Annotated in this window: 27 protein-coding genes and 3 pseudogenes; 21 read left to right on the top strand and 9 right to left on the bottom strand. The window is 42.8% G+C overall.

Annotated features, from left to right (window positions below; translation table 11 throughout):
• On the top strand, positions 1 to 1,269 hold a 1,269-nt coding region (locus FTU16_RS14115), incomplete at its 5' end, for an IS91-like element ISVsa3 family transposase (protein ID WP_179989166.1).
• 673 nt (positions 1,270 to 1,942) lie between these two features.
• A complete protein-coding gene (gene mph, locus FTU16_RS14105; RefSeq protein ID WP_071830579.1) occupies positions 1,943 to 2,830 on the top strand; it encodes an Mph(E)/Mph(G) family macrolide 2'-phosphotransferase in 888 nt (295 codons plus the stop codon).
• A 73-nt stretch (positions 2,831 to 2,903) separates the two neighbouring features.
• Here the strand turns inward: mph and FTU16_RS14100 are convergent, their stop codons facing one another.
• From FTU16_RS14100 to sul2, 3 genes are all read right to left on the bottom strand, one after another.
• Positions 2,904 to 3,368, bottom strand: coding sequence for an ATP-binding protein (locus FTU16_RS14100; protein ID WP_071830580.1), 465 nt, complete (start codon positions 3,366 to 3,368; stop codon positions 2,904 to 2,906).
• 61 nt (positions 3,369 to 3,429) lie between these two features.
• On the bottom strand, positions 3,430 to 3,678 hold the full coding sequence (locus tag FTU16_RS14095; protein WP_071830581.1) for a phosphoglucosamine mutase: 249 nt from the start codon (positions 3,676 to 3,678) through the stop codon (positions 3,430 to 3,432).
• 86 nt (positions 3,679 to 3,764) lie between these two features.
• On the bottom strand, positions 3,765 to 4,580 hold the full coding sequence (sul2, locus tag FTU16_RS14090) for a sulfonamide-resistant dihydropteroate synthase Sul2 (protein WP_001043260.1): 816 nt from the start codon (positions 4,578 to 4,580) through the stop codon (positions 3,765 to 3,767).
• Between the two features lie 282 nt (positions 4,581 to 4,862).
• On the opposite strand from sul2, the pseudogene FTU16_RS14085 reads away from it, so the two are divergent.
• Positions 4,863 to 5,174, top strand: a pseudogene (locus FTU16_RS14085) (HNH endonuclease signature motif containing protein); the annotation flags it as partial.
• A 550-nt stretch (positions 5,175 to 5,724) separates the two neighbouring features.
• Complete coding sequence (locus FTU16_RS14080; protein ID WP_160255372.1) at positions 5,725 to 6,957, top strand: ATP-binding protein; 1,233 nt, start codon at positions 5,725 to 5,727, stop codon at positions 6,955 to 6,957.
• Between the two features lie 273 nt (positions 6,958 to 7,230).
• On the opposite strand, the gene FTU16_RS14075 is transcribed toward FTU16_RS14080, so the two are convergent.
• The gene (locus FTU16_RS14075) at positions 7,231 to 7,560 is read right to left on the bottom strand and encodes a DUF4236 domain-containing protein (protein WP_005403805.1); all 330 of its coding nucleotides are present in this window, start codon (positions 7,558 to 7,560) and stop codon (positions 7,231 to 7,233) included.
• 208 nt (positions 7,561 to 7,768) lie between these two features.
• On the opposite strand from FTU16_RS14075, the gene FTU16_RS14070 reads away from it, so the two are divergent.
• The 7 genes from FTU16_RS14070 to brxL are packed head-to-tail and all read left to right on the top strand — an operon-like array spanning position 7,769 to position 21,902.
• Positions 7,769 to 8,635 carry a WYL domain-containing protein gene (locus FTU16_RS14070; RefSeq protein ID WP_180004198.1) on the top strand — a complete coding sequence of 289 codons (867 nt, stop codon included), beginning with the start codon at positions 7,769 to 7,771 and terminating at the stop codon, positions 8,633 to 8,635.
• A 10-nt stretch (positions 8,636 to 8,645) separates the two neighbouring features.
• Positions 8,646 to 9,257, top strand: a complete 612-nt coding sequence (locus FTU16_RS14065; RefSeq protein ID WP_121523422.1) for a DUF1819 family protein — start codon at positions 8,646 to 8,648, stop codon at positions 9,255 to 9,257.
• A 16-nt stretch (positions 9,258 to 9,273) separates the two neighbouring features.
• Entirely contained in the window at positions 9,274 to 9,849 is a 576-nt protein-coding gene (locus tag FTU16_RS14060) for a DUF1788 domain-containing protein (protein ID WP_086355031.1), read from the top strand.
• A gap of 40 nt (positions 9,850 to 9,889) precedes the next feature.
• A complete protein-coding gene (brxC, locus tag FTU16_RS14055) occupies positions 9,890 to 13,570 on the top strand; it encodes a BREX system P-loop protein BrxC (protein WP_180004195.1) in 3,681 nt (1,226 codons plus the stop codon).
• Between the two features lie 46 nt (positions 13,571 to 13,616).
• Positions 13,617 to 17,165 carry a BREX-1 system adenine-specific DNA-methyltransferase PglX gene (pglX, locus tag FTU16_RS14050; protein ID WP_180004193.1) on the top strand — a complete coding sequence of 1,183 codons (3,549 nt, stop codon included), beginning with the start codon at positions 13,617 to 13,619 and terminating at the stop codon, positions 17,163 to 17,165.
• A gap of 43 nt (positions 17,166 to 17,208) precedes the next feature.
• Positions 17,209 to 19,833 carry a BREX-1 system phosphatase PglZ type A gene (gene pglZ / locus FTU16_RS14045; RefSeq protein WP_180004191.1) on the top strand — a complete coding sequence of 875 codons (2,625 nt, stop codon included), beginning with the start codon at positions 17,209 to 17,211 and terminating at the stop codon, positions 19,831 to 19,833.
• Between the two features lie 29 nt (positions 19,834 to 19,862).
• Positions 19,863 to 21,902, top strand: a complete 2,040-nt coding sequence (gene brxL, locus FTU16_RS14040; RefSeq protein WP_005021615.1) for a protease Lon-related BREX system protein BrxL — start codon at positions 19,863 to 19,865, stop codon at positions 21,900 to 21,902.
• A gap of 123 nt (positions 21,903 to 22,025) precedes the next feature.
• Here brxL and FTU16_RS14035 read toward each other — a convergent pair.
• Positions 22,026 to 22,262: pseudogene (locus tag FTU16_RS14035) on the bottom strand (hypothetical protein); the annotation flags it as partial.
• A gap of 289 nt (positions 22,263 to 22,551) precedes the next feature.
• Between FTU16_RS14035 and FTU16_RS14030 the strand changes: the two are divergent.
• From FTU16_RS14030 to FTU16_RS14000, 7 genes are all read left to right on the top strand, one after another.
• Positions 22,552 to 22,968, top strand: coding sequence for a cation efflux protein, CzcI-like (locus FTU16_RS14030; protein ID WP_227591103.1), 417 nt, complete (start codon positions 22,552 to 22,554; stop codon positions 22,966 to 22,968).
• Positions 22,969 to 23,016: 48 nt separating this feature from the next.
• On the top strand, positions 23,017 to 24,342 hold the full coding sequence (locus tag FTU16_RS14025) for a TolC family protein (RefSeq protein WP_035269736.1): 1,326 nt from the start codon (positions 23,017 to 23,019) through the stop codon (positions 24,340 to 24,342).
• Between the two features lies 1 nt (position 24,343).
• A complete protein-coding gene (locus FTU16_RS14020; RefSeq protein ID WP_016658777.1) occupies positions 24,344 to 25,573 on the top strand; it encodes an efflux RND transporter periplasmic adaptor subunit in 1,230 nt (409 codons plus the stop codon).
• Positions 25,563 to 28,703, top strand: coding sequence for an efflux RND transporter permease subunit (locus FTU16_RS14015; RefSeq protein WP_179994455.1), 3,141 nt, complete (start codon positions 25,563 to 25,565; stop codon positions 28,701 to 28,703). Before FTU16_RS14020 ends, FTU16_RS14015 begins: the two co-directional genes overlap by 11 nt.
• A gap of 86 nt (positions 28,704 to 28,789) precedes the next feature.
• Positions 28,790 to 29,689, top strand: coding sequence for a cation diffusion facilitator family transporter (locus FTU16_RS14010; RefSeq protein WP_005028603.1), 900 nt, complete (start codon positions 28,790 to 28,792; stop codon positions 29,687 to 29,689).
• A 186-nt stretch (positions 29,690 to 29,875) separates the two neighbouring features.
• Positions 29,876 to 30,442, top strand: a complete 567-nt coding sequence (locus tag FTU16_RS14005) for a recombinase family protein (protein ID WP_000678311.1) — start codon at positions 29,876 to 29,878, stop codon at positions 30,440 to 30,442.
• Between the two features lie 251 nt (positions 30,443 to 30,693).
• The gene (locus FTU16_RS14000; protein ID WP_032073151.1) at positions 30,694 to 31,512 is read left to right on the top strand and encodes an AraC family transcriptional regulator; all 819 of its coding nucleotides are present in this window, start codon (positions 30,694 to 30,696) and stop codon (positions 31,510 to 31,512) included.
• Positions 31,513 to 31,539: 27 nt separating this feature from the next.
• Here the strand turns inward: FTU16_RS14000 and FTU16_RS13995 are convergent, their stop codons facing one another.
• Positions 31,540 to 32,136, bottom strand: coding sequence for a LysE family translocator (locus FTU16_RS13995; protein ID WP_074163998.1), 597 nt, complete (start codon positions 32,134 to 32,136; stop codon positions 31,540 to 31,542).
• A gap of 426 nt (positions 32,137 to 32,562) precedes the next feature.
• Here FTU16_RS13995 and FTU16_RS13990 point away from each other — a divergent pair, with 426 nt between their 5' ends.
• The 3 genes from FTU16_RS13990 to FTU16_RS13980 all read left to right on the top strand — a co-directional run bounded on the left by FTU16_RS13990 (position 32,563) and on the right by FTU16_RS13980 (position 38,455).
• Complete coding sequence (locus FTU16_RS13990; protein WP_032073150.1) at positions 32,563 to 33,726, top strand: efflux RND transporter periplasmic adaptor subunit; 1,164 nt, start codon at positions 32,563 to 32,565, stop codon at positions 33,724 to 33,726.
• A complete protein-coding gene (locus tag FTU16_RS13985) occupies positions 33,723 to 36,827 on the top strand; it encodes a multidrug efflux RND transporter permease subunit (RefSeq protein WP_270915313.1) in 3,105 nt (1,034 codons plus the stop codon). Before FTU16_RS13990 ends, FTU16_RS13985 begins: the two co-directional genes overlap by 4 nt.
• Before the next feature lie 113 nt (positions 36,828 to 36,940).
• The gene (locus FTU16_RS13980; RefSeq protein ID WP_032073148.1) at positions 36,941 to 38,455 is read left to right on the top strand and encodes an MFS transporter; all 1,515 of its coding nucleotides are present in this window, start codon (positions 36,941 to 36,943) and stop codon (positions 38,453 to 38,455) included.
• Positions 38,456 to 38,558: 103 nt separating this feature from the next.
• On the opposite strand, the gene adeS is transcribed toward FTU16_RS13980, so the two are convergent.
• The 3 genes and pseudogenes from adeS to FTU16_RS13965 all read right to left on the bottom strand — a co-directional run.
• Positions 38,559 to 39,665 carry a two-component sensor histidine kinase AdeS gene (gene adeS, locus FTU16_RS13975; protein ID WP_032073131.1) on the bottom strand — a complete coding sequence of 369 codons (1,107 nt, stop codon included), beginning with the start codon at positions 39,663 to 39,665 and terminating at the stop codon, positions 38,559 to 38,561.
• Complete coding sequence (gene adeR / locus FTU16_RS13970) at positions 39,655 to 40,383, bottom strand: efflux system response regulator transcription factor AdeR (protein WP_032073130.1); 729 nt, start codon at positions 40,381 to 40,383, stop codon at positions 39,655 to 39,657. The genes adeS and adeR overlap by 11 nt, the downstream gene beginning before the upstream one ends.
• Before the next feature lie 269 nt (positions 40,384 to 40,652).
• Positions 40,653 to 40,781, bottom strand: a pseudogene (locus FTU16_RS13965) (IS1 family transposase); the annotation flags it as partial.

The following is a 40,781-nucleotide window of genomic DNA, read 5'->3' as shown; positions in this document are numbered from 1 at the left end:
TGCGAGTCTTGCCACGCCGAGCACCTGGTCGCTTTCAGCTGTAAGCGTCGCGGTTTCTGCCCGAGCTGTGGGGCGCGGCGGATGGCCGAAAGTGCCGCCTTGCTGGTTGATGAAGTACTGCCTGAACAACCCATGCGTCAGTGGGTGTTGAGCTTCCCGTTTCAGCTGCGTTTCCTGTTTGCCAGCCGGCCCGAGATCATGGGGTGGGTGCTGGGCATCGTTTACCGCGTCATTGCCACGCACCTGGTCAAGAAAGCGGGCCATACCCACCAAGTGGCCAAGACGGGCGCGGTCACCCTGATCCAGCGTTTTGGATCGGCGCTCAATCTGAATGTTCACTTCCACATGCTGTTTCTCGACGGTGTGTATGTCGAGCAATCCCACGGCTCAGCGCGTTTCCGCTGGGTCAAGGCGCCGACCAGCCCAGAGCTCACCCAGCTGACGCACACCATCGCCCACCGGGTGGGTCGCTATCTGGAACGGCAAGGCCTGCTGGAACGGGATGTCGAAAACAGCTATCTGGCCTCGGATGCGGTGGATGACGACCCGATGACACCCCTGCTGGGGCACTCGATCACTTACCGTATCGCTGTCGGTTCACAGGCGGGGCGAAAGGTGTTCACTTTGCAAACTCTGCCGACCAGTGGTGATCCGTTCGGTGACGGGATTGGCAAGGTAGCCGGGTCCAGCCTGCACGCCGGCGTGGCGGCCAGGGCCGATGAACGCAAGAAGCTCGAACGGCTGTGCCGGTACATCAGCCGCCCGGCGGTATCCGAGAAGCGGCTGTCGTTAACACGAGGCGGCAACGTGCGCTACCAGCTCAAGACGCCGTACCGGGACGGCACCACGCACGTCATTTTCGAACCATTGGATTTCATTGCAAGGCTGGCCGCCCTGGTACCGAAGCCCAGAGTCAACCTAACCCGCTTCCACGGGGTGTTCGCACCCAACAGTCGGCACCGGGCGTTGGTCACGCCGGCAAAACGGGGCAGGGGCAACAAGGTCAGGGTGGCTGATGAACCGGCAACACCAGCACAACGGCGAGCGTCGATGACATGGGCGCAACGGCTCAAGCGTGTTTTCAATATCGACATCGAGACCTGCAGCGGCTGCGGCGGCGCCATGAAAGTCATCGCCTGCATTGAAGACCCTATAGTGATCAAGCAGATCCTTGATCACCTGAAGCACAAAGCCGAAACCAGCGGGACCAGGGCGTTACCCGAAAGCCGGGCGCCACCGGCTGAGCTGCTCCTGGGTCTGTTTGACTGACGAGCCTGAAGGCCAACGATACCAATCAAAATGCTGCGTTCACAGCGCCGCGGCAGGGATCCGCCGTGCTGGTTGTCGGAAAAGGAGCCGCTAGTGGGAAAGAGGAGGGTAAATTTTCAGCGTTGCTGGCTCCCCGTCAGCCGGATTGGGTTGCATCGCAGGGGTGTCGAAAGAGTCAACTGCGGTCCAAAGCTGTTGGACTTGGGTGAAAAGGGCGTTTATTCTTCCTATACGTGAACCGCATCCTACGGAATGAGTAACCCTTGCCCTATTGTGAGTAGAACGTCGTATAATTCAAACGAAAGCAGTTAATAGGTATGAAATATCACAGCACAAAAGAGCGACAGGACATGTTTAGATGATGTTATTATAAAATAATAACATCATGGATGAATAAAAAATAATTTTCTATCTTTACAACTATGTTATACTTCTATGATAAGGCTATGATGGCAAAGCCTTGGTTTTCCTAATCAAATAGTCGCCGAGATGGCTTCAATGCGACAGTAGGTCTACTGTCTCACAATTAATTCATGTATCAGATTTTTGTTCCCTGATGGGAAGTGTTATCCATACGAAAAGAATATGGGTAAAGTGTTACACCTGTATATGACATTCAGAATGTCCTGTCGGGGGAACTGGTACCAATTTAATAAAAGAAAACAGTATAGAAATGACAATCGAAGATATGCAAACATTAGCCCTAGAGCATGGGCTGAGAATTTCGGAAGAGATGAGCGTCAATGAGATGGGCATCGACTTTAGAGTTGCCTTTGTAAAGGAAGTAAACGGTGAGAACTGGGTACTCCGTATACCTCGAAGAAGCGATATGCTTGAACAAATCGAAAATGAAAGTAGAATATTGGATTTAGCCAAAAGAAACCTGTCGATCAATGTCCCTGATTGGAAAATTGTATCGGAGCGCCTAATAGCCTACCCTTTACTGGAGGATGCGCCTGCTCTGACATTCGATGCGATAACACATGAGGTTTCTTGGAACATAGATCGCGATAGCATAGCTTATGTGGAGTCTCTGGCAAAATCATTGGCCGAATTACATCGTATTACAGCTGACGATGTGAGAAAGAGCAACTTGAAAATAATGACTCCAAGTGAATTGAGGACCGAAATAGCTGACCGTATCCACTTGGTGAAATCTGAGATAGGTATCAGCGAGCCGTTGGAAAACAGATACCGTAGATGGTTGGACAATGACCCTTTGTGGCCTGAATTCACTTGTTTCATCCATGGCGATCTCTATGCAGGGCATGTCTTAACCTCGAAGGAAGGTAAGACCTCTGGTATCATAGATTGGTCTACTGCGCATATGGGTGATCCTGCACTGGACTTTTCTGGTCACGTATCGGTTTTTGGAGAGGATAGCCTGAAGAGTTTGATAACGGAGTATGCTAAACAAGGCGGAACGATATGGGATAGGCTCTACGAACAATCTATAGAGAGGGCTGCTGCAGCTCCATTAGCATATGGCGCTTTTGCGGTAGAGTGCAACGACGATAATCATATCAATGCCGCCAGAGCAGCCTTAGGTATTGTTCAATAAAATGATGTGAGGATACTTTTTTAAATGCTAAAATAGGAGTTCGATTGGTGCCACTTAAGAGTATCATTGATTTCTATTTTAGCCAGTATCCTCCACTTTTAGGAGCTCCTCGAAACTCGATTTTATGATCATCTCTTAAGATTTTGAGCCACCGCTCTACTATCTTGACAGGAACTAATAGCTCGTTTACTAAAAATGGTGCACGCTTTCCTGGATTAGTTCTTATCTGATTAAATAGTAGATTTACTCCCTCACTTACTCCCTCATTAGATTCGAAAAGTAGCTTTGATGAGACAATAACTCGAAAACCGTGCTGGAAATTTTCAAAGACAGGGGGACGCAGACCATAGGATGCGAAGCCTTCTTGGATTCGTTTGATGCCTGACCCATATTTTTCAATAAAATGCGCTTCTTTGAACGTGGCAGATATCCTTTTATTGCGCGCCCATGGCGAGTAATCTTCACGAAGAAGCTGATCAATCGTTAAGTTATCAGCTAAACCACCTGGATTGAAAAACTCTATGGAATTGTAATACACCCTGATTATGGAATCGGCAAATTAATTTGGACTTGGGTGAAAAGGGCGTTTATTCTTCCTATTACGTTGTCGGCAGCGGGCCAAAAAGGAATACGTCCATGCCCATCGAGGTGAAACCGGCTGTGAGCGCGGGTTCAAGCATATAGCCCGACAGGCGCGTATCCTTGCCGATCACGACACGATGGCGGTGGTCACCGCGACGAAAGACACGGCCAGCCGCCATGCCGACGCGCAAGGCGGTTTCCGCCGTCATCGCGCCTTCGTTGGCTTTGCCACGAATACCGTCTGTGCCGAAATATTTGCGCACCATAAGGTCGATTATCCTGTCGTCGGGTCGCCCTCAAAGGGGACATGCCTGCTGAACCGCGAATATAGAGAAATATCCCGAATGTGCAGTTAACGAATTCTTGCGGTTTCTTTCAGCGCCGCCAATACCGCCAGCCCGTCGCGCAAGGGGCGCGGCTCGTGTGTGCGGATGAAGTCAGCTCCACCTGCGGCGGCGGCAAGCTCTGCAGCGAGTGTCGCGGCCCCGACATCCCCCGGACCACGGCCTGTGAGCGCGCGCAGAAAGGATTTGCGCGAAACAGACAGAAGCACCGGCAAATCGAAGCGCAGCCGCAATTCATCGAACCGCGCCAGCACCGAGAGCGAGGTTTCGGGAGCAGCCCCCAGAAAAAACCCCATGCCGGGATCAAGGACAAGGCGGTTGCGTTTGATACCGGCACCCGTCAGCGCCGCGATGCGCGCGTCAAAGAACGCCGCAATGTGATCCATGATGTCGCCAGCGGGTGCCTCGCGCCGATCTGCCTGCCCGTCTTGCACCGAATGCATAACGACGAGTTTGGCAGATGATTTCGCCAATTGCGGATAGAACGCAGCGTCTGGAAAACCGCGAATATCATTGAGATAGGCCACACCACGCGACAAGGCATAGGCTTGCGTCGCGGGTTGATAACTGTCGAGCGAGACGGGAATGCCATCTGCCTTGAGCGCGTCCAGCACCGGCGCGATACGCGCGATTTCTGTGTCGGACGAAACAGGCGCGGCGTCGGGATTGCTGGATGCCGGACCGAGGTCGATCACATCTGCCCCCTCGGCCATCAGCTTACGCGCCTGCGCAATGGCTGCGTCTGGCGCCAGATACCGGCCTCCATCGGAGAAACTGTCCGAGGTTATGTTGACGATGCCGAAAATGATGAGCGATTTATTCATGGGGGCTTCTATAATAATAATAATCGAGCATGAGTCTCATACGGATGCTCGGGTCGAAAGGGAATCCCCAGGCGAGTAACCTGTTTGCGGTGATCCATTAGCTGCAGGAGCAGAATAGCATACATCTGGAAGCAAAGCCAGGAAAGCGGCCTATGGAGCTGTGCGGCAGCGCTCAGTAGGCAATTTTTCAAAATATTGTTAAGCCTTTTCTGAGCATGGTATTTTTCATGGTATTACCAATTAGCAGGAAAATAAGCCATTGAATATAAAAGATAAAAATGTCTTGTTTACAATAGAGTGGGATATGTGGAGTCGATTAGTCCAATTTCTCGGTCAAAGCCCAAGGCCTTTTCGGCATTAACCAAGAGTCTGCTTAAGCACAATTTTCTGGTGGGTAATCATAACTTTTGCCTCATTTGTGATGGATTGATCTATCTTGATTCTACTGAATCGGATCATCGGATTGCCAAAGCCGTAGGTGGGCAAGGTGTTCTAGAGAATGGTCTGCTGGTTCATCCCATCTGTAATAGGATGAAATCAGATCTGAGCCTGGAAGAGATTAGAGCGGATTTGTTTGGTGAATTACTGTATTAATCAACAGAGCGATGAGCTCATTTTTGCAGAAGTATCAATGATTAATCACATGATTTAACTTTTGATACATTCAGCCAATATGGTTATTTTTAATTCAGTCCAGAATCACAACCAGAAACTAGCTGTAGTTTCTGAATGACCGTCAAGGTCCTTAGTTTCGCCCATAGATTCCCTCTGTGGGCTTTTTTTGATCAAAAATTGTATAGATGCTCTAAAATAAACCTTTTAGCATTTCATAAGCAATTAGGATTAAGGCTGAGACCATCAGCACAACAAAAATGAGTTCCACTCTAGTTAACAACTTAGTTCCATTTACTTTTCACTTAATTTATATAGCAGTTAACTCGTAGCATAAATGACATAACATGACATGGAAAATAATCAAAAAGACAGAATTTGGATTTTGATCAGATCTGCATGTTTACATGCTTCTACAGCAGCTTTGAATGTTTCACTTAACCTTTAAACTTTTCTTAAAACTAAATATATTTACATATACATTCTAAAATTTGATAGAATTTATTAAAACTTTAGATTCTAAGTGTAAATAATGAGAAGCGCTAATATTCGACGTGATGGCTACTTAAAATTTCTGAATACATGGCAAGACCGTGATGTCATTAAAGTGCTTTCGGGTGTACGTCGCTCTGGAAAATCCACCTTATTGGCGATGTTTCAACAAGACCTAAAAGCACAGGGCGTACAAGCCGAAAACATCATTGCCATCAACTTCGAATTTATGGAATTTGAAGAACTCACCGATTACCGTAAACTACATGATTATGTATTATCCAAAGTTGATAAAAGTAAAAAAAACTATGTTTTTTTAGATGAAATTCAACATGTTACAAATTTTGAGAAAGTAGTCGACTCTTTATATGTTCGGGATTATATCGATTTATATATTACAGGCTCAAATGCATTCTTTCTAAGTGGAGAACTTGCGACTTTACTTACAGGACGCTATATAGAGCAACATGTTTTACCCCTTTCATTCCAAGAATTTAAACAGTGGCATATTGAAAATAATCCGATCATCCAACAATTATCAAATCGTGATTTGTATGCCATGTATACGCGCAGTAGTTTCCCTTATACGCTTGCCATGACTAGCCAGCAGGAAACTTATGATTACTTGCAAGCGGTCTATGCCAGTGTAATGTTTAAAGATGTTATTCCACGTTTGAATACTGCCGATATTAACTCTCTCGAGCGTGTCACAAGATATTTGGCAAGCGTGACAGGCTCAGCTATTTCCATCAATAAAATTAAAAATACCTTTGTTTCAAGTGGGGTTAAAATTTCATTTGAAACAGTAAAACGCTATATTCAGGGCTTACAGGACAGTTTGTTATTTTATAGTGCCGCACAATTTAAAGTACGCGGGCGTGAGTTATTACAATCCTCTGAAAAATACTATTTAGTTGATGTCGGATTGCGCCGGATTATGTTGCCTGATGCTAATGCTGATCAAGGTCATATCTTAGAAAATGTGATTTATCTTGAGCTTGTCAGACGAGGTTATACGGTCTATGTAGGGCGGGTTGATGAATATGAAATTGATTTTGTTGCTGTCGATACTTTACAGAATTTAACTTATTATCAGGTGGCATTAGAAACGCTCAATGAGGAGACACTCAGCCGAGAGTTACGTCCATTACAGAAAATTTCTGATTCGTATCCCAAGTATTTGCTTACATTAGACACGATAGGGACTGAAGCGAATTATAATGGTATTGTAAAAATGAGTGCTCTCGATTGGTTGCTATCTGAAAATAAGTAAAGTTGAGGGTAGACATGGATACTATTATTTATTAATTAAAACTCAAAGACTTTTCAGCATTAACCAAGAGTGTGATCAAGCATAATTTCTGCTCCAATTGTGATGGATCGATTTACCTCGACTCGATTGAGTCAGACTATCATGATTGAGCCAGAGTCGCTTACTGAAAGTAGCGAGAATTGCGCTGGAGTTTCTGAAGGATATTAATTCCTTAGTTTGCCCATTCATCCATCTGGGCATTTTTTTTTTGATTAAAATACAATGCGGTTCTTGCTAAAAAATGACGGCACCCACCATAAAACACAATATTCCAAAAATAATCCAAGGCCATATCTTTGCCTTCGGTTGTTCTAAATTCTGAGGATTATATTCCGTGTGTTCTAGCGATGTCGGTTGTGGAACACGGGTCTTTTTAGAGTAAGGTTGGTGTTTAGAGTAAGATAGTCCCGTACCTGGAATGCCGACACTGGTTCGCGTACCTTTTTTCCCAATATTTAGAGAAGCACCAGGTTTGCCAATGCTGGCACTGCTGATGCCTTTATGGGTCAGATTAATTTTAAAACCCGGGAATAATTTAATACTTTTACGAAATCTAAAACCCATATTTCTCTCATTCTAAAACTTAGCTCAATTCACGCGCTATACCAGGATCCATGATCTGCTAGAGATCGTACTTTGACGGCTATCATCAGGATACTAGTATATTTTTTATCTGATGATTGCAATACTACCTTTAAATACCGTCAAAAATATTTACTGTATATTTGCTGTAGGGTAATCTTAAAGCTGCTATTTATTGACTGATTGGTATATGACGACAGATAAGCATGAAGTGCTTCTTCGAATGCGAGCCATCGAGTTGCTTGCTTACTGGGAAGGTCGTTTGGTTACCAATCGTTTGATGAGCTGGTTTGGGCTCAGTCGACAGCAGGCTTCTGCGGATATCAAGCGTTACAATACGCTGTATAACCCCGATGCCTTGATTCATGACCCCTCCGTCAAGGGTTATGTGCCTAAGGCCAGCTTCCAGCCTGTACTGACTACAGCGCATATCAATGAATATCTCAATATGCTCTCGGGCTTGGTCAGTGAATCGCATGCCCTTATTGCGATGCCAGAACCGAATCTTACAGCAGTTCAATTACCTGATCGCAGTGTACGTCCTGAAGTGATTCGGGAAGTTTTGCGTGCCTGCCGCAACCAAAGTACTTTAAAAATGATTTATGCCTCGATGCAGAATCCGCAGTGGCATGAACGCATCATTTCCCCACACACCCTGGTGTATACCGGTTTTCGCTGGCATGTCCGTGCCTATTGCCATCAGAGCAAGCAGTTTAAGGACTTTTTACTCTCCAGAATTGATCGCACACCTGTTGTGATGGCGATTGAGTCAGTAGGCCCTGCTCAGGATCAGCAATGGCATGAAGAAATTGTACTGACGCTGATCCCTAATCCAAAATTGAACTCATCACAACAAGCGCTGGTCGAAAAAGACTTCGGCATGCCTGATGGCAGATTACAGATTCCGGTGAAAAAAGCCCTGGCTCACTATACTTTGCAGCGATATCAGGCCGCGATCACGCTGGCTGAGGCGGATGATGCCTTGAAATATCCCTTGGTACTACAACGCTCAGATATCGAAAAGCTGTCGTCTTACCTGTTTGATCAGGCGTCATAGGAGATTGGCTATGTTAGAACAATTTCATTATGACAGTGACCTGATTGGCGGTTCCCTGATGGTGCGTGAAAGCCGGCTGATCGCGGATCTGTTATTACGAGAAGCGACTCCAGAACAATGGCATCAGGCCATTCAGATTGACAATATTCTGCAAAAAAGAACGCCTGCTTCAGCCCAACGTAACGCCACTGCCATTCGTAAGCGTCTTGAGCGCTTAGAGCCTGATTTCTGGAAAGCTTTGCGGGATGGGGATGATGAGCTGGCGACTCAGGTGGCTTTTTGTGGGGCACTGGAACGCAACCTGTTGCTGCTTGAGTTTATGGAAACGGTGATGAGGGATGCCTATATCTCCCAGGCGCAATACTTGGACAGTTATATCTGGTCAGATTTTTTGGATGAACGCTCACAACGTGATCCGGATATCTGTGATTGGAAAGAGTCCAGCAAGAAAAAAATGGGGCAGGTGGTGTTTCGCATGCTGGCAGAAGCCGGTTATTTAAAAAGTACCCGTAAGCTGGAGTTGCAGCGCGTGATCGTCAGAGCAGAGCTGCGTAGCCTGTTGGAAGAACATTATAAACAACGCATTAAAAGATCTATGGAAGTGTCGGTATGGACGCGTTAGTTGTAGAGGGGCAGCAATGAGTCAAACAATACATGAGCGTCTGAACCAGATTCCAGAGCGAATACTTTCAACCGAGTTTCTCACTGGACAAGGATTGGGCAATGAAATTGGCTTCTGGATTTTTGATTATGCACCTGAAGATGAGTTGAAGGTGCGCGAATATCTGCATTTTCTAGACGGGATGCTGGAGAAAAAACACAGTCAGCTGAAGGTGGTGAATATCAACCTGCTGCAAGCCGTGGTGGATTATCTGTCTGAGCGTAACTTCATCGATAAAGCCATTCAAATGCAAAAAGCCAAAGGCGATGAGGCGCTGCTCAAAGCGCTGAAAGGCCCACTGCATATGGATAAGTTCGCGCCCTATCTGGTGAGTAAATATGCCACCAATGCACAAGATATTGTGTTGATGACTGGGGTAGGGTCGGTTTGGCCACTGTTACGTGCCCATCACTTATTGAACAGTTTGCATTCGTTACTGGGGCATAAGCCAGTGGTGCTGTTTTACCCAGGTTATTACGACGGTCAAGCGATGAGTTTATTTGGAAAAATTCCAAGCAATAATTACTACAGAGCATTCAGATTAGTGCCTTAACACGGCAAATAGAAATAAGAATTCGGGGGAATGGATTGAGATGAACATTAAAGAACTTTTTTATAAGCCATTAGATCGTGCGATTAACGGGGTCGTAAAAGCAGACCAGAATGACAATACTACGGTTTATCAGGAACTCGATGAGTATGTGGTCACCAATGAACTGGAAAAGCATTTTCGGGACTTTTTCCAGTCTTATGGCACAGACCTGAGCGATCCTTCGATTGCCAACCGTGTCGGCGTATGGATTTCAGGCTTCTTTGGTTCAGGTAAATCACATTTCCTGAAAACCTTGTCGTATATTCTGGCCAATAAAGTGGTACGTGATGCGCAAGGTAACGAGCGTAGCGCCGCAGAATTCTTTGATGAAACTAAAATCCGCGATGCATTTATCCGTGCCGATATTGGCAAGGCCGTTAGCCATCATGCCGATGTCATCCTGTTTAACATTGACAGTAAAGCCAGTTCCAATGACGATGGCAATCCGATCCTGAATGTGTTTTTACGTGTGTTTAACGAGTATCAGGGTTTTAGTGCTGACCATCCACATATTGCCCATATGGAACGTCACCTGAGCCAGAAAGGGGTGTATGAACGCTTTAAACAGGCGTTTGAGGAATCCAGCGGCATGTCTTGGCTAGAAGAACGTGACGGATATCAGTTCTATCAGGATGATGTCGAAACTGCGATTTCTCAGGCACTGAATCTATCAGCAGAAGCTGCACACAAGTGGTTTGAGGATTCTGAGCAGACCTTTAGTGTTTCGGTTGAAAACTTCTGTCAGTGGGTGAAAGAATACCTGGACAGCAAAGGACCCCAGCAACGCATGTTGTTCTTGGTCGATGAAGTGGGGCAGTTTATTGGCAGCGATACCCGCTTGATGCTGACATTGCAAACCATTACTGAAAACCTGGGTACGATCTGTAAAGGCCGCGCTTGGATTATCGTCACCTCACAGGCAGACATCGATGCTGTTTTAGGTGAGATGTCTTCTTCCAAAGCCAATGACTTCTCCAAGATTGCTGGTCGTTTTAAAACCCGGTTATCACTGTCCAGTTCCAATACCGATGAAGTCATCCAGAAACGTTTATTACGTAAAACCCCAGAAGCAGAAGCATTGCTCAGATCAGTGTTTGAGCAAAAGGGCGATATCTTAAAAAATCAGATTACCTTTGACCGTTCAGGCCCAACCCTAAAGAACTATGAGGGGCCAGACAGCTTTATCCATAACTATCCTTTTGCGCCGTACCATTTTCAGCTGGTACAAAAAGTATTTGAAGAAATCCGTAAGGTCGGTGCGACCGGTGCACACCTGGCCTATGGTGAACGGTCCATGTTGGATGCGTTCCAGATGGCCGCGAATGCGATTGCTACAGATGAAGTCGGTGCCCTGGTTCCTTTCCACCGCTTCTATACTTCAGTGGAAGGATTTCTGGATACAGCAGTGAAGCGTACCATCGACCAGGCAGGGCAGAATAAGACCCTGGATGGTTTTGATGTGCAGATGCTGCGTACCCTGTTCATGATCCGCTATGTCGATATCATCAAAGGTACGCTGGATAACCTGGTGACTTTGTCGATTGAGAAAATTGATGAAGATAAGCTGGCATTGCGCAAGCGGATTGAAGAGAGCCTGCAGCGTCTGGAAAAAGAGAGCCTGATTACTAGGAATGGTGATGAGTTCCTGTTCCTAACCAATGAAGAGCGGGATATTACCCGAAAAATTAAAGCCACAGACTTAGCGGCTTCAGAAGAAAATAAAGAGTTAGCCAACCTGATCTTTAAAGATTTACTGCGCGATCAGAACAAATACCGCCATCAAGCCAACAAGATGGACTATCAGATTGGTCGTTTTCTGGATGGTCATAGCCTGGATGGCAAGTATGAGAGCGATTTGAAAGTTGAAATCATTTCTCCGCTGGATACGGAATACAACCTCTATACTGAAGCTTACTGTATTGGTAAAAGTACTCAGGCCGAAGGACAAGTCCTGTTTAAACTGGCAGACGATAAACAGTTCTTTAATGAACTGCGCACCTGGCTGAAAACCAATAAATTTATTCGGTTAAATGATGATGGCACTCAGTCCGATATCACCCGTATCCTGGCAGACCGTGGCCGTGAGAACCAGGAGCGTAAAAAACGCCTGCGTGTCCGGGTCGAAGAAATGTTGCTGGACGCGGAAAGTTATGCCTTGGGTCAACATCTACAACTTTCATCTTCAAGTCCAACCACCAAGCTGGATGAGGCTTGTCGTTATTTGCTGGAAAACACTTATACCAAACTGAGCTATCTGCAGGTCTATCAGCAGGATGCCTGGCGTGAACTGAACGCCGTCTTGACTGTGGATGATATGGCGCAGCTCGGATTGTCTCTGGATGGCGGTCAGAGCAATCCCAAAGCCCTACAGGAAGTGGAGCAGTACATTGCACTACGGGCCACCGGTACAGAGCGTATTCTGGTGTCAGATGTGGTGGATCGTTTTGCCAAACGTCCTTATGGCTGGCCAGATGCCGAGATTTTACTGTTGGTGGGTCAGCTGGCTGCGATGGGGCGGATTTCACTACAGTTAAATGGCGGCAGCTTACAGTTAAAAGATGCCTTTGAGCCTTTACAAAACAGCCGCCGTCGCCGTGATGTGTCGATCATTAAAAAACGCCAGACTGATGATCAGGTATTGAAACAGGCACGCCAACTCACCCAAGAACTGTTCTCGGCGATGGGACCAGCGACTGAGAAAGAGCTATTTGAATTCTATTTGCAGCATCTTAAGACTTGGTTAGCCAACTTTAAGTCGTATAAGAGTAAAACTGATGTTGGGCAGTTCCCGGGTAAGAAAGTGATTGAAAAGTCTATTCTGACTTTGGAACGTCTGCTGGCGAATAGCGACAGCTTCGATTTCTTTAAGGCCGTGGTCGAGAACAAGGACGACTATCTGGATCTGGAAGAAGATTATCGTGATATTCATGAATTCTTCAGCAACCAGATGCCAAGCTGGCAACAACTGCAACAGGCCTTACGTCATTTTGAGAAAAACAAACAGGCGCTGGGCAGTGATGAGGTGGCAAAAAAAGCCCTCTCTGAATTACATCGCATTTCCACCCTTGAATCGCCCTATGGTCTGTTAAATAAAGTGGCTGATTTGGTTCGTACAGTGGAAAGCGTCAATGAGCAATTGTTGACTGAGAAGCGCAATCAGGCGATAGAACACATTGATGACAAGATCAAACAGTTAGAAGCCGAGATTAAAAACAGTGGTATTGCCACCGCTGAGCTGAGTAACAAGCTATTACGCCCACTACAACTGCTGAAAACGGATATTGAAGTGGAAACTAGCCTGTCCACCATCTATATGTTGCAAACTCAAACCAGCGTCGAGCGTTTTGATGAAGCCTTGTATGAGTTGGAAAGCGAAGTTCAGGCGGAAATCCAGCGTCAGGCCAAAGCGGCACAACTGGCTCAGAGCAAAGCCGAGAGTGTGGCGAGTTCAGCAACTACAGCCAGCCCAGTTACATCAACACCTGCTGCGAGTCCGGTACAGTCTGTGACAGCCGTAGTGCCACCGAAACCTGTTGTCGAAGTTGATGTCGCCAGCATTTACAGCAAAAGCTCAAGTAGTGTCTATCTGGAAACAGAAGAATCAGTGGATCAGTTTGTAGACGCACTCAAAGCTGAACTGAAAAAAATCGTGAGTGATAAAAAGCGTGTGCGTATCCGCTAACTCGGGTTAGGGATATCGGCATCAGTCATTAATTAAAGGTTTAAAGATGAATACCAGTAATATTAAAAAATACGCACCGCAAGCACGAAATGATTTTATCGCAGCGATGCGCAAGCAAGCCGCTAAATATGGCATCACCGCAGACCGCATTTTACCGGCAGAACAGAAAGGGGACTTGCTGCTGATTGGCGATCAGGTTTTTCCGCTATCAGTCATGAAACCACGTGAGAAGCTGATCAAGCGCATTCAAACCAGCAGTTTTGAGCAGACGATTGATTATATCGCTTATAGCTGGTTTAACCGTCTCTGTGCCATTCGCTACATGGAATGCAAAGGCTTACTGGATCATGGTCGCCGTGTGCTGAGCAGTGCCGATGGTAGTGCAGGCTTGCCGCAGATTCTGGAAGAATGTCTGGACATTGAGCTACCGGGTTTAGATGCCAGCCGTGTGGCTGAACTCAAGCTGGATGGCAATAAAGACGAAGAACTCTATCGTGAATTGTTACTGGCGCAGTGTCATGCGTTGAATCAGGTGATGCCACTCCTGTTCGAACAGGTGTCTGATGAGTCAGAACTGTTATTACCGGATAACCTGACCAAAACCGATTCGTTGATCCGTGATCTGGTCAGCAGTATTCCAGAAGAAGACTGGTCGGATGTGCAGATTATTGGCTGGCTGTATCAGTTCTATATTTCTGAAAAGAAAGACCAGGTGATTGGTAAAGTTGTCAAAAGTGAAGATATCCCTGCCGCGACACAATTATTCACCCCAAACTGGATTGTGAAATACCTGGTACAGAACAGTGTTGGTCGTCTATGGATGATGGCACAGCCAGAAAGTATGCTTGCCAGTGGGTGGGAATACTATATTCAGCCGGCTGAGCAAAGCGATGAAGTCAATGCACAGTTAAAACAGCTGATTGATGTACGGATCAGTGAAGATGGCGATAGCTTAAACCCTGAAAGCATTACGGTACTGGATCCGGCCTGTGGTTCGGGGCATATTCTGGTGGAAGCCTACGATTGCTTAAAAGCGATTTATTTGGAACGTGGTTACCGCAGTCGTGATATTCCACGTTTGATTCTGGAAAACAACCTGTACGGGATTGATATTGATACCCGTGCCGCGCAGTTAGCCAGTTTTGCGCTATTGATGAAAGCGCGTGAGGATGACCGCCGTTTATTTAGCAATCCACCGAAGCTGAATATTATTGCGCTACAAGACAGTCAGGATTTAGATGCAGATCAAATCTGGAAAGATCTCAACTTAAACCAAGCATGGCAAAAAGGCAGTCATGTCGATCTGTTTGGCAATGATCAAAAGGATTTAAGCAGTCCTGAAAATGACGAACGTTTTAAGCTGATTCAGGAAGTTTTAGCTAAGTTTAAAGAAGCCTCAACTTTTGGTTCTTTAATTTGTATGGATAGCCCAGAACAAGATTTTATCGATTTGCAAAATACCTTAGAAGGCTTGGTTATTGAGGGCGATACCTTACAGAAAGCCGCTGCTAAAAAATTATTGCCTTTGGTTATACAAGCAAAACTTTTAGCGAAAAAATATGATGCTGTAATCGCTAACCCGCCGTATATGGGTGCGAATACAATTACAAACTTAAAAGAATTCGCTAAAGATTACTATCCTGATAGTAAATCAGACCTCTTTGCCATGTTTATAGAACGTGGTTTCGATTTTTGTAAAGAATCTGGTGCTAGTAGTATGGTAACAATGCAGGGATGGATGTTTTTAACATCATATCAAAACATGCGGGAAAAATTACTTCTAAATCATTCAATTTGGACTATGGCTCATTTGGGAGCCCGAGCTTTTCCAGAGATATCAGGCGAAGTTGTACAGACTGTAGCATTCGTAGGTCAAAAAAAACATATAGGGGGTGTAAAGCCGGCTTTCTTCAGATTAGTAGATAAAAATCATGAGGAAAAACAATACCTATTAAAAAATAATTTAAATCGCTTTGATACAACCATTCAAGAAGATTTCCAAAAAATACCATGTAGTCCTATAGCATATTGGGTAGGTAATTCTATACGTGATAATTTTGAGAAAATGCCAGCATTAGCGGATATAGCTAATGCTAAAAGTGGACTAACAAGCGGAGATAAACCTAGGTTTGTAAGAGAGTGGTATGAAGTCAATCATACTAAGATCAATTTTGTAGCCAAAAATAATCAAATTAATTTAAATAAATGGTTCCCACATAATGATGGTGGTACTGCAAGAAAATGGTATGGAAACAGAAATCATATTATTAATTGGGAAAAAAATGGATTTGCAATTAAACAGCAGCGTAATTCTACCATTCGAAATCCATCATATTATTTTAAAGCTGGCGTAACCTGGACAGATATTTCGAGTTCTTTTTTTTGTGCAAGATTAGTAGATGAAGGCTTTATATTTGAAAATACAGGTTCTATGGTTTTTTCAAATAATTTAATAACAACATTAGGTTTATTAAATTCAAAAGTTGTTTTCTACTATATGAATCTTATGAATCCTACCTTACATTTTGGAGTTGGCGAAATAAATAAACTTCCATTTGATGTACAAGCAGCTAATGAAGAAAATATTAAGGTTTGTGTTCAATTATCTAAATATGATTGGGACTCCTACGAAACCTCATGGGACTTTACCCAAAACCCCATTATTCGTAGCCAACAGCCAAACTTAGAACTAGCGTTTAACACATGGCAACAGCAAAATACTGACGCCGTGGCTGAAATGAAACGCTTGGAAGAAGAAAACAATAAGCTGTTTATTGATGCTTATGGTTTACAGGATGAACTTACACCAGACGTACCAGATGAACAGATCACTTTAACTCGTGCCGACCGTGAAAAAGACAGCCAGCGTTTAGTCTCTTATGCACTTGGCTGCATGATGGGGCGTTATAGTCTGGATGAACCAGGTCTGATCTATGCCCATGCAGGTAATCAAGACTTTGATGCTAGCCGTTATCAAACATTCCCGGCAGATGCTGACGGTATTATTCCATTGACCGAAATGCACTGGTTTGAAGATGATGCAACGCACCGTATTCGAGAGTTCTTAACTGCCGTTTGGGGGAAAGAGACACTGGATGCCAATATGCAGTGGCTCGCAGAAAGCTTAGATAAAAAAGCCAGTGAAACGGCTGAAGACACCATTCGCCGTTACCTCGCCAGCAAGTTCTATAAAGATCACATGCAGACCTATAAAAAGCGCCCGATCTACTGGCTATTCAGCAGTGGTAAACAGGGGGCTTTCCAGGCGTTGGTGTATTTGCATCGTTATAACGAAAGCACCTTGGCGCGTATGCGTACCGAATATGTTATGCCACTGATTTCCAAAATGTCCGCCTATGCTAATTCTCTGGAAACAGCAAAAGAAAGCAGTGACTCTGCGGCTGAAATCAAACGCATCGAGAAAAAACTGCAAGACTTGCATAAGCAACAGGCTGAACTCAGTACTTTTGAAGAAAAGCTGCGTCATTATGCCGATCAGCGTATTACGTTAGATCTGGATGATGGGGTGAAAGTCAATTATGGCAAGTTTGGGGACTTGTTGGCTGAAGTCAAAGCGATTACGGGGGAGAAATGATGAATGCTTTTTCTCCGGTACTAGACCTTGATGAGGTCGTTGCATGAATTTAAGTCAACTACAACAAGGTCTGGAACAAGCCTTTTATATTGAACAGCACCGGATTGTCTTCTGGTACGATGCGGAACAGTCCTTTAGCGAAGAAGTAAAGGCGTTAAAACTGAATGATGTTCATATTCTGAATATGGCAGAAGAATCCAGCCTTGCGATTAAGCTTAAACTGGAACTTGAGGATCAGCAGGGCAAATACTTGCTGTATTTTCCAAGTCCTGAGCCTGAAACTGAAAAAGACTGGTTACTGGACATCAAGCTCTATTCACGCATCTTCTATGCCGATCGTTTCTCGATTATTTTCAATGAGCTTGGGCTACAGCAACAAAGTTTAAGAGAACATCTGGCCAAACGTGAAGAGTTCCTCAAAGCCAAAGCCCGTCTGAGCGCATTAAAACGTTATACCCAGCCTGATGCAGATGAACAGAATCTGGATATGGCCATGATTGCAGCTGTGGTCAAGGCCGACAGTGCCGAACTCATGCATATCGTTCTGGCACTGGCAGATGAAATGGTACAGCAGAACCTGGCTCTGGAAGTCAATCCAGACTCCTTTGCTGAACTGGAAAAATTCCAACTGGTGCCAGCTTTGGTCACCGCATTACAGGCGGAAATTGGTTATCCAGCATCGGTTGAAGAATTGAATGGGGAAGCACCATTCAAGCTCGGTACGTTCTTTATCCGTTTGATGACTACAGGTTTCTGTGAAAGCCTGGGCGATATACCGCTATGGGCTCAAGAACTGGTGATGTCATCCGTCAGCTCCCGTGCGACGGCTAGAGCCTTTTTGTCGCGCTGGAGAGACAGTTCTAAATACTACCCAACCTTCGATACGCTTTCCCAGACCGTGGCGAATGCACTGCGGATCCAGGAGAGGGTCGGGGCCTTTGATCTGGGGCAGCTGCTGGATGTCATGACCTTTGAAGTGATTGAACAAAAGATCATTGTTGATTTGGCCAGTCATATCCCTGCAGCAACCAAAGCTGAACTGGAACATTTCAGAACGATTATTTCTACCCGTCTGGATGGTTATTGGGCTTCCAAACATAAGGATGATGCAACACGCCGTAAATATCGTACTGTCTATACAGCGTTGCAGGCAGCCATTGAGCTGTTTAGCCTGCGACAGCAGTTTGATGCCGGTTTCTATTTCGACTCCAGTGAAGCTTTGTATAAAGCCTACGAGCAGGAGTTGTATCGCTTTGATATGGCCTATCGCCACTACAGTGCTGCTTCTCAACGCGCTCATGTCGATATCCTGAAAAAACTCGATGAAGAAGTGGAAAATTGCTATTCCTACTGGTTTATTGACCACTTGGCACGCAACTGGGGCGAGCGGATTGAAGCTGAGCAACGCTTGAATGTCTGGAAAATGGCAGATATCCCAAATCAGCAGAACTTCTACGATACTCACGTTAGACCCTTACTCAGTTCCGCAACGAAACGCCGTATTGTGGTGATTATCAGTGATGCTTTCCGTTATGAAGCTGCGGTAGAGCTGCGTGATCGTATCAATGAAAAGCGTTATTCTGAAGCGACCTTGTCTTCACAGCTGGGCGTTGTCCCAAGTTACACCACACTTGGCATGGCCTCGTTGTTGCCGCATCAGACTTTGGAGTACAAAGAGGCCGCAGGTGATGATGTTTTAGTAGATGGGCAGTCCAGCAAAGGGACTGCAGCACGATCCAAAATTCTGGCTGCCTATAATGGATTGGCAGTAACCGCTGAAATGGTAAAAGGCTGGTCGCGTGATGAAGGCCGTGAAGCGCTGAAAGATCATGAGCTGATTTACGTTTATCACAACGTGATTGATGCACGCGGTGACAGTGCCTCGACAGAATCAGAAACCTTTATGGCGGTAGAACATGCTATTGAAGAGCTGACCGAACTCAGCCGCAAAATCTTAATGCACTTCAATATTTCTACCCTGTTGATTACAGCCGACCATGGCTTCCTGTTCCAGCAAAGTAAACTGGAATCTGCGGATCGTTCAAGCTTGACTGAAAAACCTGCCAATACATTGAAGAGCAAAAAACGCTATGTGATTGGGCATGGTTTACCAGAGAGCAAGGAAGCCTGGAAAGGCTCAACCCAAGCTACGGCAGGCACATTATCTGCGACTGATTTCTGGATTCCAAAAGGGGCGAACCGTTTCCATTTCGTAGGAGGCTCACGTTTCGTGCATGGCGGCATCATGCCTCAGGAAATTGTGGTACCGGTACTGATGGTAAAACAGCTACGTGGTGAAAAGGCTGGACAGCGGACCAAGCGTAAAGTTGAGGTCATTTCTACCAAATCCACGCTGAAGATGGTCAATAACATCCAGAAGTTTGATTTGATGCAAACCGAAGCTGTCAGTGAGCTGGTCATGCCAGTGACTTTATCCATTGCCATTTATGATGGGGATCTTAAAGTTTCCAGTGAAGAAACTTTGACTTTTGATAGCACTACCGACTCTGTTGCCGATCGGGTCAAACAGGTCAGACTGTCATTGTCTGGCACTGATTTTGACCGTAAGAAAGATTACTTCCTGGTACTGAAAGACAAAGACCTGAATATCGAGATGCAACGCTATAAGGTCACCATTGATTTGGCATTTACCGATGACTTCTTCTAATAACGAATTAACGATAGAGCGTAGCCTACATGGAATCTGCTAACGATAAAGAACTGGATCAGCTGCTGAATGAACACTTTGCTGGGCGGGTGGTACGTAAGGATCTAACTAAACTGATCAAAGAAGGGGCCAATGTCCCTGTCTATGTACTCGAATACCTGCTGGGGATGTACTGTGCCTCGGATGATCCAGAGATCATTGAACAGGGACTACGTAACGTAAAGACCGTACTGGCTGAGAACTACGTCCGACCGGATGAAGCCGAGAAGGTGAAATCCCTGGTCCGTGAACGGGGCAGTTATAAGGTCATTGATCGGGTGACTGTAAAGCTGAATGAGCGTAAAGACAAATACGAAGCATCATTTAGTAATCTTGGCATCAAAGATGCCGAAATCTCGGCAGGCATCGTCAAAGAGTATGAAAAATTACTTGTTGGTGGTATCTGGGTCATTGCTACGCTCAGTTATTATTTTGAAGAAGGACAGACTAGTTCTCCATTTGGCGTGAGCTTACTCAAGCCGATTCAAATGCCGAATATGAATATGGATGAACTTTTCAGTGGCAGAGCAGCATTAAGCACTGATCAGTGGCGCGAGAGTTTAATCCGTTCGATCGGCATGGAACCGGCTTCGTTAAAAGAGGATGTGCAATGGCACCTATTAGCGCGTATGGTTCCGTTCGTTGAAAATAACTATAACGTTTGTGAACTGGGACCACGCGGTACCGGGAAAAGCCATATTTACAAAGAGTGTTCACCGAATAGTATTTTAGTCTCCGGTGGACAAACGACTGTCGCCAACCTGTTCTATAACATGAGTAGCCGCCGTATTGGTCTGGTGGGCTTATGGGATGTGGTAGCTTTTGATGAAGTTGCTGGTATTTCCTTTAAGGACAAAGATGGCGTACAGATCATGAAAGACTACATGGCCTCAGGATCTTTTGCCCGTGGTCGTGAACAGATGGAAGCCTCAGCTTCGATGGTTTTTGTGGGTAATATTAACCAAAGTGTTGAATCCTTGGTGAAGACTAGCCACTTATTGGCTCCTTTTCCTGAAGCCATGATCGATTCAGCATTCTTTGATCGCTTTCATGCCTATATCCCGGGTTGGGAAATTCCGAAAATGCGCCCGGAATTCTTTACCAACCGTTATGGCTTGATCGTTGATTATCTGGCTGAGTTCTTCCGGGAAATGCGTAAGCGTAGTTTTGCGGATGCCATTGAGAAGTACTTTAAGCTAGGGAATAACCTGAATCAGCGTGATGTGATTGCCGTTCGCAAGACGGTTTCTGGATTGATGAAGCTGCTCTACCCACATGGTCAATTTAACAAAGAAGATGTACGGCAATGCCTGGAATATGCGCTGCAGGTGCGCCGTCGGGTCAAAGAACAGCTGAAAAAAATTGGGGGGATGGAATTCTATGATGTGCATTTTAGCTATATCGACAATGACACCCTAGAAGAGCATTTTGTTTCGGTAAAAGAGCAGGGTGGAGGTGGACTTATTCCCGAAGGTCCTGCTAAACCAGGCTTCCTGTATACCATTGGCCTCAGTAATAAGGGCATGCCAGGCTTATACCGCTTAGAACTTCAAGTCACTAAAGGTTCAGGAAAATTGGCGACATCTGGCTTATGGAATTCAAGTAGTGCCAAAGAACAGGTCAAGATTGCTTTTGATTACTTCAAGGCCAATGCATCCCGGATCTCGGGGGGCAGTAAGGTGCTGGAACATGATTTCCACTTACATGTGGTGGAATTACAGAATACCGGCCCGCTCAGCCATCTTGCTCTGCCAAGTTTAGTGGCTTTCGCTTCTGGCCTCTTAGGACGATCGGTACAAAGTCAGATGGTGGTACTGGGTGATATGAGCTTGGGTGGTTCAGTGACACCGGTGGAAAGTATTGCCGAATGTCTGCAAGTTGCTTTTGATGCGGGTGCCAAGAAGGTTGCTTTACCAATGAGTAGTGCGGCAGATATCCCAACGATTCCTGTGGAACTGTTTACCAAGTTCCAGACCAGCTTTTATGCAGATCCGGTGGATGCGGTGTTTAAAGGGTTAGGGGTGGATTAATTTCATATCTGTCTGGAAGAGTTACAGTAGATTGTTTTAAATTCAGTTTCTCAAGTTAAACACCATGTTGTAAAAGCATAATACTGCCTCTTTTAAAGAGCTAGTATTTTAGGGGGGATTACCCTTCATTTTTTTTTGATCAGATATCTGTTGTACTTTGACAGGATTTTGTTGATCTAAATATTTTTGATACCAAACACGCAATGTTTCAGGAGTACAACCGATTTTAGGATCAATAGCTGTGATTGCTGCCCAAGTAGAAGGATAATCTTTTTCAGATTCAATCAATAATTGAACCGCTCTTTCTCTGATTTCAGGGGGCAATTTTACTTTGCCATTTGTAAGGTAAAAGGGGTCAATTTTAGAATGCCGTTGACAATGTATCGCCTTTTGAGTTTGAAGCAATGTACAATGATAAGATTAACCCGTTAGGTCAGGTGGCCTAACTTAAATAAAAAGTCTCCGACAAACCCGGTACGGTTCACTATCTATTGTTATTCTTACCTGAAATTGATGTGAGCTTATAGAGACAAGGTAAATTTGCAAAAGTGCCGGCTATTCAGTGTTCATTGAATGTTTAATTTAATTTATTAAGCTTGACCTTGGAGTGGCTCTAAGCCTTATACTTGGTACAAATTTTTCGATTGTTATGATGATGCGTTCTACTACATGGATTACAGTCTTGGTTGGATTGTTCATGTTCCAAAGCTTTTGGAATGTGGCGGCGGCCTTTTGTGTCCATGAACAACAGCCTCAATCACAGCAGAGTTATCATTTTGGTCATCACCAAAATACCTTGTGTGCCAGCGATAGTCGTCAACACGATCATAATGGACAGTCAGAAAACATAAAAACATTCAGTAGCGATTTAGAAATCGGTGAAGATCATCAAGATCATCTACCATCGATGACGCATTTGATTGTACAAAATGAAAAAGTAGATGTGTTTCATCCAAGCTCTGAAGTTAAAGTGAATCCACAATTTCATTGGAAAAACAGCTATCAGGCTCCTGACCTGTTTCAACAAAGCCCACCTCCCGAATTTTCCCCGCTCATGGTGGGGTAGCCTAAAACATTCCCACCACTTTTATTATTTAAATAAGTGGGAAAAATCATGTCTTCACAATCAATTATACTCTTGCGTCATAGCTTGGTTGCTTGTATATGTGCAGCGGCTATGCAATATAGCTATGCTGAAAACGTTACCAGCTTTGAATCCGCTTTAGCAAAAGTACAAAGTTACCAGACTCAAGACAAGCTGTGGCAACAAGTTCAGCAAATATCTGAATTGAATATTCAGCAAAGTCGGTTATGGCAGAATCCAAGTATAAGTTTAGAACAGTCTGGCTTTGGCTCAGGTCAAGAACAGGAATTCAATGTTGGCGTTAGTCAACCTCTAGATCTATTTGGTCAGCGTAAGCTGAACCGGGTGATTGCCAATACCTCGAATCAACAAATCCAATTGCAACAGCAATTATGGAAGGCACAAAGCCAACTGATTGTTAAATTTGCATGGTCGCAATTTGCACTTGCTGAGGTTGAGCAGTCTGCTTATTCAGTACAGTTAAAAACAAGTAAAGCCAATCTGGACAGTGCCCAGAAACGCTATCAGGCAGGCAGTATTGCCCTGGTTGATTTTGAGCGTACCCAAATTGAAGCGCTAGAAATCCAACGACTTTATCAGCAAGCGATGCTGAATAAACAAGCTGCCGGTCGTCAGCTGTCTAATTTGTGGGGGGGAGAAACATCTTCACATCTTCAATTGAATAAAACCGCTATCCCTTGGCCAGAGCAAAGTCTCCAAACTGTGCAACGGTATATTGCTGAAGGGTGGCTAGAAAAATTCTATGCCTTGAACATTCAGCAATCGGATCATCAAATTGAAAATTTAAGAATTCAGGCACGTCCCAATCCGACTTTAAATGTAGGCATGAAACGTAGCAAAACCCCTAATGAAAGCAACGATACGACTTTGGCAATCGGCGTGGCTATTCCACTGAATATTTTTAACCGCCAGCAATATGCGATCCCGATGGTCCAGCAACAGCAAATATTGCTGAACCAACAGCAGCAGCGTGAGCTGAAGCAACAAATACTCAATATTGCCAACAGCATGCATCAGCTCAAAGGTTTACGTAGCCAGTTCGATGCCACAACAGCACAAGTTACTTTGGCGACCAAAGTTCAGAGCCGTACTTTACAAGGGTTTCAGGCAGGGAAACTGTCCATTACCGACGTTCAGCAAGCAACCACCCAACTGCAGAATCTTCGATTGGGTCAATTACAAATTCTACGTCAAGCTTGGCAAACTGCCCTCGCAGCTGAGGCACTCAGTATTGGCACAAGTTATGAAGAAATTAGCCGTTCGGATGCCTATACACAACTGAATAAAAAGGCAGTCGAAGCATCGCAAAATTTAATCAATGGGGGAGCACGATAAAATGAACGCCAAGCAAAACGGAAAAATATCCCAGTCTCTCATGATTGCAATTTTGATTCTGATTACGGTCTTGGTCAGTCTGGTTATTTGGTTAAGTTCAAAAAAAACTGAATCTGAGGGGCATGGTCATGATGAGGGAAATGCCGAACATTCTGATGAAGATAGTTCTGAAGAAGGACATGCTGAAGAAGGCGAAATACAACTGACCAGCCAACAAATGGTTGAACAAGGTTTAAAAGTTGCTGTTGCATCCACAGGATTGGTTGAAAAGCTGACAACCCTGCCAGGTAAATTGGTGGTGAATACCGATCAACAAGCGCATATATCGCCTAATTTTAGTGGTCATGTCGAGCAGGTCAATGTGGCTTTAGGACAGAGCGTGCAAAAAGGACAAACGCTGGCTGTACTAATCGTGCCTGAACTGATCGACCAACAGGCAAATCTGCGTATGGCACAGGTGAATCTGGATTTGGCCCGTAAAGATTACCAGCGCGAACAGCAACTCTGGTCACAGGGGATTTCTGCCAAACAGGATTACCAGCGTGCCGAAAATGCCTACCGTCAAGCGCAGATTACTGTCCAGTCCTCACAAGCACGTTTAAATGCATTAGGTGCAAGTGGCAATAACAATGGGCGTTTTCTGATTAAAGCACCGATCTCTGGGGTGATCAGTCAAAAAGATATTGTGGTCGGTGAAAATGTGCAACTGGCTAATCAGCTCTTTGTCATTGAACAGCTGAAAGATTTATGGCTTGAGTTTAATTTGCCGAATCAATTCTCAGGTCAACTGCAAGCCGGGCAAAAAATTGACTTTAAAGTGAATGATTCAGATCAAATCTATAAAGCTACTGTACAAAGCTTAACCTCTCAGGCAGATGTACAAACAGGGCGTCTGGTGGTGCGCGCAAAACTCGATGCGCAAGCTACTGAGTTGCGTTCTAATGTGTTAGTGAGAGTGTTGATTCCGGAAGCTACAGCAAAATCAGCCCTTCGGATTCAAAAGTCTGCGCTGCAAAGTATTGAAGGTGAAGACAGTATTTTCATCGTAGATTCAGAACAAAAAGGTCAAGTCCACTTAAAAGCACAGAAAGTGCAATTGGGGCAGGCTTCAAGTGATGGACAATGGCTTGAAGTGATTTCTGGGCTGACTGAAGGGCAGAAGTATATCGCTCAAGGCAGTTTCTTGTTGAAATCTGAATTAGAAAAAGACGAGGCAGGCCATGAACATTAATTCTGATCTGCCAAAACCAGAAGGTTTATTCGAACGAATCATTCAGTTTTCCATACAAAATGCGATTTGGGTGTTGCTCTTTGTCTGTACCTGGATTGCGGTCGGGGTGTATAGCTATCAGAAACTCCCGATTGATGCTGTACCCGATATTACCAATACCCAAGTCCAGATTAATACTCAAGCCAAGGGTTTTACTGCGCTTGAAGTCGAACAGCGGATTACCTATCCCATTGAAAATGCCATGGCTGGCATTCCGGATCTGGAGCTTACCCGTTCCATATCCCGTTATGGACTCTCTCAAGTCACCATTGTCTTTAAAGATGGGACTGATATTTATTGGGCCCGTCAGCAGATTAACCAACGGATACAGGAGGCGCAATCTGAGTTGCCTGCACAAATCGCACCGACGATGTCCCCCGTTTCTACGGGTCTCGGTGAGATTTATCAATGGGTACTGAAGGCAGATCCGAATGCGAAAAAGCCGGATGGAACTGCATACACGCCGATGGATTTACGTGAGATTCAGGACTGGATTGTGCGTCCTCAACTGCAACGTGTTAAGGGAGTTGCAGAGGTCAACAGTATTGGTGGTTTTGAAAAAACCTATGTGGTCTCTCCCGATTTAAACCGGATGCAGCAACTGAATATCTCATTAGAACAACTGCAACAGGCTTTAGCGCAAAATAATGAGAACCGAGGTGCAGGTTATATTGAAGACAATGGTCAGCAACTGACGGTACGTGTACCGGGTACATTCAATGGGCTTTCTGATATTGAGAACACCATGCTGGGTAGCCCAAATGGCAGCCCAATTCGGGTTGGTGATATTGCGCAAGTCTCTATTGGGCATGATTTAAGAACCGGTGGGGCAACCTATAACGGCAAAGAAACCGTTTTAGGGATTGCCATGATGGCGATGGGGGGAAATAGCCGGACTGTTTCTAAAGCTGTGGATGCCAAGCTTCAAGATATTCAGAATAGTTTGCCTAAAGGGGTAGTGATTGAAACGGTGTACGACCGTACTACCTTGGTTGAGAAGGCGATTAAAACCGTTCAGAAAAACTTGGTAGAGGGAGCAATCCTGGTCATCATCATTCTGTTCCTGTTTTTAGGGAATATCCGTGCTGCCTTGATTACTGCCTGTGTCATTCCACTCTCTATGCTGTTTACCTTAACCGGGATGGCACAGAAAAATATCAGTGCCAATCTGATGAGTTTAGGTGCACTCGATTTCGGCATCATTGTCGATGGTGCTGTGGTGATTGTCGAAAACTGTATCCGGCGTTTAGCCCATACACAGCAACTGTTAAAACGACCTCTCACACAAAGTGAACGCTTTAAGGAAGTTTTTCTGGCTGCCCGCCAAGCACGTCGTCCTCTTATTTTTGGTCAGCTTATTATTTTGGTGGTGTATTTGCCGATTTTTGCTTTAAGTGGTGTGGAAGCAAAAATGTTCCATCCGATGGCATTGACAGTGGTACTCGCCCTTGTTGCAGCCATTATTTTATCGATCACCTTTGTGCCTGCTGCTGTGGCATTGTGGGTCAAAGGCGATATTCAAGAAAAAGAAAGTCGTTGGATGTTATGGCTAAAAGCTAAATATCAGCAAACTCTTGATATTTCGTATCAATACAAAGCAGTTGTGCTGACTTTTGCACTGTGTGTATTAGTGATTACGGGATTTATCAGTACCAAACTCGGCAGTGAATTTGCACCACAGCTCAGTGAAGGAGACTTTGCGGTACAACAGTTACGTTCACCAAGTACAGGCTTAGAAGAGTCTTTACGTATTCAGGAGAATACTGAAAAACTTCTTTTAAAGAGTTTCCCTGAAATTAAGGCAGTATTTGCCAGAACGGGTACAGCCGAGGTTGCAACAGATGTCATGCCACCCAATATTTCAGATGGCTATATCATGTTAAAGCCTCGTTCAGAATGGCCAAATCCTAAAGAAAGTTTAGATGAATTACGTGGCCGTATGGTGACGTATTTAGCCACGATTCCAGGCAATAATAGTGAATTTTCACAACCGATTGAACTCCGATTTAATGAATTGATCTCAGGTGTGCGTAGTGATGTTGGTGTGAAAATCTTCGGTGATGATATGAATGTCCTCAATACTGAGGCGACTAAAATCTCCAAAATCATTCAGCAAATATCGGGTAGCAGTGCCGTGAAAGTTGAGCAGACCTCAGGTTTGCCATTACTGAATGTCGAGGTAAATAAAACTTTGGCTGCACAATATGGTTTGAGTGTGCGTTCAATTCAAGACCTTGTGGCAACCAGTATTGGTGGACAAAGCGTGGGAGAGATTTTAGAAGGCGATCGTCGTTTTGATTTTGTTATCCGTCTTGGAGAGCAAGACCGTAGTGTCGCATCTGTTTCCCAGTTACCTATTCAGCTTCCAAATGGTGGCAGTATTTTATTGTCGGATGTCGCGCAAGTCTCGACCATTGAAGGAATCAACCAAGTCAGTCGAGAAAATGGTAAACGCCGAGTTGTGGTTACAACGAATGTTGAAGGGCGTGATTTAGGGTCTTTTGTTTCTGATGTACAGACACAGCTCAAAGCATACACTTTGCCAAGTGGTTATTGGATAGAATATGGCGGTCAGTTTGAAAATTTGGCTTCAGCCAAAGCACGGATGCAAATCGTGATTCCACTGGCTTTAATCACTATCTTTATTTTACTGATGGCGGTCTTTCACAATGTCAAAGAAAGTCTATTGGTCTTTACCGGGGTACCCTTTGCCTTGACCGGTGGTGTGCTGTTCCTTTGGCTAAGGGATATTCCATTATCGATGTCAGCTGGAATTGGCTTTATTGCCTTATCTGGTGTTGCAGTCCTCAATGGACTGGTAATGCTGACCTTTATTAAGGAATTAAGGGACAAATATCCAGTGCATAAAGCCGTGTGGCAAGGGGCTATTTTGCGCTTAAGACCAGTGTTGATGACAGCTTGTGTGGCTTCACTGGGTTTTGTACCAATGGCGCTGGCAACCGGAACAGGGGCTGAGGTTCAACGGCCACTGGCAACCGTAGTGATTGGCGGGATTATCTCTTCAACATTACTAACTTTGGTGCTGTTACCCGTGCTTTATCGTTGGATAAATGAAAAGAAAGTTTCTTAATCCAATAGATTAGTCGATTTACAGCAGAGATATTGGCTGTTATCCAATATCTCTGCTCATCATAAATAGAATAAGGAAAATATTTTATGTCAGAACATCATGATCATAGCCATGCGGTTGTTACTGAAGAAAATAGTAAGAAGTTAATGGTTGCCTTAGGTTTAACGACTACTTTTTTAATAGTAGAAGTTGTCGCTGCTTTTATTACCCAAAGTTTGGCTTTGTTATCTGATGCAGCTCATATGTTTACTGATGTAGCCGCTTTAGCTATTGCTCTTGCCGCTATCAAAATTGGTAAAAAAGCCGCAGATGATAAAAGAACTTTTGGCTATCAGCGATTTGAAATTTTAGCGGCTCTGTTTAATGCGGTGATGCTTTTTGTGGTAGCAATATATATTGTATATGAAGCTTATCAACGTTTTACGAATCCTGCTGAAATTCAAAGTGTTGGAATGATGATTGTCGCGGTCATTGGTTTGGTCATAAATTTGATTTCAATGAAAATCCTTTCTGCTAGTGCTGAAGGAAGTCTAAATATAAAAGGTGCATATTTAGAAGTTCTTAGTGATGCTCTAGGATCGATAGGCGTGATTATCGGAGGAATAGTTATTTATTTTACCCAGTGGATGTGGGTTGATACCGTAATCGCTGTGTTAATTGGCTTCTGGGTCTTACCTCGAACTTGGATTTTATTAAAACAAAGTATTCATATTCTGCTTGAAGGAGTTCCTGATGAGATTGATATTGAGTCGTTAAGAAATGATTTATTGAAGCTAGAGGGCGTTGAAGGGATTCATCAGTTGAAAGTCTGGGCTATATCCTCAAGAAATATTCATTTAACTGCTCATTTGGTTGCTCCGAATAGCAATACAGATCAACTCTATCAAAAGGCCTTAGAAGTTCTAAAACATAATCATAATATTACTGAAATTACGTTACAAATAGAAAATACGAAATGTAATACATTGAACCAACATAAACACTAATTTGGACTTTAGTCTTCATATAGATGTTTTGTGTAACTTTAAAGTATACCCTAAAGTTACAATCTGGAAGTTCATGAAATTATGTATCATTTAAATGATTTTTAATCATAAGTAACATGTAACTTTAGTGTTAAAGAATTATAATTTACGAAATTGTTCATTTTTATCCAATTGGGGCGTGAAAAAGTGAAAGGCCAAAAAGTAGGGTATGTCCGGGTAAGTTCTGTCGAGCAAAACACTGGACGTCAACTTGAAGGAATTGAGGTCGACCGGATTTTTGTTGACCGTGCTTCAGGTAAAAATACTGACCGACCTAAATTTCAGGAAATGTTGAACTATGTCCGGGAAGGGGACAGGGTGATTGTACATTCAATGGATCGTTTTGCGCGAAGCCTAAAAGATTTGGTCACTGAAGTAGATAAACTGGTCAAACGAGGGATCGCCATCCAGTTTGTAAAAGAAAATATTACTTTTACAGCCGAATCCACCCCGATGGATAATTTGATGCTTCAAATGATGGGTGCTTTTGCACAGTTCGAACGTGAGATCATTTTAGAGCGGCAAAAGGAAGGAATAAAACTCGCCTCTGCTCAGGGGAAGTACAAAGGTCGGGTGCATAAACTAAAGCCTGACCAAGCTGAAGCTTTACGACAAGCATGGAAGGAGGGGAAGTATCCATCGAAAATGGCATTAGGGAAAGCTTTTGGGATTAGTCGTCAGGCGGTATACCGATATTTACAAGTTAGTGAATAGCTTATTGGGATTAGCAACTAAATTTAGTTTAACTTATAAAAATCATGAAACACTGTTCGAATTTTAAGCGTGGAACATGAATAATCAATAAAAAGCCGCTCTGCTGGTGCCCTATATTTCAGAACGGCTTGCTTTAATATAATGATATTTAAAGAGAAATATCAAGCATTACGTATAACGTGTATTATGTTAATTTTAGGAAAAGTGAAAAATAATCTACAATAGAATCTACGAAAAATTGGCCATCAATTATGCCTGATTTCTCCAGTGGAAATAATTGGATTGTGAGATCCCCCACTCAAAATCATAAATTAGAAAGAATTGAAGCATTTCTTTCCAATTATGCTTATAAACCTCACCGACATGATACTTATGCTATTGGCAGGACTCTTTCCGGAGTTCAAAACTTTCATTACAAAGGTACATTGCAACATAGCTTGCCAGGCATGACTATGGTTCTACACCCGGATGAAAAGCATGATGGTGAATCAGGAACATTAGATGGCTATCGCTATAGAATGATTTACATCGAACCAGCGATGATCCAAACCATTTTAAAGGGTAAACCTTTGCCTTTTATCAGACATGGCTTAAGTAATGATATTCGCCTGTTTAGGGCAATGGATAGCTTTCTAAATAATATAAATAATTATATGGATACCCTAGAAGAGGAAGATGCTCTATTTGATTTGGCAACTACACTGTGTGAAATTTCAGATACTTCATCTAACCAAAACAAAAAATTTGACTACAAGGCAGCAGAGAGAGCGCGTGAGTGTATTTTGGCGTATCCACATGAAAACTTAAGTTTGTCAGATTTAGAGAAACATGCTGATCGTGACCGCTGGAGCCTTTCTCGTGATTTCCGATTATTATTTGGAACTAGCCCACACCGTTATATGATCATGCGTCGCTTAGAAACAGTTAAGTTCTACCTTGCTCAAGGGGAGTCTATTGTTAATGCTGCTTTAAATGCAGGCTTTTTTGATCAGAGTCATATGACCAGACATTTTATAAAAACATTTGGTTTAACTCCCACTCAATGGAAAATGATAAATATTAAAAGATAGCCGTTCGATTTGAACGGCTAATTTGTCCTACAGCAGATTTATTCCATTAAGAAAATCTTTGAACATAAAAAGCCCTGATAAAATCAAGAGTATACCCATCAGCTTATTTAGCCGATTAAACCAGATAGGATTAGCAATTTTGTTGCCTAATACTTTTCCAACCAGAGCATAGGTGAATGGTGCGCCAACAGCACCAAGTGAAATCAGTAAAGAAACTATCAAGATCATGATTCCTGTGATTTTGGCTGCAGGGTACATAATTGTCGTAACAGGTAGAATGACGAGAATGGCTTTTGGATTTAATAACTGAATAAATAAGCCATTTAAGAATGTTAGATGGCTTTCTTGCTGTTGAGTTGTTTCTACATTCGCCCTAATCATTTTTATAGCCAAGTAGAATGTATAAATTGCACCCGCTAAAGCAATATAATGAATCAATCCATGTGGAATAACAGCTTCACCTATATAGCCAAACAATACGAATAAGATCAACATGGCGAAACCAATGCCTAGGTAAAATCCTATAGTCTTTTTTAATTGACCTGTAAGGCCAGAATTTAGCCCCATAAAATTTACAGGGCCTGGGCTATACATAACGCTTAATGTATAAAGAAATATTTCCACAGAGTTCACTCAATTAGATAGCAATAAACATCAAAGAGAGAACGGTATCGAGTTATAGGCCTTAAAGATTGTACGTTTGTGCTGAACTAATTAAAAATTTCTATTTAACTTATGTTCACCTAAAGTTCACTTCATAAGTGTATAAAGAAACTATGTATTGTATTTTCAATTGCTTATATAAATATTAGTCTTGGTTTAGAATTTTAAAGTTCATGAACTATGAGAAAAAACTAAGATACGATCAAAATTGTAGAACAACAAAATTATTTATACTAATTTACAAGCCACGCTGTTTAAGCGTGTCATTAAAAAATAAATCTTTTAATCTCTCCACACAATCTCCACACAATCTCCACACAACATCAGCAATTCATAAACACTGCTATTTCAAAATAGTAGTATCTAAAACCCCCCCTCTGAAAAAGCATGTCAACACATTATCATTTAATAGGTTCAATACTTATTACAACTGTACTTTTAATCGGCTGTACACAAGCCAAAGATGCTGAACAGTCCCCAACAGAAATGCCACCAGCGGTTGTCAGTACCATCACGGTATTACCGCATTCCATGAATTTAATTGAAAATCTTCCAGGCCGTGTTGTCGCTTACCGTATTGCTGAAATTCGCCCGCAAGTAGGTGGAATTGTTGATAAAGTACTTTTTAAGCAAGGCTCTTATGTGCAAGCAGGTCAACCGCTTTTTAAATTGAATTCTGAAATATTTCAGGCAGATGTAAAAAGCAATCAAGCCACTTTAAACCGTGCACAAGCTGAGGTGACACGTTTGCAGGTGCTGTTAAAACGCTACACTGAATTAGTAAAAGTAAATGCGGTTAGTCAGCAGGAATACAACAATACCGAAGCAGATTATCAAAAAGCAAAAGCCGATGTGGCGCAAATGCAAGCCATGTTAAGCAGACAACAACTTAATCTTAAATATGCGACTGTTACAGCCCCTATCTCGGGAACGATTGGTGAAATCTTAGTGACTGAGGGTGCATTAGTTGGTCAAGGTGATACTAATGCAATGGCCGTAATACAACAGATTAATAAAGTCTATGTTGATGTAAAGCAATCAATTAGTGATTATGAAAAACTACAGGAAGCTTTACAGCAAGGTGACGTGTCAAATACCAAACATACGGTTGAAATCCTAAATAGTCAGGGTAAACCTTATAACGTTACAGGTGAAATCCTATTTTCGGATACTAAAGTTGATCCTGATACGGGTGATGTCACAATCCGTATTTTAGCCAATAATGAAAATCAAAAACTTTTGCCAGGCATGTATGTTCGAGTCAATATGAGCCGAGCTCAAGTTGAAAATGCGCTCCTAGTTCCAGAACAAGCGATTCAACATGATATTAGTGGTAAAGCCAATGTTACGATTGTTAATCAAAAAGGTTTAGCGCAAAGCAAGCCTGTTCAGCTTGGTCAACGTTATCAAAATAACTATGTGATCAAACAAGGGTTACAAGCAGGTGAGAAAGTCATTGTTGAAGGGGCTGATCGTATACAGCCTGAGCAAAAATTAAAAATTAAGCAGTGGCAACCTACAAATATTAAGGAAAATGGAGGACAGCAATAATGTCCCAATTTTTCATTAGGCGTCCTATTTTTGCATGGGTGATTGCTTTATTTATTATTCTGTTGGGTGTACTAAGCATCCCCAAGTTACCTATTGCACGATTCCCAAGTGTTGCGCCACCACAGATTAGTATTACGGCAATCTATCCAGGTGCTACGCCAAAAACATTGAATGATAGTGTTGTGACCTTGATTGAGCGGGAAATGTCAGGTGTCAAAAACTTACTTTATTACAGTTCAAGTTCAGATAGTTCTGGAACAGCAACAATCACCGCAACATTTAAACCAGGTACAGATGTAGAACTTGCACAAATTGATGTGCAAAACAAAATTAAAGCCATTGAGTCACGCTTACCTCAAACAGTGCGACAACAAGGGCTGATGGTCGATGCTGCGTCGTCTGGTTTTTTAATGATGGTGGGCTTAAGTTCACCGAATGGCAAATATAGTGAAATTGATGTCAGTGACTATATGACTCGCTATGTGATTGAAGAATTAAAGCGGGTTGACGGTGTTGGTAAAGTCCAAAATTTTGGTGCTGAAAAAGCCATGCGGATTTGGGTCGATCCAGATCGTTTGGTTTCTTATGGATTGAGTATTCAAGATGTGAATACAGCCATCCAAAACCAAAACTTGCCGATATCACCAGGTCGTATTGGTGATGTTCCTGCTTTGACGGGGCAACAAATTACTATTCCTTTAACTGCTCAAGGTCAATTAGAAACTGTAGAGCAATTCAAGAAAATTAGTTTACGTGCTCAACAAAATGGCGCCAATGTTCGACTGTCGGATGTCGCTCGTGTCGAAATCGGGGCACAGATGTATAACTTTGCGATTTTAGAAAATGGCAAAGCCTCTACAGCTGTGGCGATACAAATGAGTCCTGGTGCCAACGCTGTCAAGACTGCAGAAGGTGTTAAAGCGAAAATTGAACAGTTAGGTTCAGCACTGCCTGATGGTATGAAATTCTCTATACCTTACGACACTGCACCTTTTGTAAAAATCTCGATTGAAAAAGTAATCATGACATTGCTTGAAGCTATGGCATTAGTTTTTATTGTCATGTTTATCTTTTTACACAATGTTCGATACACCTTAATTCCGGCGATTGTTGCACCGATTGCATTGCTTGGCACATTCTCAGTCATGCTGCTTGCTGGTTTTTCGATTAATGTGCTGACCATGTTCGGTATGGTGCTTGCGATCGGGATTATTGTCGATGATGCGATTGTGGTCATTGAGAATGTTGAACGCATTATGGCGACAGAAGGCTTATCTCCAGTTGAAGCCACATCTAAAGCCATGAAGGAAATTACCAATCCGATTATTGGCATCACCTTAGTGTTAGCCGCTGTATTCTTGCCGATGGCATTGGCGTCAGGCTCAGTGGGGATTATCTATCGTCAGTTCACCATTACCATGTCGGTTTCAATTTTATTCTCAGCTTTCCTTGCACTGACATTAACCCCTGCGTTATGTGCAACGATGTTAAAACCGATTGATCAAGACCATCAGAAAAAGGGTGTTTTTGCATCGTTTGATCGCAGTTTTGAGAAGCTGAACAATCGCTATGAACGCAGTTTATTTAAAGTAATTAAACATAAAACCCTCGCAATGTTATGTTTCTTAGGCATTGTCATTGTGCTGATTTTTAGTTTTAAACACGTTCCGACTGCGTTTATGCCAGAAGAAGATCAGGGGTGGTTTATGACTTCGATTCAACTTCCTGCGGATGCAACTCAAGAACGTACCCGTAAAGTCGTTGCTGAGTTTCAAAATTATTTAGACCAAGAAACGGGGATTAAAGACAATATGGCGGTCTTAGGTTTTGGTTTTAGTGGATCTGGTCAGAATACAGCGATGTATTTTACCAATCTATTGCCATTCGAAGAGCGTACTATTACGGCACAAGAAGTCGTGAATAATGCCAATATAGCGATGGCTGAAAGTTCAGAAGGTCAAACCATGTCTGTGTTACCACCAGCAATTGATGAATTGGGTAACTCATCTGGTTTTTCACTGAGATTATTAGATCGTGGCAATATTGGCATGCCTGCTTTAAGAGAAGCACAAGATCAGCTTTTAGCATTAGCAGCACAAAGTAAAATCGTGGCGGAGGTCTATCCTGAAGGTTTGCCAGATGGCAGTTCTGTACAGCTTAAAATTGATAGAGATAAATTGCAGGCATTAGGTGTTAATTTCAGTGATGTGACCGATATTATTTCAACCTCAATGGGTTCGATGTATATCAATGATTTTCCAAATCATGACCGTATGCAGCAAGTCATTGTGCAACTTGATGCCAAATCACGCATGAGTATTGAAGATATTCTTCAGATTAAGGTGAACAGTCAAAGCGGTAAATTGGTTTCAATGTCTGAAATAATTACTCCAATTTGGCAACATTCCCCACAACAATACAATCGTTACAACGGTCGTCCATCATTGAGTATTTCTGGCAGTCCAGCAGCAGGTATATCTTCAGGACAAGCCATGACTGAGATGGAAAATTTGATTGAACAACTTCCGAAAGGTGTGGGTTATGAGTGGACTGGGATTTCTCTAGAAGAAAAACAGTCGGAATCACAAACCTTGTTTTTATTACTGTTGTCGATGTTAGTCGTTTTCCTTGTCTTGGCAGCGCTTTATGAAAGCTGGTCAATTCCATTCTCTGTGATGCTAGTTGTCCCTCTAGGGTTGATTGGCGCCTTTTTAGCAGTAATGTTACGTGGTATGCCAAATGATATTTTCTTTAAGGTCGGCATGATCACGATTATTGGTCTATCTGCAAAGAATGCTATTTTGATTGTTGAGTTTGCAAAAGCACTAAGAGAAGAAGGAATGGGTTTAGTGGAGGCAACCGTTGCAGCCGCTAAATTGCGCTTACGTCCAATCCTAATGACATCTTTGGCATTTACCTGTGGCGTTATTCCTTTAGTCATTGCCAGTGGCGCTAGTTCTGAAACTCAAAAAGCGATTGGTACAGGCGTCTTTGGCGGCATGATCAGCGCAACAATTCTAGCTGTTATTTTTGTACCGATTTTCTTTATTGTCGTCATGAGCATGGTTGAGAAATTCTCGAAACGTAAAGCGGCACATTAAGCATCAAAACTGAGAATAAAAGCTGTGGGTTAACGAGTTTAGCCCACAACAAATCTTTCATTTACATCTTTATTTCAGAATTGATTTAATAAACCATCAATATAGGTTTAATCATGAAAGCTACCAATCTTGATCCGAAACGCTGGTGGATATTGCTCGCTGTCGTGCTTGCATTTCTGCCGATTGTGATTGATATGACTGTACTGCATGTTGCGGTTCCCTCATTAACCCAATCGCTGAGTGCCACAAGTAACCAAGTCTTATGGATTATTGATATTTATCCATTACTTATGGCTGGACTTTTAGTTCCGATGGGAACTTTGGCTGATCGTGTCGGCAATCGTAAGATTCTGCTGATTGGCTTGGTTATATTTGGAATTGCCTCAGTCCTTGCGGCATTTTCCCAAACGGCTTCTATGCTGATTGCCGCACGTGCTTTATTAGCATTAGGCGGTGCCATGATTATGCCCTGTGTATTGGGTATTATTCGCAGAACCTTCGAAGACAGTCGCGAACGTGCCATTGCGCTGGGTATTTGGGGCACAATCGGATCAGCCGGTGCCGCCATTGGACCGCTCATTGGTGGGGGATTGTTAGAATATTTCTGGTGGGGTTCAGTTTTCCTGATTAACGTCCCAATCATGCTGGTTGTCGCACCAATGTGCTATTTCTTATTGTCCCGAAAAGAAGCTATAACCCCTGGACATTGGGCATTTGGTCAAGCGCTATTGCTGATTGTCGGTTTGATTTCGTTTGTATATGCACTAAAAGCAGGCTTAGGCGGTAAACAGTCGTTGTTGATTGTCTTGCCTTTGGTCGTTTTATCTATCGGCTTATTAACCATATTTGTACGCAAACAGCTGAATTCTCCTCAGCCGATGCTAGATCTTTCGCTATTTTCACGTCCTGCTATTTTAGCCGGCATTATTATGGCAATGGTTGCTGCAGGCGCTTTGGCAGGGGTTGAGTTAACTTTGGCAATGGAGCTGCAATATGTCATTCGTTTAACACCGCTGCAAGCCGGTCTTTTTATGGTTCCGATTATGGTTGCGGCCGCTATTGGCGGGCCTATTGCTGGTTTTTTATCCAATAAATTTGGACTCCGTCTGGTTGCGACCATGTCATTAATATTGGCAGCAATTGCGTTGGTCAGTTTGAGTTATTCAGATTTTCATCATCCGGGAATCATCGTTCCCTTTATTTTAGCTTCGATTGGATTAACACTGAGTATTGGTTTAACAGCTTCATCCATTGCGATCATGGGCTCAGTACCTGCAGAAAAGGGCGGTGCGGCAGGTTCACTTGAAAGTACAGGTTATGAACTGGGTACAGGACTAGGTATTACTTTATTTGGTGTTTTCATGGCCTATATATTTGGCAGTCATCTTCAAGTGCCGTCAGATTTAACTGCTGTTTTAGCAGAAAAAGCCAGACTTTCGATTGGTGATACCTATTTAGTGGCGAGCCAGTTACCCGTTGAACAAGGTACAGCATTGATTAACGCAGGTAAAATTGCCTTCAGTTCAGCTCATGTTAATTTATTATTAACAGCAGGGATTATCATCGGGATACTCTCCATTGTGGTATTTTTTATGCTAGCTAAATATCGAGATGAGAATTCATTGTGATGAAATTTATTTGAGGATCATCAAACAGAATGGTTAAGTTCAGACATCAATTTATCTTAAATTTATGGTTTAAATTAAGCCGTATTAATCTGAACTTAACACATTATAAATGAGTTGATGTCTTACGATTTAGTTGAATAGTAAAACAGCTGCCACCTAAGTTTTTGGATTTAGAATAATAAATATGACCTTGGTGTGCTTCAATAATTGCATCAATCACTGCCAAGCCTAATCCAGTACCGCCATCTAGACATGATCTAGAGTCTTCCAGTCGATAGAAGGGTTTGAACAGGTGTTTAAGATGCGATTCATCAATACCAGGACCTTCATCTTCAAACGTCAATACCCAATGTTCTGCTGTGGTTACAGATGTAATATTTATTTTTCCAGCATTCGAATATCTTAGAAAGTTAGAGAACAATGCAATAAAGACCTGTTCCATCCTTCTTATATCAACGCAAACCAATTTATCCGTCAAATTTAAAACAATAGTTAAACCTTTAACATGAAACCGTTCATTAAACATCTGCAGACATTTTTCAATACTATTTTTTAAATTGGTCTTTTCTAGTTCTAATCGTAATTGTTTATTTTCAATAAGTGTCAGTGTCCGTAAATCTTCCACAAGGTAAGATAAGCCTTCGACTTGGTTCAATAAGCTTAGGTGTAAAGCTTTATCGGCAATAAATATACCATCGACAATACCTTGCAAGCGACCTTGTAATATTGTCACAGGTGTTCGTAATTCATGTGCAATTGCAGCATTCCAAACAGTTGAATTCTTAACTGATACTTCAAGTTGGTTTGCCATTTCATTGAAGTTCTCAATAAGAGACTTGATTTCATGTGGAATATCATGATGTGGCTGTTTAATTCTGAGTGCTAAATTGCCTTGTTGAATTTGTTGAATAACATCTGCTAAATCACTAATTGGCTGTGTATAGCGTTTTCCATATTTAAAGGCGAGGATAGTAGAAAGAAAAAAGCCTGTTAATAGCACTAAAAACAGCCAGATAAAGTCAACGGAGGTAACTGAAAATTCATTTGAATTAATAACTTGTGTATTTAGAAAACCTATTTTTATCGCCCAGCTATAAACAAAATAGCCAATCATGAAAGATAACAGCGTAATGCCTAAATTGAATAGGCTCATCATGATAATAAACTGGAAGTTAATTCCAACAGAATTTTTAAAAAAGTTAAATTTCATGATTTTGATCTAAGCGATACCCCACGCCACGGACATTGATTAATAAGCCATTTACATCATTTTCTTCAAGTTTTTTGCGTAATTTGCTGATATGGCTATCTACAGTGCGATCTAAAGCATCACTTTCAGGCATACAGTTTTGGATCAATTCATTACGTGTAAAGACTTTATTCGGTGTTTTTGCCATCAAAAACAGTATCTTATACTCAGTTAACGTAAGGTTGAGCAACTGATTTCTTTGACCATTTGAAATGTAAACTTGATGATGATCTGGATTAATTTCAATATTTCTATAACGAATAATATTAGTTATTTCCATATTTTGGCTTGTACTTCGTCTAAGTACGGCTTGTATTCGTGCAATCACTTCGTTTGGGTTAAATGGCTTAATAATAAAGTCATCAGCACCCATTTTTAGCCCCATGATCTTATTCACTTGATCATCTAAGGCAGTCAGCATAATGACAGGTAAATGACTTGTTTGACGGATGATTTGTAGAATTTCCCAGCCATTTAGTTTGGGTAATTTAATATCAAGGAGAATCAGGTCGATAGAGTTGGCTTTTAGGCACTCTAAAGCTTGTTGTCCATCCAATGCACGGATGACCTGCATGTTTTCATTTTTTATGTATTTTTCAAGAATGTCACCAATATCATAATCATCTTCTACAACGAGAATGACGCTGTTTTCGAAGCTGTGCTGTAGATTTGGATACATATATTTTATCTTAGATGAAGTAGCTATGCATTTTAACATTTAATTGTGTAATGGAGATGATTAGACGAGCAGTCATTTATATTTGTAATTGAGGGGTGACATATAATAAAATTCGTTGCATATCAGTATTAATGAACAAAATGTCAATTATCATTCATTTAACATAATGGCTGTTATACGAAACGAGAGTGTTAGAACCCATTTAAAGTGTCTATATTCTCACCAATAAAAATGTCCGGTTTCTCCGAGGTAAAATATGACTTTTGAACAAAAATAAGCCATTGTTTATTCTTTTTATTTCCAACAAAATTCCAGAACTCATCTACTTCGAGAGATTCATAATGACTTTGCTGAGGCTGAATTTCATAGGTTGATTCAGTTAAAGTACGTAAAACTTT

It is taken from the genome of Acinetobacter sp. YH12069 (genome assembly GCF_013419675.1).
Classification (GTDB): Bacteria; Pseudomonadota; Gammaproteobacteria; order Pseudomonadales; family Moraxellaceae; genus Acinetobacter; species Acinetobacter amyesii.
Note: the sequence above shows the minus strand (reverse complement) of the source record. Positions and strands in the feature narration are given on the sequence as shown.

Excerpts from the sequence above, each read along its gene's own strand:
- FTU16_RS14020 (WP_016658777.1), top strand. The coding sequence starts at position 24,344 with ATGAACGCCAAGCAAAACGGAAAAATATCCCAGTCTCTCATGATTGCA.
- FTU16_RS14025 (WP_035269736.1), top strand. The coding sequence starts at position 23,017 with ATGTCTTCACAATCAATTATACTCTTGCGTCATAGCTTGGTTGCTTGT.
- FTU16_RS14080 (WP_160255372.1), top strand. The coding sequence starts at position 5,725 with ATGAGAAGCGCTAATATTCGACGTGATGGCTACTTAAAATTTCTGAAT.
- FTU16_RS14070 (WP_180004198.1), top strand. The coding sequence starts at position 7,769 with ATGACGACAGATAAGCATGAAGTGCTTCTTCGAATGCGAGCCATCGAG.
- FTU16_RS14065 (WP_121523422.1), top strand. The coding sequence starts at position 8,646 with ATGTTAGAACAATTTCATTATGACAGTGACCTGATTGGCGGTTCCCTG.
- FTU16_RS14000 (WP_032073151.1), top strand. The coding sequence starts at position 30,694 with ATGCCTGATTTCTCCAGTGGAAATAATTGGATTGTGAGATCCCCCACT.
- pglX (WP_180004193.1), top strand. The coding sequence starts at position 13,617 with ATGAATACCAGTAATATTAAAAAATACGCACCGCAAGCACGAAATGAT.
- brxC (WP_180004195.1), top strand. The coding sequence starts at position 9,890 with ATGAACATTAAAGAACTTTTTTATAAGCCATTAGATCGTGCGATTAAC.
- FTU16_RS14010 (WP_005028603.1), top strand. The coding sequence starts at position 28,790 with ATGTCAGAACATCATGATCATAGCCATGCGGTTGTTACTGAAGAAAAT.
- FTU16_RS14015 (WP_179994455.1), top strand. The coding sequence starts at position 25,563 with ATGAACATTAATTCTGATCTGCCAAAACCAGAAGGTTTATTCGAACGA.
- sul2 (WP_001043260.1), bottom strand. The coding sequence starts at position 4,580 with ATGAATAAATCGCTCATCATTTTCGGCATCGTCAACATAACCTCGGAC.
- FTU16_RS14095 (WP_071830581.1), bottom strand. The coding sequence starts at position 3,678 with ATGGTGCGCAAATATTTCGGCACAGACGGTATTCGTGGCAAAGCCAAC.
- FTU16_RS13990 (WP_032073150.1), top strand. The coding sequence starts at position 32,563 with ATGTCAACACATTATCATTTAATAGGTTCAATACTTATTACAACTGTA.
- brxL (WP_005021615.1), top strand. The coding sequence starts at position 19,863 with ATGGAATCTGCTAACGATAAAGAACTGGATCAGCTGCTGAATGAACAC.
- mph (WP_071830579.1), top strand. The coding sequence starts at position 1,943 with ATGACAATCGAAGATATGCAAACATTAGCCCTAGAGCATGGGCTGAGA.
- FTU16_RS14030 (WP_227591103.1), top strand. The coding sequence starts at position 22,552 with ATGATGATGCGTTCTACTACATGGATTACAGTCTTGGTTGGATTGTTC.
- FTU16_RS13980 (WP_032073148.1), top strand. The coding sequence starts at position 36,941 with ATGAAAGCTACCAATCTTGATCCGAAACGCTGGTGGATATTGCTCGCT.
- FTU16_RS14060 (WP_086355031.1), top strand. The coding sequence starts at position 9,274 with ATGAGTCAAACAATACATGAGCGTCTGAACCAGATTCCAGAGCGAATA.
- adeS (WP_032073131.1), bottom strand. The coding sequence starts at position 39,665 with ATGAAATTTAACTTTTTTAAAAATTCTGTTGGAATTAACTTCCAGTTT.
- pglZ (WP_180004191.1), top strand. The coding sequence starts at position 17,209 with ATGAATTTAAGTCAACTACAACAAGGTCTGGAACAAGCCTTTTATATT.
- adeR (WP_032073130.1), bottom strand. The coding sequence starts at position 40,383 with ATGTATCCAAATCTACAGCACAGCTTCGAAAACAGCGTCATTCTCGTT.
- FTU16_RS14075 (WP_005403805.1), bottom strand. The coding sequence starts at position 7,560 with ATGGGTTTTAGATTTCGTAAAAGTATTAAATTATTCCCGGGTTTTAAA.